At 50.6% G+C, this 56959-nt stretch carries 57 protein-coding genes and 2 tRNA genes (2 of these 59 cut by a window edge); 30 read left to right on the top strand and 29 right to left on the bottom strand.

Annotated elements, in window-relative coordinates; genetic code table 11:
* The 8 genes from ACJHWK_RS08615 to ldtE all read left to right on the top strand — a co-directional run.
* Positions 1 to 91, top strand: the 3' end of a protein-coding gene (locus ACJHWK_RS08615; RefSeq protein WP_001296104.1) for a YdiH family protein. It extends 98 nt beyond the left edge of the window; the window shows 91 of its 189 coding nt (coding positions 99–189); its start codon lies off the left edge, out of view; the stop codon is at positions 89 to 91.
* A gap of 548 nt (positions 92 to 639) precedes the next feature.
* A complete protein-coding gene (sufA, locus tag ACJHWK_RS08610; protein ID WP_000367171.1) occupies positions 640 to 1008 on the top strand; it encodes a Fe-S cluster assembly scaffold SufA in 369 nt (122 codons plus the stop codon).
* Between the two features lie 8 nt (positions 1009 to 1016).
* On the top strand, positions 1017 to 2504 hold the full coding sequence (gene sufB / locus ACJHWK_RS08605) for a Fe-S cluster assembly protein SufB (RefSeq protein ID WP_001314771.1): 1488 nt from the start codon (positions 1017 to 1019) through the stop codon (positions 2502 to 2504).
* 9 nt (positions 2505 to 2513) lie between these two features.
* Complete coding sequence (gene sufC, locus ACJHWK_RS08600; protein WP_000948865.1) at positions 2514 to 3260, top strand: Fe-S cluster assembly ATPase SufC; 747 nt, start codon at positions 2514 to 2516, stop codon at positions 3258 to 3260.
* Positions 3235 to 4506 (top strand): Fe-S cluster assembly protein SufD, encoded by a 1272-nt coding sequence (gene sufD, locus ACJHWK_RS08595; RefSeq protein WP_001520613.1) that lies wholly within the window; start codon positions 3235 to 3237, stop codon positions 4504 to 4506. Before sufC ends, sufD begins: the two co-directional genes overlap by 26 nt.
* Positions 4503 to 5723 carry a cysteine desulfurase SufS gene (gene sufS / locus ACJHWK_RS08590; protein ID WP_001520612.1) on the top strand — a complete coding sequence of 407 codons (1221 nt, stop codon included), beginning with the start codon at positions 4503 to 4505 and terminating at the stop codon, positions 5721 to 5723. Before sufD ends, sufS begins: the two co-directional genes overlap by 4 nt.
* 12 nt (positions 5724 to 5735) lie before the next feature.
* Positions 5736 to 6152: a cysteine desulfuration protein SufE gene (gene sufE / locus ACJHWK_RS08585; RefSeq protein ID WP_001196530.1), complete on the top strand. Its 417-nt coding sequence runs from the start codon at positions 5736 to 5738 to the stop codon at positions 6150 to 6152.
* 148 nt (positions 6153 to 6300) lie between these two features.
* Entirely contained in the window at positions 6301 to 7305 is a 1005-nt protein-coding gene (gene ldtE, locus ACJHWK_RS08580) for a L,D-transpeptidase LdtE (protein ID WP_000817109.1), read from the top strand.
* A 63-nt stretch (positions 7306 to 7368) separates the two neighbouring features.
* On the opposite strand, the gene lpp is transcribed toward ldtE, so the two are convergent.
* The 3 genes from lpp to ACJHWK_RS08565 all read right to left on the bottom strand — a co-directional run bounded on the left by lpp (position 7369) and on the right by ACJHWK_RS08565 (position 9530).
* Positions 7369 to 7605, bottom strand: a complete 237-nt coding sequence (lpp, locus tag ACJHWK_RS08575) for a murein lipoprotein Lpp (RefSeq protein WP_000648420.1) — start codon at positions 7603 to 7605, stop codon at positions 7369 to 7371.
* Positions 7606 to 7915: 310 nt separating this feature from the next.
* On the bottom strand, positions 7916 to 9328 hold the full coding sequence (pykF, locus tag ACJHWK_RS08570; RefSeq protein ID WP_001295403.1) for a pyruvate kinase PykF: 1413 nt from the start codon (positions 9326 to 9328) through the stop codon (positions 7916 to 7918).
* Positions 9329 to 9335: 7 nt separating this feature from the next.
* Entirely contained in the window at positions 9336 to 9530 is a 195-nt protein-coding gene (locus ACJHWK_RS08565; protein WP_240806354.1) for a protein YnhH, read from the bottom strand.
* Positions 9531 to 9884: 354 nt separating this feature from the next.
* On the opposite strand from ACJHWK_RS08565, the gene fumD reads away from it, so the two are divergent.
* From fumD to ydhT, 7 genes are all read left to right on the top strand, one after another.
* A complete protein-coding gene (gene fumD, locus ACJHWK_RS08560) occupies positions 9885 to 10094 on the top strand; it encodes a fumarate hydratase FumD (protein WP_000528342.1) in 210 nt (69 codons plus the stop codon).
* A 455-nt stretch (positions 10095 to 10549) separates the two neighbouring features.
* Positions 10550 to 11176 (top strand): ferredoxin-like protein, encoded by a 627-nt coding sequence (locus ACJHWK_RS08555; protein WP_001070227.1) that lies wholly within the window; start codon positions 10550 to 10552, stop codon positions 11174 to 11176.
* A 20-nt stretch (positions 11177 to 11196) separates the two neighbouring features.
* Positions 11197 to 13299, top strand: coding sequence for an aldehyde ferredoxin oxidoreductase (locus ACJHWK_RS08550; RefSeq protein WP_410234819.1), 2103 nt, complete (start codon positions 11197 to 11199; stop codon positions 13297 to 13299).
* A 12-nt stretch (positions 13300 to 13311) separates the two neighbouring features.
* A complete protein-coding gene (locus ACJHWK_RS08545) occupies positions 13312 to 13950 on the top strand; it encodes a YdhW family putative oxidoreductase system protein (RefSeq protein WP_001445903.1) in 639 nt (212 codons plus the stop codon).
* 63 nt (positions 13951 to 14013) lie between these two features.
* Positions 14014 to 14682: a 4Fe-4S dicluster domain-containing protein gene (locus ACJHWK_RS08540; protein WP_001309532.1), complete on the top strand. Its 669-nt coding sequence runs from the start codon at positions 14014 to 14016 to the stop codon at positions 14680 to 14682.
* Entirely contained in the window at positions 14679 to 15464 is a 786-nt protein-coding gene (gene phsC, locus ACJHWK_RS08535; RefSeq protein ID WP_001520609.1) for a thiosulfate reductase cytochrome B subunit, read from the top strand. The genes ACJHWK_RS08540 and phsC overlap by 4 nt, the downstream gene beginning before the upstream one ends.
* 3 nt (positions 15465 to 15467) lie before the next feature.
* Positions 15468 to 16280, top strand: a complete 813-nt coding sequence (gene ydhT / locus ACJHWK_RS08530; RefSeq protein ID WP_000587571.1) for a protein YdhT — start codon at positions 15468 to 15470, stop codon at positions 16278 to 16280.
* Between the two features lie 11 nt (positions 16281 to 16291).
* Here ydhT and ACJHWK_RS08525 read toward each other — a convergent pair whose 3' ends face one another.
* From ACJHWK_RS08525 to ACJHWK_RS08510, 4 genes are all read right to left on the bottom strand, one after another.
* The gene (locus ACJHWK_RS08525; protein WP_170886367.1) at positions 16292 to 17896 is read right to left on the bottom strand and encodes an FAD-NAD(P)-binding protein; all 1605 of its coding nucleotides are present in this window, start codon (positions 17894 to 17896) and stop codon (positions 16292 to 16294) included.
* 125 nt (positions 17897 to 18021) lie between these two features.
* Complete coding sequence (locus ACJHWK_RS08520; protein ID WP_000212657.1) at positions 18022 to 18327, bottom strand: monooxygenase; 306 nt, start codon at positions 18325 to 18327, stop codon at positions 18022 to 18024.
* A 108-nt stretch (positions 18328 to 18435) separates the two neighbouring features.
* Positions 18436 to 18512 (bottom strand) — tRNA-Val (locus tag ACJHWK_RS08515).
* 4 nt (positions 18513 to 18516) lie between these two features.
* A tRNA-Val gene (locus ACJHWK_RS08510) sits at positions 18517 to 18593 on the bottom strand.
* A 308-nt stretch (positions 18594 to 18901) separates the two neighbouring features.
* On the opposite strand from ACJHWK_RS08510, the gene ACJHWK_RS08505 reads away from it, so the two are divergent.
* Entirely contained in the window at positions 18902 to 20158 is a 1257-nt protein-coding gene (locus tag ACJHWK_RS08505; protein WP_170886368.1) for an AIDA repeat-containing protein, read from the top strand.
* Positions 20159 to 20198: 40 nt separating this feature from the next.
* On the opposite strand, the gene mdtK is transcribed toward ACJHWK_RS08505, so the two are convergent.
* Positions 20199 to 21572, bottom strand: coding sequence for a multidrug efflux MATE transporter MdtK (gene mdtK, locus ACJHWK_RS08500; RefSeq protein ID WP_001174963.1), 1374 nt, complete (start codon positions 21570 to 21572; stop codon positions 20199 to 20201).
* Between the two features lie 214 nt (positions 21573 to 21786).
* On the opposite strand from mdtK, the gene ribE reads away from it, so the two are divergent.
* Entirely contained in the window at positions 21787 to 22428 is a 642-nt protein-coding gene (ribE, locus tag ACJHWK_RS08495; RefSeq protein WP_000493947.1) for a riboflavin synthase, read from the top strand.
* Positions 22429 to 22467: 39 nt separating this feature from the next.
* On the opposite strand, the gene cfa is transcribed toward ribE, so the two are convergent.
* Positions 22468 to 23616, bottom strand: coding sequence for a cyclopropane fatty acyl phospholipid synthase (cfa, locus tag ACJHWK_RS08490; protein ID WP_000098886.1), 1149 nt, complete (start codon positions 23614 to 23616; stop codon positions 22468 to 22470).
* A gap of 290 nt (positions 23617 to 23906) precedes the next feature.
* On the bottom strand, positions 23907 to 25118 hold the full coding sequence (punC, locus tag ACJHWK_RS08485; RefSeq protein ID WP_170886369.1) for a purine nucleoside transporter PunC: 1212 nt from the start codon (positions 25116 to 25118) through the stop codon (positions 23907 to 23909).
* A gap of 112 nt (positions 25119 to 25230) precedes the next feature.
* Here punC and punR point away from each other — a divergent pair, with 112 nt between their 5' ends.
* On the top strand, positions 25231 to 26163 hold the full coding sequence (gene punR, locus ACJHWK_RS08480; protein WP_000269493.1) for a DNA-binding transcriptional activator PunR: 933 nt from the start codon (positions 25231 to 25233) through the stop codon (positions 26161 to 26163).
* Here punR and purR read toward each other — a convergent pair.
* On the bottom strand, positions 26160 to 27185 hold the full coding sequence (purR, locus tag ACJHWK_RS08475) for an HTH-type transcriptional repressor PurR (protein WP_000190982.1): 1026 nt from the start codon (positions 27183 to 27185) through the stop codon (positions 26160 to 26162). The two genes, punR and purR, sit on opposite strands and share 4 nt — an antisense overlap.
* 298 nt (positions 27186 to 27483) lie before the next feature.
* Between purR and cydH the strand changes: the two genes are divergently transcribed.
* Positions 27484 to 27573: a cytochrome bd-I accessory subunit CydH gene (cydH, locus tag ACJHWK_RS08470; RefSeq protein WP_000102278.1), complete on the top strand. Its 90-nt coding sequence runs from the start codon at positions 27484 to 27486 to the stop codon at positions 27571 to 27573.
* 165 nt (positions 27574 to 27738) lie between these two features.
* The gene (locus tag ACJHWK_RS08465) at positions 27739 to 28908 is read left to right on the top strand and encodes an MFS transporter (RefSeq protein ID WP_001520605.1); all 1170 of its coding nucleotides are present in this window, start codon (positions 27739 to 27741) and stop codon (positions 28906 to 28908) included.
* 145 nt (positions 28909 to 29053) lie between these two features.
* Here ACJHWK_RS08465 and sodB read toward each other — a convergent pair whose 3' ends face one another.
* Positions 29054 to 29635: a superoxide dismutase [Fe] gene (gene sodB / locus ACJHWK_RS08460; RefSeq protein WP_000007283.1), complete on the bottom strand. Its 582-nt coding sequence runs from the start codon at positions 29633 to 29635 to the stop codon at positions 29054 to 29056.
* A 127-nt stretch (positions 29636 to 29762) separates the two neighbouring features.
* Positions 29763 to 30590 (bottom strand): peptidoglycan DD-endopeptidase MepH, encoded by an 828-nt coding sequence (mepH, locus tag ACJHWK_RS08455; protein WP_000101181.1) that lies wholly within the window; start codon positions 30588 to 30590, stop codon positions 29763 to 29765.
* A gap of 334 nt (positions 30591 to 30924) precedes the next feature.
* On the opposite strand from mepH, the gene grxD reads away from it, so the two are divergent.
* A complete protein-coding gene (gene grxD / locus ACJHWK_RS08450) occupies positions 30925 to 31272 on the top strand; it encodes a monothiol glutaredoxin 4 (protein ID WP_000108172.1) in 348 nt (115 codons plus the stop codon).
* A 50-nt stretch (positions 31273 to 31322) separates the two neighbouring features.
* Here grxD and ACJHWK_RS08445 read toward each other — a convergent pair whose 3' ends face one another.
* From ACJHWK_RS08445 to nemR, 5 genes are all read right to left on the bottom strand, one after another.
* Positions 31323 to 35939, bottom strand: a complete 4617-nt coding sequence (locus tag ACJHWK_RS08445; RefSeq protein ID WP_410234818.1) for an ATP-dependent helicase — start codon at positions 35937 to 35939, stop codon at positions 31323 to 31325.
* 92 nt (positions 35940 to 36031) lie between these two features.
* A complete protein-coding gene (rnt, locus tag ACJHWK_RS08440; RefSeq protein ID WP_001282281.1) occupies positions 36032 to 36679 on the bottom strand; it encodes a ribonuclease T in 648 nt (215 codons plus the stop codon).
* 102 nt (positions 36680 to 36781) lie between these two features.
* A complete protein-coding gene (gene gloA, locus ACJHWK_RS08435; protein ID WP_001237796.1) occupies positions 36782 to 37189 on the bottom strand; it encodes a lactoylglutathione lyase in 408 nt (135 codons plus the stop codon).
* Between the two features lie 80 nt (positions 37190 to 37269).
* Positions 37270 to 38367, bottom strand: a complete 1098-nt coding sequence (nemA, locus tag ACJHWK_RS08430) for an N-ethylmaleimide reductase (RefSeq protein WP_001520603.1) — start codon at positions 38365 to 38367, stop codon at positions 37270 to 37272.
* 36 nt (positions 38368 to 38403) lie between these two features.
* Positions 38404 to 39003 carry a DNA-binding transcriptional regulator NemR gene (nemR, locus tag ACJHWK_RS08425; protein WP_001032943.1) on the bottom strand — a complete coding sequence of 200 codons (600 nt, stop codon included), beginning with the start codon at positions 39001 to 39003 and terminating at the stop codon, positions 38404 to 38406.
* A 102-nt stretch (positions 39004 to 39105) separates the two neighbouring features.
* Here nemR and ACJHWK_RS08420 point away from each other — a divergent pair, with 102 nt between their 5' ends.
* From ACJHWK_RS08420 to sodC, 3 genes are all read left to right on the top strand, one after another.
* Complete coding sequence (locus tag ACJHWK_RS08420) at positions 39106 to 39345, top strand: DUF1289 domain-containing protein (RefSeq protein ID WP_000840481.1); 240 nt, start codon at positions 39106 to 39108, stop codon at positions 39343 to 39345.
* A 48-nt stretch (positions 39346 to 39393) separates the two neighbouring features.
* Positions 39394 to 40290 (top strand): aldo/keto reductase family oxidoreductase, encoded by an 897-nt coding sequence (locus ACJHWK_RS08415; RefSeq protein ID WP_000250656.1) that lies wholly within the window; start codon positions 39394 to 39396, stop codon positions 40288 to 40290.
* A gap of 80 nt (positions 40291 to 40370) precedes the next feature.
* Entirely contained in the window at positions 40371 to 40892 is a 522-nt protein-coding gene (gene sodC, locus ACJHWK_RS08410; RefSeq protein ID WP_001296937.1) for a superoxide dismutase [Cu-Zn] SodC, read from the top strand.
* Here the strand turns inward: sodC and ACJHWK_RS08405 are convergent, their stop codons facing one another.
* Genes ACJHWK_RS08405 through ACJHWK_RS08395 form a run of 3 tightly spaced genes read right to left on the bottom strand, consistent with a single transcriptional unit; the run spans position 40893 to position 44001 of the window.
* Positions 40893 to 42905 carry an FUSC family protein gene (locus tag ACJHWK_RS08405; protein ID WP_020233107.1) on the bottom strand — a complete coding sequence of 671 codons (2013 nt, stop codon included), beginning with the start codon at positions 42903 to 42905 and terminating at the stop codon, positions 40893 to 40895.
* Positions 42905 to 43762, bottom strand: coding sequence for an HlyD family secretion protein (locus ACJHWK_RS08400; protein ID WP_020233108.1), 858 nt, complete (start codon positions 43760 to 43762; stop codon positions 42905 to 42907). The genes ACJHWK_RS08405 and ACJHWK_RS08400 overlap by 1 nt, the downstream gene beginning before the upstream one ends.
* Positions 43763 to 43764: 2 nt before the next feature.
* Positions 43765 to 44001, bottom strand: a complete 237-nt coding sequence (locus ACJHWK_RS08395; protein ID WP_000670998.1) for a DUF1656 domain-containing protein — start codon at positions 43999 to 44001, stop codon at positions 43765 to 43767.
* A 200-nt stretch (positions 44002 to 44201) separates the two neighbouring features.
* Here ACJHWK_RS08395 and slyA point away from each other — a divergent pair, with 200 nt between their 5' ends.
* A complete protein-coding gene (slyA, locus tag ACJHWK_RS08390) occupies positions 44202 to 44636 on the top strand; it encodes a transcriptional regulator SlyA (RefSeq protein WP_000445640.1) in 435 nt (144 codons plus the stop codon).
* Positions 44637 to 44686: 50 nt separating this feature from the next.
* Here the strand turns inward: slyA and slyB are convergent, their stop codons facing one another.
* A complete protein-coding gene (gene slyB / locus ACJHWK_RS08385; RefSeq protein ID WP_000597196.1) occupies positions 44687 to 45154 on the bottom strand; it encodes an outer membrane lipoprotein SlyB in 468 nt (155 codons plus the stop codon).
* A 273-nt stretch (positions 45155 to 45427) separates the two neighbouring features.
* Here slyB and anmK point away from each other — a divergent pair, with 273 nt between their 5' ends.
* From anmK to pdxY, 5 genes are all read left to right on the top strand, one after another.
* Positions 45428 to 46537 (top strand): anhydro-N-acetylmuramic acid kinase, encoded by a 1110-nt coding sequence (gene anmK, locus ACJHWK_RS08380; RefSeq protein WP_000835077.1) that lies wholly within the window; start codon positions 45428 to 45430, stop codon positions 46535 to 46537.
* A 97-nt stretch (positions 46538 to 46634) separates the two neighbouring features.
* Positions 46635 to 46964 carry a C-type lysozyme inhibitor gene (gene mliC / locus ACJHWK_RS08375; RefSeq protein WP_000061973.1) on the top strand — a complete coding sequence of 110 codons (330 nt, stop codon included), beginning with the start codon at positions 46635 to 46637 and terminating at the stop codon, positions 46962 to 46964.
* 58 nt (positions 46965 to 47022) lie between these two features.
* Positions 47023 to 47679 (top strand): pyridoxamine 5'-phosphate oxidase, encoded by a 657-nt coding sequence (gene pdxH, locus ACJHWK_RS08370; protein ID WP_001282325.1) that lies wholly within the window; start codon positions 47023 to 47025, stop codon positions 47677 to 47679.
* Between the two features lie 128 nt (positions 47680 to 47807).
* The gene (tyrS, locus tag ACJHWK_RS08365) at positions 47808 to 49082 is read left to right on the top strand and encodes a tyrosine--tRNA ligase (RefSeq protein WP_001295400.1); all 1275 of its coding nucleotides are present in this window, start codon (positions 47808 to 47810) and stop codon (positions 49080 to 49082) included.
* Between the two features lie 61 nt (positions 49083 to 49143).
* A complete protein-coding gene (pdxY, locus tag ACJHWK_RS08360; RefSeq protein ID WP_001302086.1) occupies positions 49144 to 50004 on the top strand; it encodes a pyridoxal kinase PdxY in 861 nt (286 codons plus the stop codon).
* A 43-nt stretch (positions 50005 to 50047) separates the two neighbouring features.
* On the opposite strand, the gene gstA is transcribed toward pdxY, so the two are convergent.
* The 7 genes from gstA to rsxC all read right to left on the bottom strand — a co-directional run.
* Positions 50048 to 50653: a glutathione transferase GstA gene (gstA, locus tag ACJHWK_RS08355; protein ID WP_000765742.1), complete on the bottom strand. Its 606-nt coding sequence runs from the start codon at positions 50651 to 50653 to the stop codon at positions 50048 to 50050.
* Between the two features lie 105 nt (positions 50654 to 50758).
* A complete protein-coding gene (dtpA, locus tag ACJHWK_RS08350) occupies positions 50759 to 52261 on the bottom strand; it encodes a dipeptide/tripeptide permease DtpA (RefSeq protein ID WP_000100932.1) in 1503 nt (500 codons plus the stop codon).
* Between the two features lie 610 nt (positions 52262 to 52871).
* The gene (gene nth / locus ACJHWK_RS08345) at positions 52872 to 53507 is read right to left on the bottom strand and encodes an endonuclease III (protein ID WP_001030339.1); all 636 of its coding nucleotides are present in this window, start codon (positions 53505 to 53507) and stop codon (positions 52872 to 52874) included.
* Positions 53507 to 54202, bottom strand: coding sequence for an electron transport complex subunit RsxE (rsxE, locus tag ACJHWK_RS08340; protein WP_001289657.1), 696 nt, complete (start codon positions 54200 to 54202; stop codon positions 53507 to 53509). Before rsxE ends, nth begins: the two co-directional genes overlap by 1 nt.
* 3 nt (positions 54203 to 54205) lie before the next feature.
* Positions 54206 to 54826 (bottom strand): electron transport complex subunit RsxG, encoded by a 621-nt coding sequence (gene rsxG / locus ACJHWK_RS08335; protein ID WP_000920799.1) that lies wholly within the window; start codon positions 54824 to 54826, stop codon positions 54206 to 54208.
* Positions 54827 to 54829: 3 nt separating this feature from the next.
* Positions 54830 to 55888, bottom strand: a complete 1059-nt coding sequence (rsxD, locus tag ACJHWK_RS08330) for an electron transport complex subunit RsxD (protein ID WP_020233109.1) — start codon at positions 55886 to 55888, stop codon at positions 54830 to 54832.
* Positions 55889 to 56959: the end of an electron transport complex subunit RsxC gene (gene rsxC, locus ACJHWK_RS08325; protein WP_087897037.1), read on the bottom strand. 1152 nt of this gene lie beyond the right edge of the window; the window shows 1071 of its 2223 coding nt (coding positions 1153–2223); its start codon lies off the right edge, out of view — the gene reads right to left on this strand; it ends in the stop codon at positions 55889 to 55891. It abuts the gene before it with no gap.

Here is a 56959-nt window from a genome sequence, read left to right as displayed (position 1 = left end):
ACTAGAACTTGAATTTGCTGACCTGCTTACTCTCTCTTCTGCTGAATTAAAAGAAGAAATCTACTTTGCCTGGCGTCTGGGCGTGCATTGATCCTGACTTAATGCCGCAATTTCGCCAAATCGACCTGGATTAACCTCCGTCCAGGTTCGATGACCTTCTTAATACTGCTTATCTACCCGCCTGATATTGTTCAAAAATAATACTAATCGCAGTTTGTGTTAAAACGGCGGGTTAGCTTTATGAGATTATTCTTATCGCCCCTTCAAGAGCTAAGCCACTGAGAGTGCCGGAGATAAGCGCCGGATGGGGTAGAAACCCTTAAGCCTGTGTCGCACAGACTTAAGGGTTTTCTTATTTCTGAACGCTGCACTTTTTTACCTATCTCTTAAATAGTCATTTTCAATACAACTTTTTCTTTTTCATCACAGCCTTAATGCTCCTTAGATAATAATCATTATCTAACAATGAGATACCTAATTCTTAGCGTGCCTGTTAACCCACACATCAGGGTCTATGCTTATTAAAAGCAGGAAAAAAGCATGTTTTACGGTAAAGCCCCTGCGTTTGCTGGGTTGAACTGATAATCATTATCACTAACATGCTGTTATACGCTGAAAGCGATGAAGTGAGGTAAATCGATGGACATGCATTCAGGAACCTTTAATCCACAGGATTTCGCCTGGCAGGGCTTAACGCTGACACCCGCAGCCGCTGTCCACATACGCGAGCTGGTGGCAAAGCAGCCGGGTATGGTCGGCGTGCGCTTAGGCGTGAAGCAAACGGGCTGCGCGGGCTTTGGCTATGTGCTCGACAGTGTTAGCGAGCCGGACAAAGACGATCTGCTGTTTGAACACGACGGCGCGAAGCTGTTTGTCCCGCTGCAAGCGATGCCGTTTATTGATGGCACGGAAGTCGATTTCGTTCGTGAAGGACTTAATCAGATATTCAAATTTCACAACCCTAAAGCCCAGAATGAATGTGGCTGTGGCGAAAGCTTTGGGGTATAGGCGGTACTATGTCTCGTAATACTGAAGCAACTGACGATGTCAAAACCTGGACCGGCGGCCCACTGAATTATAAAGAAGGATTCTTCACCCAGTTAGCCACCGATGAGCTGGCAAAGGGGATAAACGAAGAGGTGGTGCGCGCAATTTCGGCGAAGCGTAATGAGCCGGAGTGGATGCTGGAGTTTCGTCTCAACGCCTATCGCGCATGGCTGGAGATGGAAGAGCCGCACTGGTTGAAAGCGCACTACGACAAGCTGAATTATCAGGATTACAGCTACTACTCAGCACCATCGTGCGGTAATTGTGACGACAACTGCGCGTCTGAACCCGGCGCGTTGCAGCAAACTGGCGCGAACGCCTTTTTAAGTAAAGAGGTGGAGGCGGCGTTTGAGCAGTTGGGCGTTCCCGTGCGGGAAGGCAAAGAGGTGGCGGTGGATGCCATTTTCGACTCTGTTTCGGTTGCCACCACTTATCGCGAAAAACTGGCGGAGCAGGGAATTATTTTCTGTTCCTTTGGCGAGGCGATCCACGATCACCCGGAACTGGTGCGTAAATATCTCGGCACCGTGGTGCCGGGGAATGACAACTTCTTTGCCGCACTTAATGCGGCGGTAGCCTCTGACGGTACGTTTATTTATGTGCCTAAAGGCGTGCGCTGCCCGATGGAACTTTCCACCTATTTTCGTATTAACGCGGAAAAAACCGGGCAGTTTGAGCGCACCATTCTGGTGGCCGACGAAGACAGCTACGTCAGCTACATTGAAGGCTGTTCCGCTCCGGTGCGTGACAGCTATCAGTTACACGCGGCGGTGGTGGAAGTCATCATCCATAAAAACGCCGAGGTGAAATATTCCACGGTACAAAACTGGTTCCCTGGCGATAACAACACCGGCGGTATTCTCAACTTCGTCACCAAGCGTGCTTTGTGCGAAGGCGAAAACAGCAAAATGTCATGGACGCAATCAGAAACCGGGTCAGCGATTACGTGGAAATATCCCAGCTGTATTTTGCGCGGCGATAACTCCATTGGTGAGTTTTACTCAGTGGCGCTGACCAGCGGTCATCAGCAAGCGGATACCGGCACCAAGATGATCCACATCGGTAAAAACACTAAATCGACCATTATCTCGAAAGGGATCTCTGCCGGACATAGTCAGAACAGTTATCGCGGCTTAGTGAAAATCATGCCGACGGCAACCAATGCGCGCAATTTCACTCAGTGCGACTCAATGCTGATTGGCGCTAATTGTGGGGCGCATACCTTCCCGTATGTCGAATGTCGCAATAACAGCGCACAACTGGAGCACGAGGCAACGACATCACGTATTGGTGAAGATCAACTGTTTTACTGCCTGCAACGCGGGATCAGCGAAGAAGACGCCATCTCGATGATTGTTAACGGTTTCTGCAAAGACGTGTTCTCAGAACTGCCGCTGGAATTTGCCGTTGAAGCACAAAAACTCCTCGCCATCAGTCTTGAACACAGCGTCGGATAAGGAATAAACATGTTAAGTATTAAAGATTTACACGTCAGCGTGGAAGATAAAGCTATCCTGCGTGGATTAAGCCTCGACGTTCGTCCCGGCGAAGTTCACGCCATTATGGGGCCAAACGGTTCGGGCAAAAGTACCTTATCGGCAACGCTTGCCGGGCGAGAAGATTATGAAGTGACGGGCGGCGCGGTTGAGTTCAAAGGCAAAGATTTGCTTGCGCTGTCGCCGGAAGATCGTGCAGGTGAAGGCATCTTTATGGCCTTCCAGTATCCGGTGGAAATTCCCGGCGTCAGTAACCAGTTTTTCCTGCAAACGGCACTTAATGCGGTGCGCAGCTATCGCGGCCAGGAAACGCTCGACCGCTTTGATTTTCAGGATTTGATGGAAGAGAAAATCGCTCTCCTGAAGATGCCGGAAGATTTATTAACCCGTTCGGTAAACGTTGGTTTTTCCGGCGGCGAGAAAAAGCGCAACGATATTTTGCAAATGGCGGTGCTGGAACCGGAGTTATGTATTCTTGATGAGTCGGACTCCGGGCTGGATATTGACGCATTAAAAGTGGTTGCCGATGGCGTGAACTCGCTGCGTGACGGCAAGCGTTCATTCATCATTGTTACGCACTACCAACGCATTCTCGACTACATCAAGCCTGATTACGTCCATGTGCTGTATCAGGGACGAATTGTGAAATCCGGCGATTTCACGTTGGTCAAACAACTGGAGGAGCAGGGTTATGGCTGGCTTACCGAACAGCAGTAACGCGCTGCAACAGTGGCATCACTTGTTTGAAGCTGAAGGGACAAAACGCTCACCGCAAGCACAGCAGCATTTACAACAATTGCTGCGTACCGGACTGCCGACACGTAAACATGAAAACTGGAAATATACGCCGCTGGAAGGGCTGACCAATAGCCAGTTTGTCAGCATTGCGGGAGAGATATCCCCACAGCAGCGTGATGCCTTAGCGTTAACGTTAGACGCCGTGCGGCTGGTGTTTGTTGATGGACGTTACGTGCCCGCGCTGAGCGATGCAACTGAAGGCAGCGGATATGAAGTGAGCATTAACGACGACCGTCAGGGGTTACCCGACGCTATTCAGGCTGAAGTGTTTCTGCATTTGACGGAAAGCCTGGCGCATAGCGTGACGCATATCGCCGTGAAGCGCGGTCAACGACCGGCAAAGCCATTGCTGTTAATGCATATTACCCAGGGCGTGGCAGGTGAAGAGGTCAACACTGCCCATTACCGACATCATCTGGATCTGGCGGAAGGTGCCGAAGCAACGGTGATCGAACATTTTGTCAGCCTTAATGATGCTCGTCATTTTACCGGGGCACGGTTCACTATCAATATCGCAGCGAACGCCCACTTGCAGCATATCAAGCTGGCGTTTGAAAACCCGCTCAGTCACCACTTTGCCCATAACGATTTGTTGCTGGCTGACGATGCCACCGCATTTAGCCACAGTTTCCTGCTGGGTGGCGCAGTGTTACGACACAACACCAGTACGCAACTCAATGGCGAAAACAGCACGCTGCGGATCAATAGCCTGGCGATGCCGGTGAAAAATGAGGTGTGTGATACTCGTACTTGGCTGGAACACAATAAAGGTTTTTGTAACAGCCGACAGTTGCACAAAACTATCGTCAGCGACAAAGGCCGCGCGGTATTTAACGGTTTGATCAACGTCGCGCAGCACGCCATCAAAACGGATGGTCAGATGACCAACAATAATCTGCTGATGGGCAAACTGGCGGAAGTGGATACGAAACCGCAGCTGGAAATCTATGCAGATGATGTGAAATGCAGCCACGGCGCGACGGTGGGGCGTATTGATGACGAACAGATGTTCTATCTGCGCTCGCGCGGGATCAATCAGCAGGATGCCCAGCAGATGATCATTTACGCCTTCGCTGCCGAACTGACGGAAGCACTGCGTGATGAGGGGCTTAAACAGCAGGTGCTGGCCCGAATCGGTCAACGGCTGCCAGGAGGTGCAAGATGACTTATTCCGTCGACAAAGTGCGGGCCGACTTTCCGGTGCTTTCGCGTGAGGTAAACGGTTTGCCGCTGGCTTATCTCGACAGCGCCGCCAGTGCACAGAAACCGAGCCAGGTGATTGACGCCGAGGCCGAGTTTTATCGTCATGGCTACGCGGCGGTGCATCGCGGTATTCATACCTTAAGCGCCCAGGCGACCGAGAAAATGGAGAACGTGCGCAAGCGGGCATCGCTGTTTATTAATGCCCGTTCGGCGGAAGAGCTGGTGTTCGTCCGCGGCACGACGGAAGGGATCAATCTGGTCGCCAATAGCTGGGGTAACAGCAATGTGCGGGCGGGCGATAACATCATCATCAGTCAGATGGAGCACCACGCTAACATTGTTCCCTGGCAGATGCTTTGCGCACGCGTTGGCGCAGAGCTGCGTGTGATCCCGCTCAATCCCGACGGTACGTTGCAACTGGAGACGCTACCTACGCTGTTTGATGAGAAAACTCGCCTGCTGGCAATTACTCATGTCTCCAACGTGCTGGGAACGGAAAATCCGCTGGCGGAAATGATCACGCTTGCGCATCAGCATGGCGCAAAAGTACTGGTGGATGGCGCTCAGGCGGTGATGCATCATCCGGTGGACGTTCAGGCGCTGGATTGCGATTTTTACGTGTTCTCCGGGCATAAACTGTATGGCCCCACTGGGATTGGCATTCTTTATGTCAAAGAAGCCTTGCTACAGGAGATGCCGCCGTGGGAAGGGGGCGGTTCTATGATCGCCACCGTCAGCCTGAGTGAAGGCACTACCTGGACCAAAGCACCGTGGCGGTTTGAAGCCGGTACACCCAATACCGGGGGCATCATTGGTCTTGGCGCGGCGCTGGAGTATGTGTCGGCGCTGGGGCTTAATAACATAGCCGAGTATGAACAGAATCTGATGCACTACGCGCTATCACAGCTGGAATCTGTACCGGATCTCACTCTCTATGGCCCGCAGAACAGGCTTGGCGTTATTGCTTTTAATCTCGGTAAACACCACGCCTATGATGTTGGCAGTTTTCTCGATAACTACGGCATTGCTGTGCGTACCGGACATCACTGCGCAATGCCATTGATGGCCTATTACAACGTTCCTGCTATGTGTCGGGCGTCGCTGGCCATGTATAACACCCATGAAGAAGTGGATCGTCTGGTGACCGGCCTGCAACGTATTCACCGTTTGCTGGGATAACAGGGAGGCACTATGGCTTTATTGCCGGATAAAGAAAAATTGCTGCGTAATTTTTTACGCTGCGCCAACTGGGAAGAGAAATATCTCTACATTATTGAGCTGGGCCAGCGTCTGCCAGAATTACGCGACGAAGACCGAAGCCCACAAAATAGCATTCAGGGCTGCCAGAGTCAGGTGTGGATTGTCATGCGCCAGAATGCGCAGGGAATTATTGAATTGCAGGGTGACAGCGATGCGGCGATTGTGAAAGGGCTTATTGCGGTCGTCTTTATTCTCTACGATCAGATGACGCCGCAGGATATTGTCAATTTCGATGTGCGTCCGTGGTTTGAAAAAATGGCGCTGACCCAACATCTCACCCCATCTCGTTCACAAGGTCTGGAAGCGATGATTCGCGCAATTCGCGCCAAAGCCGCTGCACTTAGCTAAACTAAAGGGACAGCTTTCATCCGGTTGGCTCACATTGCCGGATGGTCAATGTTTACACTGACCTGCACAGGAGTGTTTCGGTTTCAGGTGAACATAAGCGCCATCCGACGTTTCAGCGTGAGTCTCCGGCAAATACAGGAGGTTTACAATGAAACGCGCGTCTCTGCTTACACTCACGCTTATCGGCGCTTTTAGCGCCATCCAGGCTGCCTGGGCGGTTGATTATCCGCTACCACCAACCGGAAGCCGACTGGTTGGGCAAAATCAAACGTATACGGTGCAGGAAGGGGATAAAAACCTTCAGGCCATCGCCCGACGTTTTGATACTGCGGCAATGTTGATCCTTGAAGCCAATAACACTATCGCCCCGGTGCCAAAACCCGGTACGACGATAACTATTCCTTCGCAACTGTTATTACCTGATGCGCCGCGTCAGGGGATTATCGTTAACCTGGCAGAGCTGCGCCTTTATTATTATCCGCCGGGAGAAAATATCGTGCAGGTCTATCCGATAGGTATTGGTTTGCAGGGGCTGGAAACGCCAGTGATGGAAACGCGTGTGGGGCAGAAAATCCCTAACCCAACCTGGACGCCTACGGCGGGCATTCGTCAGCGTTCGCTGGAGCGTGGCATTAAATTACCGCCAGTCGTTCCTGCCGGGCCAAATAACCCGCTAGGACGTTACGCACTGCGCCTCGCGCATGGTAATGGCGAATACCTCATTCATGGCACCAGTGCGCCGGACAGCGTCGGTTTGCGCGTCAGTTCGGGCTGTATTCGCATGAATGCGCCGGATATTAAAGCCTTATTCTCCAGCGTGCGGACGGGAACGCCGGTGAAAGTGATCAACGAACCGGTGAAATATTCCGTGGAACCGAACGGGATGCGTTATGTTGAAGTACATCGACCACTATCAGCAGAAGAACAGCAGAACGTTCAGACAATGCCATACACACTGCCAGCAGGCTTTACGCAATTTAAAGACAATAAGGGTGTAGATCAGAAATTAGTCGATAAAGCGTTGTATCGTCGGGCAGGGTATCCGGTTGCGGTGAGCAGTGGAGCAACTCCCGCAGCCAGCAATGCGCCTTCAGTAGAGTCAGCGCAGAATGGTGAACCAGAGCAAGGGAATATGTTACGCGCGACGCAGTAGCGGTAAATGGCAGGCAAAAAAAATGGCGCACAATGTGCGCCATTTTTCACTTCACAGGTACTATTACTTGCGGTATTTAGTAGCCATGTTGTCCAGACGCTGGTTAGCACGAGCTGCGTCATCTTTAGCAGCCTGAACGTCGGAACGCATTGCGTTCACGTCGTTGCTCAGCTGGTCAACTTTAGCGTTCAGAGTCTGAACGTCAGAAGACAGCTGATCGATTTTAGCGTTGCTGGAGCAACCTGCCAGCAGAGTAGAACCCAGGATTACCGCGCCCAGTACCAGTTTAGTAGCTTTCATTATTAATACCCTCTAGATTGAGTTAATCTCCATGTAGCGTTACAAGTATTACACAAAGTTTTTTATGTTGAGAATATTTTTTTGATGGGAAGGCACTTATTTTTGATCGTTCGCTCAAAGAAGCATCGAACGCTGGGTTTTAGATAAAAAAATTGAGAGAAAACAGGATGCTTCCATCGGATTCATCTTAGATAAAGTGAGATTATATAGTGAAATCCGATTTGATTTTTTATTGCTTCTGGTTATCGATTAAATAAAAAAAGCGCCCATCAGGGCGCTTCGATATACAAATTAATTCACAAAAGCAATATTACAGGACGTGAACAGATGCGGTGTTAGTAGTGCCGCTCGGTACCAGTGCACCAGAAACCATAACTACGACGTCGCCTTTGTGTGCCAGACCGCTCTGCAGAGCCAGTTCTTTACCCAGACGGTAGAAATCATCAGTAGAAGTGATCTCTTTAACCAGCTGCGGCACAACGCCTTTGCTCAGTACCAACTGATGAGCCGTTTTTTCGTTGGTGGTCAGTGCCAGGATGGTGGCATCCGGGAAGTATTTACGTACTGCGCGAGCAGATTTACCGCCCTGGGTGGCAACCACGATCAGCGGAGCATCCAGTTTTTCAGCAGTTTCAACGGCACCACGGCATACCGCTTCGGTAATGCGCAGTTTACGGTTGTCATTGTTGAACTCGAGACGGCTGTTCATCACGCGGTCGGTACGTTCGCAGATGGTCGCCATGATAGAAACCGCTTCCAGCGGGTATTTACCTTTTGCGGATTCACCAGACAGCATCACTGCGTCAGTACCGTCGAGGATGGCGTTTGCAACGTCACCGGCTTCTGCGCGAGTCGGGCGTGGGTTTTTGATCATGGAATCCAGCATCTGGGTCGCAGTGATAACGACTTTACGTGCACGGATACATTTTTCGATCATCATCTTCTGGGCGAAGATAACTTCTTCTACCGGGATTTCTACACCCAGGTCGCCACGCGCAACCATGATGCCGTCAGAGGCTTCGAGGATTTCGTCGAAGTTGTTGAGGCCTTCCTGGTTTTCGATTTTGGAGATGATGTGGATGTTTTCGCCGCCGTGCGCTTTCAGGTGCTCACGGATTTCGATAACGTCAGAACGCTTACGAATAAAGGAAGCAGCAACAAAGTCTACGCCTTGTTCGCAACCAAAGATCAGGTCCTGTTTGTCTTTTTCAGCCAGTGCTGGCAGGGCAATGGAAACGCCAGGCAGGTTCACACCTTTGTTTTCACCCAGGTCGCCGTTGTTCAGCACTTTACAGATAACTTTGTTACCTTCAATGGCGGTAACTTCCATACCGATGAGACCATCGTCAACCAGTACGGTGTTGCCAACAGACAGGTCAGTAGTGAAACCTTCATACGTTACCGCAACCATTTCGCTGTTGCCGATAACAGATTTATCAGTGGTGAAAGTAAAGGTCTGACCCGCTTTCAGAGAAACGTCGTTACCGCCTTCCAGTTTCATGGTGCGGATTTCCGGACCTTTGGTATCAAGCAGGATAGCGGCGGTTTTACCAGTTTTGCTCATCACGTTGCGCAGATTCTGAATGCGCTGACCGTGTTCTGCATAGTCACCATGAGAGAAGTTCAGACGCATAACGTTCATGCCAGCGTCCAGCATTTTAGCTAACATCTCTTCAGATTCGGTTTTCGGTCCGATGGTGCAAACAATTTTGGTCTTTTTCATGACAGTCTTAGTCTTTAAGTTGAGAAGGATGGGAGAAACTTGCTTTCTGGGCGCACTGCCGGAAAGCGAATCCGGTATTACGAAAGTGGTGGTGCCTCGCTCTAAGGATAGGTGACATCGAAAAAGCGTGCAGAGGAATGTGTGCTTGTGTCTCAGCCCAACGTGAGTGCCTGTTTTTGAGTCGTTGAGTTCTACAGTCCAAAGTGCTGAAACCATTCAAGAGTCAATTGGCGCGCATTATACGCTGAAATTAATCCAAAAGGAAAACAAAAACAGCGTTTCAAAAAATATACAACTTGTAAGACAATAAATTGTTATCAAAGATTTAACGTTCCAGGGAAAAGGTTACGCAAAAACTTCGCTGTTTGCGCAACGTCTGGTGCCGGGGTTGTCACTGTGAAGATAAGTGAAAGTTCATCCGGTGTATAAATACATCATCGCTCAATTGCTACAGTTAAAATAATTTATCGCGTTATTTGTCTGATTTTGTTTGATTTTTGTCTAATTGGTTAGATTGATATATGCTGATAGTTGGCATGATAAATAGGTATAAAGAATGGGAAATCGGACAAAAGAGGATGAACTGTACCGAGAAATGTGCAGAGTTGTCGGTAAAGTTGTGCTGGAAATGCGCGATCTGGGGCAGGAACCAAAGCATATTGTTATCGCAGGCGTATTACGTACAGCATTAGCCAATAAACGCATTCAGCGCAGTGAGCTGGAAAAGCAGGCGATGGAAACCGTCATTAACGCACTGGTAAAATGACCATTCAGGATGAGGCGATAAGCTTCATCCTGATATTCTTGCTTCAGTTGCGGTCCAGTTAATCATTCTAAATAACAACTGCTGAAATTATACGAATTTCGGTATGTATTTTAATTTATAGCGATAATGTTATTTTTATTTTCTGCAATGAACGTCACAAATAATTGTCGTTTAAGTTAAATTTATTTCAAATGATAATAAATATCAGTTCACTTATAATTTCTTGCTTTGTGATTTTAATTGATAACGATCAATGTTAAGGGCCCAGAATAATCACATTATTTTTTCTCCTAACCATAAAGGATTGGTTTATCGGCGTTAAATCTTTTCTCATACACTATCAGGTTAGGGAAAATATCTGGTGTTGGGGACAGAGTCAGCAGCGTATTAGTTGAATGCTTAATATCAGTCTGCTGAATTGTCAGCACTGTGTTTGCGAAGAGGATGCGAAATAAATGAACCCGGTTGATCGTCCACTATTAGATATTGGCTTAACGCGATTAGAATTCTTGCGTATATCAGGAAAAGGCCTCGCTGGTTTAACAATTGCCCCTGCGTTACTGTCACTTTTGGGTTGCAAACAGGAAGATATTGATAGCGGCACAGTAGGGTTGATAAATACACCCAAAGGGGTGCTGGTGACCCAACGTGCTCGATGCACGGGTTGCCACCGCTGTGAAATCTCTTGTACCAACTTCAACGATGGCTCAGTAGGGACATTCTTCTCCCGTATCAAAATCCATCGCAATTATTTCTTTGGCGACAACGGGGTTGGCTCTGGCGGCGGCCTGTATGGCGATCTCAACTATACCGCGGACACCTGCCGTCAATGCAAAGAGCCGCAATGCATGAACGTCTGCCCGATTGGTGCGATTACCTGGCAACAGGAAGAAGGCTGTATTACCGTCGATCATAAACGTTGTATTGGCTGTAGCGCCTGTACGACGGCGTGCCCGTGGATGATGGCCACCGTAAATACCGAAAGTAAAAAATCCTCGAAATGTGTGTTATGCGGTGAATGCGCAAACGCCTGCCCAACAGGGGCGTTAAAAATTATCGAGTGGAAAGACATTACTGTGTGAATCTTGCAAAGGAAAAAATCATGGCTAACGGTTGGACAGGTAATATATTAAGAGTCAATCTCACGACAGGAAATATTACCCTCGAAGATTCCAGTAAGTTTAAAAGTTTTGTCGGTGGTATGGGCTTCGGCTACAAAATTATGTATGACGAAGTACCGCCAGGCACGAAACCTTTCGATGAAGCGAATAAATTAGTCTTTGCTACCGGCCCATTAACTGGATCTGGTGCCCCCTGCAGTTCTCGCGTAAATATCACCTCACTTTCTACTTTTACCAAAGGAAATTTAGTCGTCGATGCCCATATGGGGGGCTTTTTTGCAGCGCAAATGAAATTCGCTGGCTACGACGTCATTATTATCGAAGGGAAAGCGAAATCACCGGTATGGCTGAATATTAAAGATGACAAAGTTAGCCTGGAAAAAGCGGATTTCTTATGGGGAAAAGGGACGCGCGCAACGACGGAAGAAATTTGTCGCTTGACCAGTCCGGAAACCTGTGTGGCGGCTATTGGTCAGGCTGGGGAAAACCTTGTTCCTCTCTCTGGCATGTTGAATAGCCGTAACCACAGCGGTGGTGCGGGAACTGGCGCAATAATGGGTTCGAAAAACCTGAAAGCGATTGCGGTTGAAGGGACGAAAGGGGTCAACATTGCCGATCGTCAGGAGATGAAGCGTCTCAACGATTACATGATGACTGAACTTATCGGTGCGAATAACAACCATGTCGTGCCAAGTACGCCGCAATCGTGGGCAGAGTATTCAGATCCCAAGTCACGTTGGACAGCACGTAAAGGGCTGTTTTGGGGCGCGGCTGAAGGTGGTCCGATTGAAACGGGTGAGATTCCGCCAGGCAATCAGAACACGGTCGGCTTTCGTACCTATAAATCCGTTTTTGACTTAGGTCCGGCGGCAGAGAAATACACAGTAAAAATGAGCGGCTGCCACTCTTGCCCGATCCGTTGTATGACCCAAATGAATATTCCTCGGGTGAAAGAGTTTGGCGTGCCTGGAACCGGTGGTAACACTTGTGTAGCAAACTTTGTCCATACCACCATCTTCCCAAACGGGCCGAAAGATTTTGAAGATAAAGACGATGGTCGTGTGATTGGTAACCTGGTTGGTCTGAATCTATTCGATGACTACGGCCTATGGTGTAACTATGGGCAGCTGCATCGCGACTTTACTTATTGTTACAGCAAAGGGGTGTTCAAGCGTGTTCTACCAGCTGAAGAGTATGCGGAAATTCGCTGGGATCAACTGGAAGCGGGTGACGTTAACTTCATTAAAGATTTTTACTACCGTCTGGCGCATCGTGTGGGTGAGCTGAGTCACCTGGCTGATGGTTCATATGCTATCGCAGAACGCTGGAATTTGGGTGAAGAGTACTGGGGCTACGCGAAAAATAAACTCTGGTCGCCATTTGGCTATCCGGTTCACCATGCCAATGAAGCGTCAGCGCAGGTCGGTTCCATTGTTAACTGTATGTTCAACCGTGACTGCATGACGCATACCCATATCAACTTTATTGGTTCCGGCTTGCCATTGAAACTGCAACGTGAAGTGGCGAAAGAACTTTTTGGTTCTGAAGATGCTTACGATGAAACCAAAAACTACACGCCAATCAATGACGTAAAAATTAAATATGCTAAGTGGTCGCTGTTGCGGGTCTGTTTGCATAACGCCGTCACCCTGTGCAACTGGGTCTGGCCAATGACCGTTTCGCCGCTGAAAAGCCGTAATTACCGGGGCGATCTGGCGCTTGAAGCCAAATTCTTCAAAGCGATCACTGGCGAAGAGATGACTCAGGAAAAATTAGATTTAGCTGCAGAGCGTATCTTTACGTTGCATCGCGCCTACACGGTAAAACTGATGCAAACCAAAGATATGCGTAATGAACACGATCTTATCTGTTCCTGGGTATTCGACAAGGATCCTCAGATCCCGGTCTTTACTGAAGGTACGGACAAAATGGACCGTGACGATATGCATGCTTCGCTCACGATGTTCTACAAAGAAATGGGCTGGGACCCACAGCTTGGTTGTCCGACCCGTGAAACATTGCAGCGTCTGGGGCTGGAAGATATTGCCGCCGATCTGGCAGCACACAATCTACTGCCTGCGTAAGGAATGGGTGAGATGAACCATCAGGATGAATTGCCGTTAGCGGAAGTCAGCGAAATTGACGAGGCGAAGCGGCAATGGTTGCAGGGGATGCGTCACCCCGTTGATACGGTAACCGAACCAGAACCTGCTGAAATCCTGGCAGAGTTCATTCGTCAGCATTCTGCGGCTGGGCAGCTGGTGGCGCGCGCCGTGTTTCTCTCGCCACCCTATTCGGTTGCAGAAGAGGAACTGTCAGTTTTGCTGGAAAGCATTAAGCAGAACGGAGACCACGCGGATATCGCTTGTTTGACGGGAAGCCAGGATGATTACTATTACTCAACTCAGGCCATGAGTGAAAACTACGCGGCGATGTCTTTGCAAGTTGTGGAGCAGGACATTTGTCGCGCCATTGCACACGCCGTTCGTTTTGAGTGCCAGACGTATCCTCGTCCTTACAAAGTCGCCATGCTGATGCAAGCGCCATATTACTTCCAGGAAGCGCAGATCGAATCCGCGATCGCCGCGATGGATATTGCACCTGAATATGCTGATATACGGCAGGTGGAGTCATCGACGGCGGTGTTGTACTTGTTTAGCGAGCGATTTATGACCTATGGCAAGGCGTATGGTTTATGCGAATGGTTCGAGGTAGAGCAGTTTCAGAACCCCTGAAATTTCAGGGAGATGTCATGGATAGGGTGGACAGTTGCAGCCACTGCATTAGGGGATAATCAGATGTCCTTCACTCGACGCAAATTTGTTCTGGGGATGGGAACAGTAATCTTTTTTACTGGTTCTGCGTCTTCTCTGTTAGCGAACACGAGGCAAGAAAAGAAAGTTCGGTATGCCATGATTCATGACGAGTCACGGTGCAATGGCTGTAATATTTGCGCCCGCGCATGCCGTAAAACTAACCACGTCCCCGCTCAGGGAAGCCGTTTATCGATAGCACACATTCCAGTCACCGATAACGACAACGAAACGCAGTATCACTATTTTCGCCAGTCATGCCAGCACTGTGAAGATGCTCCTTGCATCGACGTATGCCCGACAGGGGCGTCGTGGCGTGATGAGCAGGGGATCGTGCGGGTAGAAAAATCGCAGTGCATCGGCTGCAGTTATTGCATTGGCGCTTGTCCTTACCAGGTTCGCTACCTTAACCCTGTCACTAAAGTGGCAGATAAATGTGATTTCTGCGCTGAGTCCCGACTGGCAAAAGGCTTTCCGCCCATTTGCGTCAGCGCCTGTCCGGAACACGCATTGATCTTTGGTCGCGAAGATAGCCCAGAAATTCAGGCGTGGTTGCAGGAAAATAAATACTATCAATATCAGCTACCTGGTGCCGGGAAACCGCACCTGTATCGCCGGTTCGGTCAACATTTGATTAAAAAGGAAAATGTATGAACCCGTCGCAACATGCTGAACAGTTTCAGAGCCAGTTGGCGAACTATGTGCCACAATTCACTCCCGAATTTTGGCCGGTGTGGTTGATCATTGCCGGACTATTGCTGGTTGGGATGTGGTTGGTGCTGGGGCTGCATGCCTTGCTTCGTGCTCGTGGCGTGAAGAAATCAGCCACCGACCATGGTGAGAAGGTTTATCTTTACAGCAAAGCGGTCAGATTATGGCACTGGTCGAATGCGTTACTCTTTGTATTGTTGCTGGCAAGTGGGCTGATAAATCACTTTGCGCTGGTGGGCGCAACTGCGGTTAAAAGTCTGGTTGCGGTGCATGAAGTTTGCGGATTTTTGTTACTGGCATGTTGGCTCGGCTTTGTTCTGATCAATGCCGTTGGGGGTAATGGTCACCACTATCGCATTCGTCGTCAGGGGTGGCTGGAGCGAGCGGCAAAACAAACGCGATTTTATTTGTTTGGCATTATGCAGGGGGAAGAACATCCTTTCCCGGCAACAACCCAGTCTAAATTTAATCCCTTACAGCAGGTTGCCTATATTGGTGTCATGTATGGATTGCTGCCGTTGTTACTATTGACGGGGCTGCTGTGTCTCTATCCGCAAGCCGTGGGAGATGTGTTTCCTGGCGTAAGATACTGGTTATTGCAGGCGCATTTTGCTCTGGCATTTATAAGCCTCTTTTTTATCTTCGGTCATCTTTATCTTTGCACCACGGGGCGTACGCCACACGAAACCTTTAAAAGCATGGTCGATGGCTATCACCGGCACTAACGAATGATCATTACACGAGCAGACCTGCGAGAATGGCGTATCGGAGCGGTGATGTATCGCTGGTTCCTGCGCCATTTCCCACGCGGTGGTAGTTATGCCGATATTCATCATGCACTGATTGAGGAAGGATATACGGACTGGGCGGAGAGTCTGGTTGAGTATGCGTGGAAAAAATGGCTGGCGGATGAAAACTTCGCGCATCAGGAAGTTTCTTCTATGCAAAAACTGGCCACAGATCCCGGAGAGAGAGCATTTTGCAGTCAGTTTGCCCGCAGCGACGATCATGCTCGCATCGGCTGTTGTGAGGATAATGCCAGAATCGCAACCGCTGGGTATGCCGCGCAAATTGCCAGTATGGGTTATAGCGTGCGGATTGGAAGTGTCGGCTTTAACAGTCACATTGGCAGCTCCGGTGAACGCGCACGGGTTGCTGTAACCGGTAATTCTTCGCGGATAAGCAGCGCTGGAGATAGTAGTCGGATTGCGAATACCGGAATGCGAGTACGCGTTTGTACATTGGGTGAACGGTGTCATGTCGCCAGTAATGGTGACCTGGTGCAAATCGCCAGCTTTGGCGCAAACGCCAGAATTGCCAACAGCGGCGACAATGTACACATCATTGCCAGCGGTGAAGATTCAACAATAGTGAGCACGGGCGTGGTCGACTCAATTATTCTCGGGCCAGGGGGAAGCGCCGCACTGGCATATCATGACGGCGAAAGAGTTCGCTTCGCCGTCGCCATTGAAGGTGAAAACAATATTCGAGCCGGAGTCCGCTATCGTCTTAATGAACAGCATCAGTTTGTTGAGTGCTGATAGCTTTACCTTTAATCAAACGAAAGACGCCTACGTGCACGGGAGGCAGGTTTTACGACAGCCCGAGCCATCGCCTCACCAATTTCTGCACATGCCGTAAGTCCCTGAACGAAAGGCTGGTCGTGCATTAACCAGGGCAACGCGCCGAACGCTACGCGCCCACGAATATCTTCGGGTTGCTGTAACGTATAATCTTCGCCAACATCAGGGTTTTTATCCCCTGTTTTCTGTAATGGTTCGCGTAGTCCAGGGAAAGGAATATCTTTCACTTTAAGCGGACGCTGCCCACGGGCATCAATAAAAACGTCAAACGAGTAGCTGTTGTCTTCCGTTTTCAGGACGGTGCGCGACTCATTAATTTCCATTTCGTAGTCTTCACCGAGGGCGAGAATATGAATGATTCCCGCTTCACGTAAGGCCAGTAGTCGACGAATAGACTCTGAAGGGATTGCCGCATAATTATCGATGAAAACCCGGGCAAGGCCTTTACTGAACCGTTTATGGTCGTGTTCATTCAGATGTGGAACAATTTCCTGTACTGCTTCATGCAGGCGCAGAATGACATAACGCCAGGGAACAGTATGTTTTTCTCGTTTATTGCGTTCGACTTCCTGGAGATTTTTTTCTGCCCAGTCGAATGGGTCGCGTTGTTTGCGCTCGGCAAACCAGGCTTGAGCAAAGGAATCGACATTCAGGCTCTCTAAGGCTATGCGTTGGCTCCAGCCTGGATCAGCAAACTTGATTTCCTCTACTATCAATCTAAATACCCGATCCAAAAGACCATATTCGCCTTTTTGAATCTCAGCATTTAATGCCTGATCAGTGACGATGTGTAAGGGCTCGTAGGGAATAGGGCAATAGAAATCGGCTTCGGGTAAAATACCTGTGCGCGACATTAACGTAATATTTAGCTTTTCACTTGCGTTATCGCGGTGAAAAATGACGTGTTGTTTATCATCTTCAATGAACGAACCATGCTGAATAGCCACTGCCATTGCCGCATCCAGTCCGCTCAAGGATGTTCCCATAATACCCACGTTACACGCATCGACCTTTGCTTCCATCAGGCCTGACCACGGGCTGGGAAAGTACGTTCTGGTTACTTTTTCTTCATCAGGCCAGACGTGACCCGTGGCGATCACTGCTAAATCAAACGTCTCGCTGGGTAAATCCTGATTTGTAGCGAGCATGACGCCAGCATTTGTAATTTGCAGATCGGTAACCAGGCATGATTCATAAACAGCCACCGCAAATTTTTGCTGTCGTGCCTGGTCTACTAATCGTAAAAATTGATCGCGGAAATATTCGCCCAGCAGAATTCGCGGTAAAAACTGACGATCGTGCAAGGTTTCTTTTTTGACGCCATAACGCTGGAGATGGCTGGCTTCTTGCTTTTGTAGCCATTCGAGATACGTACAATAAATCGGCGGTATTTCAATACTGGCAATATTTGCCAGCATCAGTTTTGAGTTTTCCTCATCACTGTATGGCATCCCGACACCGGCTTCGTCAGCCTGCTCGAAGATAGAAATAGAAAGTGGAGTTTGTTGCTGCAGAAGCGAGAATAAGGTGTAGATCCCCGTAGGCCCGGCACCCACAATAGCAATTTTTTTCATTGTTACTTACCTGTACGCATTCTTTCGAATTTAGTGTTATCAGATAAGTTTGGTTGAAATTTTTAGAATTTGAGAAATTTCAGACAGGGATGAAAAGGGCGCTAACCGCCCTTGATTAAAATCTGTCAGGCGAGTTTTGCCTGATTGATTTGACTCAGTGGCTCATTGACATCGAAAACTTTGGCGACAACTTCCTCAACGCCGAGATTTTTCAGTCGGGCAGTGTGTTTTTCCAGATAGGCAAGGGCGCTTTTTTCATCAGTGAAAAGGTAGATCCCACCGGCTTCGTGGTTCTTTTCACTTTCTGTCCATACCTTCCACAGAAAACCAGGTTCCTGATTAATCGACTCAGCAAGCGGTTTAAGCTGCTCAGCCATTGCGTCGCCAAATGGGCCATTAAAAGCAAAATGAAGTTGTAACAAAGTTGCCATAGCGATTCTCCTTCTGATAACGCATACGAAGACAGTGTAAATCTTTTAACGTATTGGATACAGAGAAGAAACAGAGGGAAAAAAGGAGAAGACCAGATTAAGAAAATCTGGTGCGTCCGAGTGGACTCGAACCACCGACCCCCACCATGTCAAGGTGGTGCTCTAACCAACTGAGCTACGGACGCAGGATGGTGCGTTCAATTGGACTCGAACCAACGACCCCCACCATGTCAAGGTGGTGCTCTAACCAACTGAGCTATGAACGCAACGTTGTAGGTGACAACGGGGACGAATATTAGCGGCAGAGTGGGAAGGTGGCAAGAGGCAAAACGTAATTTTCTGCGCTATTTCGACCGTTTGCAGAGCTTTTAAGCAAATTGGCTATATTTTGTTGATTTGCAAGGGCGATTTTTATTCAGGATCGCATTTACATCAGATACAACCCAATAATCCGTGTATCAGAGTTTAAACAGAGTTGTTTGCCACCATCTCAAAATCTGTCGTGGATAAATCCTCCGTAGCCTTTACACTTAGGTAGCAATAAAGGCACACAGATGCAGCAAAGGAATAAATCATGGGATCTGATGCGAAAAACTTGATGAGCGACGGGAACGTGCAAATTGTTAAGACCGGCGAGGTCATTGGCGCGACGCAACTTACTGAAGGTGAGTTAATTGTTGAAGCTGGCGGAAGAGCCGAAAATACCGTGGTCACGGGGGCTGGCTGGTTGAAAGTGGCAACCGGTGGGATCGCCAAATGCACACAGTACGGCAACAATGGCACGCTATCGGTCAGCGACGGTGCCATTGCCACAGATATTGTTCAGTCCGAGGGAGGCGCAATTAGTCTCTCTACGCTCGCTACGGTTAATGGCCGCCATCCCGAAGGTGAATTCAGCGTTGATAAAGGTTATGCCTGCGGTTTGTTGCTGGAAAATGGCGGTAACCTGCGTGTACTGGAAGGCCATCGCGCGGAAAAAATTATTCTCGATCAAGAGGGTGGCCTGTTGGTCAATGGGACAACCTCAGCGGTCGTGGTAGATGAAGGTGGTGAATTGTTGGTGTATCCAGGTGGGGAAGCCAGCAATTGTGAGATTAATCAGGGCGGCGTTTTTATGCTGGCGGGGAAAGCCAGTGATACATTGCTTGCTGGTGGCACCATGAATAATCTCGGTGGTGAAGACTCTAACACTATTGTTGAGAATGGAGGCATCTATCGTCTGGGTACGGATGGTCTTCAGCTCTACAGTTCCGGTAAGACGCAAAACCTGTCCGTTAATGTGGGGGGGCGGGCTGAAGTGCATGCCGGTACGCTGGAAAATGCGGTAATACAAGGTGGGACAGTGATCCTGTTGTCACCCACCAGCGCGGACGAAAATTTTGTCGTAGAGGAAGATCGCGCACCGGTTGAACTGACCGGTAGTGTTGCATTACTGGACGGCGCTTCAATGATTATTGGCTATGGCGCAGATCTGCAACAATCAACGATTACTGTACAGCAGGGCGGTGTATTGATTCTCGACGGCAGTACGGTAAAAGGTGACAGTGTCACTTTCAGTGTTGGTAACATCAATCTCAATGGCGGAAAACTGTGGCTAATCACTGGTGCGGCAACGCATGTGCAACTGAAAGTGAAACGCCTGCGTGGAGAGGGAGCCATTTGCCTGCAAACCAGTGCGAAAGAAATTTCACCTGACTTCATCAATGTGAAAGGGGAAGTTACCGGGGATATACACGTTGAGATAACAGATGCCAGTCGGCAAACTCTGTGTAACGCACTGAAACTACAGCCAGACGAAGACGGGATTGGCGCAACGCTCCAGCCTGCGTAAAAACACAGGCGCAACCCGTGAAGGTTGCGCCTTGTCTTTACTAGCGAGCTGCTCGTTGCAGAATGATGGCTGACGGCAGACGTTGCAGGAACCGCATACGCAGCATCATCATAATGGCTGCCGACGTCAGGCCAATAATAAAGCCTATCCAGAAGCCTGCTGGCCCCATAGGTTCAACGACCAGATCGGTCAGTGCCAGAATATAGCCGCTTGGCAAGCCCAGCACCCAGTAAGCCGTAAAGGTAATATAGAAAATGGAACGCGTATCTTTATATCCACGCAAAATCCCACTGCCAATGACCTGGATTGAGTCAGAAATCTGATATACCGCCGCCAGCAACATCAAATGCGCAGCCAGCGTTACAACCTCGGGATTGTCGTTGTACAACAGGGCGATTTGCTCCCGCAGTGAAACCGTGAAAATGGCCGTCAGGGTTGCCATACAGACACCCACCATAAGCCCGGTCCGCGCAGCGGTTTGCGCATCCAGCGTTGAGCCCTGACCCAGACGATAACCTACGCGGATGGTTACCGCTGCCGCCAGCGACATGGGAAGTACGAACATCAGTGAACTAAAGTTCAGGGCAATCTGATGTCCTGCGACATCAACAATACCTAGCGGAGACACTAACAGAGCCACGACGGCAAACAGTGTTACTTCAAAGAACAGCGCCAGCGCAATTGGCAAACCGAGTTGAATCAGTCGTTTCATAACCGCAGGATCGGGTTTAGCGGTGCCTTTTTCGTTACGAATATCGCGCATCGAGCGGGCGCGTTTAATGTAAGAAACCATGGCAAGGAACATGACCCAATACACCGCAGCAGTAGCCACGCCACAACCAACGCCACCGAGCTCAGGCATACCGAAATGACCGTAAATAAAGATATAGTTCACCGGAATGTTCACCAGCAGGCCGATAAAGCCCATCACCATACCCGGCTTGGTTTTTGCCAGACCTTCACACTGGTTACGGGCAACCTGGAAGAAAAGATAGCCCGGCGCGCCCCATAGCAACGCACGCAGATAACCCACGGCTTTGTCCGCCAGAGCCGGATCGATGTTTTGCATGGAACGGATAATGTAACCCGCATTCCACAGTACCAGCATAATGAGAACGGAAACAAAACCTGCCAGCCAGAAACCTTGTCGCACCTGATGCGCAATGCGCTCACGTCGACCGGAACCATTTAATTGCGCGATAACCGGCGTTAATGCCAGCAGCAGTCCGTGACCAAAGAGGATCGCCGGAAGCCAGATAGAAGTTCCGATAGCAACCGCCGCCATGTCGGTGGCACTATAGCCGCCCGCCATCACGGTATCGACAAAACCCATCGCAGTTTGGGCGATTTGCGCGAGAATCACCGGGATTGCTAATGCTAATAACAGACGCGCTTCACTGATATACTTCTGCACGTGAACACCTTTTATTTGTAGTTATATGAGAGACTAAAAAGCCGCCTGAATGGGCAGCAAAAAGAAGAAGCAGGGGAAATTCAGTCTATTGTAGCGAGGATTTATTAATTCTCCAGTGAAAAAATAGTCATTCTTACCCCTTCACTGGTAAGGGCGTTTTCCACCTGCTATTGTGCTGAACAGAATGTCTTAACTGATTTCAGGAGTTGTAAGTATGTTTACGGGGATTGTACAGGGCACCGCAAAACTGGTGTCGATTGACGAGAAACCAAATTTTCGCACACATGTGGTGGAGTTACCCGACCACATGCTGGACGGTCTGGAAACCGGTGCTTCCGTGGCGCATAACGGTTGCTGCCTGACCGTGACGGAAATTAACGGCAACCATGTCAGTTTTGACCTGATGAAAGAAACGTTACGCATTACCAATCTTGGCGATTTAAAAGTGGGGGATTGGGTAAACGTTGAGCGTGCGGCGAAATTCAGTGATGAAATTGGCGGACACTTAATGTCAGGTCATATTATGACCACCGCTGAAGTGGCGAAAATATTAACCTCGGAAAATAATCGCCAGATCTGGTTTAAAGTCCAGGATAGTCAGTTGATGAAATATATTCTGTACAAAGGATTTATTGGCATCGACGGTATTAGCCTGACCGTCGGTGAAGTCACGCCAACGCGTTTTTGCGTCCATTTAATTCCGGAAACACTGGAACGCACGACTCTTGGGAAGAAAAAACTTGGCGCACGCGTCAACATTGAAATCGATCCACAAACTCAGGCAGTGGTAGATACGGTAGAACGAGTGCTGGCGGCACGAGAAAATGCCATGAATCAACCAGGTACAGAAGCCTGATCTGAAATCGCCCCCGGAGAGGGGGCGATAGAATAGCCTTTAGCGAGCCACTCGAAGGCCGTTTTCAACACCGCGTGAGAACACGACCTGCCAGAGCTGAATATCACGGGCGCGGAAAGCACCCGCACAGGCATTCAGATAATAGGTAAACATCCGTTTAAAGCGTTCACTGTAGTTATCCGCAATTTCTGGCCATGCGGCGAGGAATCGTTCATACCACGCCATCAACGTAGTATCGTAATCAGCACCGAAGTTATGCCAGTCTTCCATCACAAAGTGGGGTTCGCTGGACTGAGCAATCTGGCGTACAGAGGGCAGGCAACCGTTCGGAAAAATATATTTATTAATCCAGGGATCAACATTCAGATCGGTTTTTTTCGAACCGATAGTATGGAGCAGGAATATGCCTTCCGGTTTCAAATTACGATCCACCACCGCAAAATAGGTATCGTAATTTTTCGGTCCGACGTGCTCGAACATCCCCACAGAAACAATACGATCAAACTGGTCGTTCAGGTCACGATAATCTTGCAGCAAAATGGTGACATCCAGGCCTTCACAGCGTTCCTGAGCCATTTTTTGCTGTTCGGCAGAAATGGTGACGCCAACCACGCTTACGTCATAATTAGATGCCATGTAGTGCGCCAGTCCGCCCCAGCCGCAGCCAATATCCAGTACGCGCATCCCTGGTTTTAACTGCAATTTTTCACAAATCATTTTGAGCTTCGCCTGCTGGGCAGATTCCAGATTATCGGCATCTTTCCAGTAAGCGCAGGAATATTGCATGAAGGGATCAAGCATGCGGCTGAACAAGTCATTACCCAAATCGTAATGCTCTTTGCCGACTATCCAGGCACGTTTTTTACTCTGAAGATTGAAGAGACGAGCGCCGGCAATACGCAGCGTGTCTTTGAAATGATGGGGGAGTTGGTTCTCGAGACCTGCGCGTAAGACTTTGCTAAAAAACATATCCAGTCGGTCACATTCCCACCAGCCATCCATATAACTTTCGCCTAACCCCAAAGAGCCTTCCTGCAGAACGCGTTTAAAAAAATCGGGGTTTTTCACATGAATATCCGCCGGGGCAGAACCGTTAATGGCTATACCGGCACGGCTAAGTAATTCGTTGGCGATACGGTACCAGTTGTCATCCGGTACACTGACTTCTTCTATACACGATGAACTCATAGTTTCTCCATCACTGGTCGGTGATCAGAACCTTAAAACAGCGTAGACGCTTTTTGGGCTTTGTGAGAAATCTCGCAGAAAAAACCGCGAGTCTATAATCCGACGTAGAACAGAGGGAAAGGAGGAACCCTTGCCGAAATGACCATCCATAGCGAGTCGGGAACGATCCTGTCCCCGTAAAAACATAATATTTATCGTAGCTTTAACAACTCGAAATTAGTATAGGCCGCTAATTTCAATCATACAACAAAATTTTGTTAGCAGCCTAAGTATAAGCATATCGATATAGATCAGTGTGATTCGCTATGAGCGACTTCGGCATTGCCATGATTCTGGCAGTCTACTTCTTCACAACGTTGCATCATGTAACCCAGAGCAACCAGCACTACTGTTGATAACATCACGCTGGTGGTGGTGAGCAATGGCGTGCTGATACTGATAAGCCAGGAAACTACCAGACTTGCGAGGAAGCACAGACCCAGTTGTAGAGTGTTCTGCAACGCTGCGGCGCGACCAGTTGCATGTGGGAAGGGACGCAGCGCCTGGGCGACAACAATCGGGTAGATCGCGCCATTGGCAATCGCCATCACACAGAATGGGATCAGGATTTCGACTAGCGACACATGGCTAATGAAGCCCGCAGCCCAGGTCGCAATGACGCTGACAGCAAACAGTACCAGCAACCACGGTAATAACTGCTTGCCTTGCCATTTCTGCAGTGCGGCGCGACAGCCATAACCACCAATCAGAAACGCGATAGTTTGCGGGACATAACTTAAACCAATAACTGCCGGGCTGTAGCCCATTTCACTAAGGATGAACGGTGAGCCGGTCAGCCATGCAAAAAAACTGGCTGAACAGGTCGCATATATCAGCACGTTGCCGCGATAGGTTTTAGAACGTAGCAGGTCGGTAAAGGTCAGACCATCCTGACTATTGTTACGGGCCTTCGTCGTGGGTTTGAGCCAGAAAATAGGCAGAATCAGCACCACGGTAATGGCAAACAGGGTGGCGAAAATCGCCTGCCAGGAAAAATGGACCAGCAGCCAGCTTCCTAACAGAGGAGCCAGTGCCGGAGATAGACCCACCAGCGGCATGATGGTCGCAAAAATACGGTTAACTTTCTGTGAAGGATAATAATCCGTCACTAACGCTTGCCAGATAACCGCCGCGGCGCAGACACCCACAGCCTGTACAAAACGCAATACCAGCAGCGTAGCGGCGTTTTCTACCCACAGCATCCCCAGACTACCTAACGCAAAAATTGTCAGGCCGATTAATAATACCGGTTTACGACCATAACGGTCGGAGAGCGGCCCCCACAGAAGCTGGGCTGCGGCAAAACCGGCAAGGAACAGACTAAGGCTGGCACTGACAGCAGACGCAGGCGTTTGCAGGTCGGCCTGTATGGCGGCGAAAGCAGGCAGATACATATCGGTTGCCAGAAAACCGAGTACGCTCAAACCCGCCAGCCAGACTAAAAATCTTTTCCCAGGTTGCATGTATATTCTCTAAATCTCTCAATTAAACACCGCCGCAAAGTGTAGGGAGTGAAATTAGTGTTGTGAAACGGTAATATTTGATGACTGGTTTCAAAAATTTTGCAGGCAGACTATGTGGTCAGAATATTCACTCGAAGTTGTTGATGCGGTAGCGCGTAATGGTAGTTTTAGCGCTGCGGCACAGGAGTTGCATCGCGTTCCTTCTGCGGTCAGCTATACCGTGCGTCAGCTGGAAGAGTGGCTGGCGGTGCCGCTGTTTGAACGACGTCACCGTGATGTGGAACTGACCGCTGCCGGGGCGTGGTTTCTCAAAGAAGGGCGCTCTGTTGTCAAAAAAATGCAGATCACCCGGCAGCAATGTCAGCAGATAGCGAACGGCTGGCGCGGTCAGTTAGCTATCGCAGTGGATAATATTGTCAGGCCAGAACGTACACGGCAGATGATCGTTGATTTTTATCGCCATTTTGATGATGTCGAACTTCTTGTCTTTCAGGAAGTGTTCAACGGTGTCTGGGATGCGCTTTCCGACGGGCGCGTGGAACTGGCGATTGGCGCAACACGCGCGATTCCGGTAGGCGGTCGTTATGCCTTCCGGGATATGGGGATGCTAAGCTGGAGTTGCGTTGTTGCCAGTCACCACCCGCTGGCGTTGATGGATGGCCCGTTCAGCGATGATACGTTGCGCAACTGGCCGTCGTTGGTGCGCGAAGACACCTCGCGAACGCTACCTAAACGTATTACCTGGTTGCTGGATAACCAAAAAAGACTTGTCGTGCCTGACTGGGAATCATCGGCAACCTGTATCTCGGCAGGATTATGCATAGGGATGGTGCCAACACATTTCGCCAAACCGTGGCTTAATGAGGGTAAGTGGGTAGCACTAGAACTGGAAAACCCCTTCCCGGATTCGGCATGTTGTCTGACATGGCAGCAAAATGATATGTCGCCTGCGTTAACCTGGTTGCTTGAGTATCTCGGCGATAGTGAGACGCTGAATAAGGAGTGGCTGCGGGAGCCGGAAGAGACTCCCGCAACGGGTGATTAACGACGATAGTCGCGGAACGGGCCGTCAGCCACGGAGCGGCGTTCAATCAAGCGCGGATGCACTTCAATGGACTGCGGTTCTTCACGTTTGTTGACGATACGATCCAACAGCATGTTGAACGCAGTTTCACCCAGCGAATCTTTTGGCTGGTGGATCGTGGTCAGCGCCGGCGTAAAATAGCGGGCGTTGCGCACGTTATCATACCCGATCAGCGAAACATCCTGCGGGACGCGCAGACCCATTTCATCAGCAGCACAAAGTGCGCCCATTGCCATGATATCGCCACCACAGAAGACGGCAGTAGGGCGATGCGGCTGCGACAGGATTTGCTGCATGGCGCGATAACCGGATTCAGGTTCAAAGTCACCCTGCACAATCCAGCTTTCCGGCACCTTGATCATCGCTTCTTCCATCGCCTTCATAAAACCGGCAAGGCGGCCTGCGCCAGTGTTACGTTCCAGCGGGCCGGGGATAACGCCGATTTCGCGGTGACCGCGTTCTATCAGATAACGCCCGGCCATGTAACCGCCTTCGAACGCGTTATCAATGACCGCATCGGTGAAGTCAGCTTTTGCTTCACCCCAGTCCATCACCACCATTGGGATATGGCGATACTCTTCCAGCATCGCCAGCAACGGCTCTGGGTACTCAGAACACATCACCAGCAGACCATCGACGCGTTTTTGCGCCATCATCGACAGATAAGCCCGCTGTTTCTCAAGATTGTTCCACGCATTGCCCAGAATCAGGGTGTAACCTTTCTGGAAGCAATTTTTTTCAACCGCTTCAATGATCTCGGCAAAATAGGCCGCTTCGCTGCTGGTCGCCAGCAAACCGATAGACTTGGTGTGGTTAACCTTCAGGCTACGCGCCACCGCGCTGGGGGAGTAGTGTAATTCTTTAATCGCTGCCCACACGGCGTTGCGCGTTTCTTCAGCGACGAAACGTGTTTTGTTGATCACGTGTGACACAGTTGTAGTGGAAACGTTTGCTCGTTTCGCTACATCTTTTATTGTTGCCATTCCATTTCACTCCAGACCCTAACTTCAGCTCCTGCAAAATCGCAAGGTAAACGTTTGCCTTTACACACCTTACGCACAACCAAAGTGTTGCGGTACGCCGGAAAAACGACACGGAGCGTCAGGAAGGGGTCAATGGCCAGTACGCAAATAGTGTAAGCGTGGAATTTTGGCCGATCTTGACGAAAAGGGGAAGTGGTAAAAACACTTATCATTATAAATGACGGGAGATTTTTTCATCACAGTGTGTAAAAATGCGTAATATCACTTTTTGTGTGGTAATAAAAAAGGAGAAAACTTGATGAGCACCGACCTTAAATTTTCACTGGTAACAACGATTATCGTCCTCGGTTTGATCGTGGCCGTGGGTTTGACTGCCGCGCTGCACTGATTTCCTCTCGAGGGAGCGCGTTCTCCCTCGCATCTCCTTCCTGTTTGTTAGCAAAATGGCAAAAGTGTTTTCTCTTTTTGTTATTTTCATTTTTTTGTGATTGCTGTCATGCTTTCGCCACTTTAATGAATATCGCGTAATGACGCGAAGAGGTGGAGATAAGGCATGAAAATTAACTATCCGTTGCTGGCGCTGGCGATTGGCGCGTTTGGTATTGGGACAACGGAGTTCTCGCCAATGGGCTTATTGCCCGTCATTGCGCGCGGTGTGGATGTCTCGATTCCCGCTGCCGGAATGTTAATCAGTGCCTATGCAGTTGGCGTAATGGTTGGCGCGCCGCTGATGACGCTTCTACTTTCTCATCGTGCTCGCCGCAGTGCGTTGATTTTCCTGATGGCGATTTTCACGCTCGGCAACGTACTTTCCGCCATCGCGCCGGATTATATGACTCTCATGCTTTCACGCATTTTGACCAGCCTGAATCACGGAGCATTTTTTGGTTTGGGTTCAGTTGTGGCCGCAAGCGTGGTGCCAAAACATAAACAGGCCAGCGCAGTTGCCACTATGTTTATGGGGTTAACCCTGGCAAATATCGGTGGCGTTCCGGCAGCGACCTGGTTGGGCGAAACCATCGGCTGGCGGATGTCATTTCTGGCAACGGCGGTGCTGGGCGTGATTTCAATGGTAAGTCTGTTCTTCTCATTACCTAAAGGTGGCGCAGGGGCGCGACCTGAAGTGAAAAAAGAGCTGGCGGTATTAATGCGTCCGCAGGTGCTGTCTGCATTGCTGACGACGGTACTGGGAGCTGGTGCAATGTTTACCCTCTACACCTATATCTCTCCGGTACTGCAAAGCATTACCCACGCAACGCCGGTGTTCGTCACGGCAATGCTGGTGCTGATTGGTGTCGGATTCTCTATCGGTAACTATCTCGGCGGCAAACTGGCAGATCGTTCAGTTAATGGCACGTTGAAAGGCTTTTTGTTGCTGCTGATGGTGATTATGCTGGCAATCCCGTTCCTGGCCCGCAATGAGTTCGGCGCAGCTATTAGCATGGTGGTGTGGGGAGCTGCAACCTTTGCGGTCGTACCGCCGTTACAGATGCGCGTGATGCGTGTCGCCAGTGAAGCGCCAGGTCTGTCTTCATCAGTCAATATTGGTGCCTTTAATCTTGGAAATGCGCTGGGAGCAGCTGCTGGTGGTGCGGTAATTTCCGCTGGGCTGGGATACAGCTTTGTGCCGGTGATGGGGGCGATTGTCGCGGGACTGGCATTATTGCTGGTGTTTATGTCAGCCAGAAAACAACCTGAGGCAGTTTGCGTTGCCAACAGCTAATTAAACAAAAACGCAGAAGGATAACCTTCTGCGTTACAGTTGCTGGCAACGTGCGATTTATCTTGCCGGATGCGGTGTTAACGCTTCATCCGAGTTGGCATGGTAAGCGAAGCGCATCAGGCAATGTTGCATTTGCCATCAGTTATTATGCAGCGAGATTTTTTGCTACGAATTCCCAGTTCACCAGCGCCCAGAAGTGCTCCAGATAGCCAGGACGTGCATTGCGATAGTCGATGTAATAAGCGTGTTCCCAGACATCAACGGTCAGCAGCGGAGTCGCATCGGTGGTCAGCGGAGTACCCGCGTTAGAGGTTGAAACGATAGCCAGTTTGCCATCGCTGTTTTTCACCAGCCAGGTCCAGCCAGAACCAAAGTTTTTGATTGCTGCATCAGTAAACTGTGCTTTGAAATCGGCAAAGCTGCCAAAAGATGCGGCGATAGCTTCAGCGACTTTTCCAGTCGGTTCGCCACCCGCGTTCGGTGCCAGGCAGTTCCAGTAGAAAGTATGGTTCCAGACCTGAGCTGCGTTGTTGAATACGCCACCTTCAGAGCTGCGAATAATCTCTTCCAGTGATTTACCTTCAAACGCGGTACCTTTAATCAGGTTGTTCAGGTTAGTGACATAAGTCTGATGATGCTTGCCATAGTGATACTCGATGGTTTCCGCAGAAATGTGCGGTGCCAGAGCATCTTTAGCATATGGTAGTGCAGGTAATTCGAATGACATTGCTACTCTCCTTTATTATTAATTTGCATACGTACAATAGCCTTATTGTGCGTATGGATAGGGTAGCAAATTAAAAGGTGAGACAAAAGATGAACTTACCCTGTTGCCGTAACAACAGGGTAAAGTTTTAGCGAAGTGTTTTTGGGGTCATTACCCGGCGAGCGCCAACATAGTGGCGCTGCCAGTAGTCTTCACTGAGAGAAGTGATTTGAATTTCCTGACCCGTACGCGGTGACTGAATAAATTTGCCGTTGCCGACATATACGCCGACATGATCGGCTGTACCGCGTCCCTGAGTACGGAAAAAGACCAGGTCGCCGTTTTTCAGTTCACTACGTTCGATTGGCGCTGCATCTCGCAGGTGATACATTTCATTCGCCGTACGCGGAATACGTATTTTCACCAAATCTTTATAAGCGTAATAAACCAGGCCGCTGCAATCAAAACCGGTACGCGGTGAGCTGCCACCCCAACGATATGGCTTACCAATTTGCTGCATCAGTTTATTCATTGCCACTTTCGTGGCTTTTTGCACCTTCGCTTTGTGCGCGTCGGCAAGAGTTCCTGACGCGGCATTTTTGACTTTCACACAATGCGATTTATAGCCCTTACGTTTGGTACACTTTTCGGTAAAGCTGGCTGAGGCCGTTTTATTGACGGCGTGTTTGCTGCGAGTTTTGGCGTTTTTAGAAGCGGTAATGGAAGATTTTTTAACGGAAGAAGCGGTTTTGCTTTTGATCGTACTTTTACTGGCGGCTTTTTTCGCTGTTTTCTGGCTGGCTTTCTGGGTCTTTTTGGTGGTTGCCGTGCTTTTCTTTTTATCTGCTTTTTTGGTGATATGAGTAGTAGCAGAACTCTCCCTGGCTTGCTTTGAAGCATGGGCCATAGGCGTTAAAGGCAGGGTGGTAAAAAGTAAAGCACAGAGCGTGATCGAAATACGGTTTATCCGCGCCACTGAGCGTCCCTCTGTTAAGGCAGGTCTATCATGCCTGCGTCTGATTTACAAAACTTGATGATTCTAATGCATAGAAGAAGAGAAAGTTAATAGCTTTTATTGTTAAAAAATACGTTTCGTTGGCGAGCGCAAAAAAATGCAGCAGTGAAAGCTAAAAATGGTTATAAATACGCCAGTTTGCCGTGCGTCAGGGAAGAAACGAATATTTGAAATGCAACAAATAGAGCAAAGGGATAAAATAGCAAAAGCGTGATGAAAATGTTATTTTCCGATGCCGCACTGACCCGCTACAATGTCAGATTACTGCCGTAAAGAAGTTTGAGGAAGCAAGACAATGAGCACCACTATCGAAAAAATCCAACGCCAGATTGCTGAAAACCCGATCCTGCTGTACATGAAAGGTTCACCGAAACTGCCGAGCTGCGGTTTCTCTGCCCAGGCAGTCCAGGCGCTTGCCGCATGTGGCGAACGTTTTGCCTATGTTGATATTCTGCAGAATCCGGACATTCGTGCGGAACTGCCGAAATATGCTAACTGGCCGACCTTCCCGCAACTGTGGGTTGACGGCGAGCTGGTCGGCGGTTGTGATATCGTGATCGAAATGTATCAGCGTGGCGAACTGCAGCAGCTGATCAAAGAAACTGCCGCTAAATACAAGTCTGAAGAGCCGGACGCTGAATAATCCGTCCTGCAATACTGACGGATGCGAACGGGCATCCGTCAGTCCTTTCTCTATCCCCAATCCAGTCCTTGTGGCGAACTTGAAAATCCCGCCTCACGCAGCAGCGTAAACATCGGCGTTTGCCGGACCGGTAGGTCATTCACTTCTGTTAGCGTAAAGCGCAGCCGTGGTTCGCGACGCAGTGCGGTAGTCAGCGCGTGGAAAATCTCTGGGGCGAGTAATTCCTCTTTTTCCTGCCAGACCAGCATTTTTTTGCCACCTTGCGCCAGATAGAGTAACAATTTGCCGCCAGAAACGACCACCAGCGCACCCGCCCGACGCGTTGGTATCAGCGTTGCCGGATGTGCAGGCCAGGGCAGAAGATTTCCCCACACATTAGCCGGATCGTTGGCGGAGAGCGCCACTGGTGTATAGTGGCGCGTTTGCGCGGTTTGTGTCGCCAGATCGCGCAATCGGTCAATAGTCAGACGTTCAGCGAATTGCGCGCCACCCAGACCTTCTACAAAACGACCTCGCATAATTCGCCCGGAGTCTTCCATACTTCGACAAAGCGTTTGCATCGATGGAAACCCACCAGGGATATTTTCGGCTATCACCGCCTGACGACTGATGATGCCGTAGCGGTCGAGCATATTTTCCGCCAGCGCCAGCATCCTTTCGGTATCGTTTAGTGGCTCCACCTGCAATAACGACCAGCGTCCAGCAAGCTTTGGTGTGTTGTAAGATACCCGCGGCGAGACGGGTTGCGCATAGACAGAACGTCCACGACGAGCCCGGTGACTGCGGCGAGTTGAGGTGCGTGTGTTGGTACTGCTGTGGGTGAGGGCGCGTAACGGTGCCCAAATGTCGCTGGTGATGACGCCTTGCCAGACCAGCGCCCATAACGCCTCTTGCATGGCTGAGGGATCAACCGATTCGCCGATTTTATCGCGTATCCGTTGGCTGATTTGTTGTGCAAACCAGGCTCCTCCGTCAGCCAGAACCGTGACTATCGCTTGCTGCAGTGCCGAACGATTCGCCTGATTCGCTTCGGCGGAAGTGAACGATTCTGCGGCATATTCCTGTAGATGCAGTGCCACCAGACCGTCATCTTCACCCAGCTTTTTTTGCCCCGACCAGATAACCGCACCGGTTGCCAGTAATTCATCGAGCATTTCTGGCGAATAGTCGCGTACGCGGGCAGGCAGGATCTGGCTTTCCCAGAGTGAGGCGGGTAAACCGACTCCTGCAAGCTGTTCGATCACCCGCATGACGCCATCCACGCCCTCATAAACGCCTGGCGATGTTGAGGCAAAGAGTGCCGGGCTACCATCGGTGGCGGGTAATACGCCCTGACGTTCCAGCAGCAATCGCGCATAGGTCGTGGCCGCAACGGGACGTGTCGCTTCTCTGGCGGCTTGCAGCGAGCGCAAACGCAGACGACGAAATACTTCATCGCTCACCCAGATGTCTTGTTGCAGATTCATCACCAGCCCCTGTTCGCGCAGTTGCTGAAGTTGCTCTTCGACAATGGCAATACCGAGACTAAACTCATGAGCCAGTTGTTCAGCTGTGACCAGAGCATGAGCCCGGAGATAGCGCAGAAAGAGGTCGCGAAGCGGGTAACTGACTCGGTGCAAATAAATCTCTGGCAGTGACTCTGGTAGTCGTACGCCGAGGGCATCGCGCAGCCTGGCGGCATCATCCATACAGGCAAGACGCTCCTGCCCGCTAATCATCGTCGGGAAGATTCGTTTTACTGCAAGAAGATTTTCCAGATACGACGCAATCTCTTCACTGCTGCCTGTATGCCGTCGCGCCAGGTCTTCAACGGTCATTGGACCCAGTTCGCGCAGCAGGTCGAACAATCCTTCTTCACCTTTCGCTCTTCTGCCAGGTGCCAGTCGTTGCAACTCTTCTTCCACCTGGCGAATGACCTGCGGGTCGAGTAATTCCCCCGGTTCGACCTGTCCGAGTAGATTGCGCAGTAACTCGCTGTCCAGCGACAGTACGGATGCCCGGCGCTCTGCCAGCGGGGCGTCGCTCTGGTACATAAATTCCGCGACATAGCCGAACAATAAACTGGCGGCGAAAGGCGAGGGCGTAGTGGTCGTTACATCGGATATTTGAATTTCGCCACCGTTCAGGCGACGCATCAAACGTTCCAGCGCGGGAAGATCATAAACATCTTGCAGACATTCGCGTAGGGTTTCGAGAATGACCGGAAAATCCGGATATCCCTGAGCGATTTCCAGCAACTGACTGGCGCGCAGTCGTTGTTGCCAGAGCGGGGTGCGATGGCCCGGCGTGCGGCCCGGCATTAATAATGCCCGCGCGGCGCATTCGCGAAAACGGGCGGCGAAAAGTGCCGAGCTGCCTACCGCATCGCGGACAATTTGCAGCAACGTTTCTGGTTCAAACAAAAAAATCGCGGCATCAGGTAATTTACCATCGGTGTCAGGAATGCGCGCAACAATGCCGTCATCACTGGCAACCACAGACGCGTCAGCGCCCCATAGTGCATGTATTCGCCCGGCAATCGCCAGCGCCCAGGGTTCATGCACCCGTCTTCCATAGGGAGAGTGCAAAATAATACGCCAGTCACCAATTTCATCACGGCACCGTTCGAGGACAAGATGACGACTACCCGGAACGATGCCCGTCGCGTTGCGCTGCTCGTCAATCAACCCCTGAATATTGGCGATCGTATTTTCTTCTGCCAACCACGGGGGAATAGTCCCGGAAAAGAACGCGCCATCCGCCAGTAAATGGAGAAAATCGCCGATCATCTCGCCTAATTCTACCGGACGTCCGTTACCTTCACCACGCCAGAAGGGAAGGCGGGCAGAACGACCTGGAGCAGGAGTCACAATCACCTGATCGCGGGTGATTTGCTGGATCCGCCATGAGGTAGCGCCGAGAGTGATAATGTCGTTCACCCGCGACTCATATACCATCTCCTCATCCAGTTCACCCACCCGCCGCGAACCGGCCTGTTCTTCACCTTCGGGTAATAACACGCTATACATGCCACGATCCGGAATGGTGCCACCGCTGGTAACCGCCAACAGCTGAGCGCCAGGTCGGGCGGTCAATATCCCGGTCTCCCGGTTCCAGACCAGTTTGGGGCGAAAAGCAGAAAAATCGCCAGAGGGATAGCGCCCGGAAAGCATATCCAGCGTGGCGTCAAAAACACGTCTTGGCAGATCTTTCCACGGTGCGGCACGGCGTACGCGGGAGTACCATTCGTCTACCTGTAATGCATCCATCGCCGCGGCGGCAACGGTTTGCTGCGCAAGGACGTCGAGTGGATTATGCGGTGGTGTCAGGTTTTCCAGCCTGCCTGCGAACATACACTCAACAATGACTGCGGAATCGACTAAGTCACGCCGGGTTCGGGGGAAAAAAAGCCCTTTGGAGATACCACCTACCTCGTGTCCGGCACGTCCAATGCGTTGTAACCCACTGGCAACAGAAAGCGGCGTTGCCACCTGAATCACCAGATCCACCGCGCCCATATCAATCCCCAGTTCGAGACTGGAGGTTGCGACCACGCAGCGTAATTCACCCGATTTCAGCGCCTGTTCGGTGATTGCTCGTTGTTCTTTAGAGACGGAGCCGTGGTGTGAGCGGGCAATAAAAATGTCGCTATTTTGTACACGGTTAGAGGTTGCGCCGGAGGTCGACTCGAAATGGACCGCATCAACGGCGATAGACGGGGAACGCTGTAAGCGTGCGGCGTAAAGCTCATTCAATCGTGCCGTCAGTTTTTCCGCCAGCCCGCGTGAATTAGTAAAGACAATGGTCGAGCGATGGCGCAACACTTCATCAAGGATACCCGTTTCAATATATGGCCAGATGGAGCCTTCCCGGCCGGCATGGCTGTCTTCGCCAGTGCCGCTGGCGACCGATGAGACATCATCCATATTGGCGACCGGTACGACAATCCGTATCTGCGGATGACGCATTGCGGGCGGGTTGACTACCGTAACCGGGCGATCGCCACCAAGAAATGCTGCCACATCGCTGGCTGAACGCACAGTGGCAGAAAGGCCAATTCGCTGTGCTGAGGTGTGGAGCAGCGCATCGAGCCGCTCCAGACTTAACGCCAGATGCGCACCACGTTTACTGCCTGCTACCGCGTGGACTTCATCAATAATTACCGTTTCGACGCCGCGTAGCGTTTCGCGCGCGCGGGAGGTCAGCATCAGATAGAGTGATTCGGGTGTGGTGATCAGAATATCCGGCGGATTACGGGTGAGTTTGCTGCGTTCCTGTGCAGGCGTATCGCCAGTACGGATCCCCACGCGAAGATTGACTTCCGTTTCGCCGCGCCGCCGCCGTTCATCGGCAATACCCTGTAACGGGATCTGCAAGTTGCGCTGAACGTCGCTGCCCAGAGCTTTGATCGGTGAAATATAGAGGATGCGTGAGGTTTTACGCTTATGCGCCTCGCGGGTATCTTCGCCGCCTTCGCGGAAGAGCTGATCGAGGGCGTAGAGAAATGCTGCCAGCGTTTTCCCGGAGCCAGTCGGTGCAATCACCAGCGCATGTTCGCCTCGCGCCGCCACATGCCAGGTTTGCGACTGGACAGCGGTCGGCTGTTTAAAGGCGCGAAGAAACCAGTCGCGGGTCGCCGGTGAAAACACGTCCGGCAGGGGCGATGAAGGGTTTAGATTATCTGCCATTAACGCTATTCCCCGTGAATATCATGCATGATGCGTGGAATAGCCTCACTATAGATGCCTGAATCATTGCATGTCATCAGGCATCGACTCGATTACACCTCTTCGGCGGCAGGTAGCGGCCAGCCTCCCAGACGTTTCCAGCGGTTGACGATTTCACAAAACAGCACAGCAGTGCGTTCGGTGTCGTACAGCGCGGAGTGCGCCTGGGTGCTGTCGAAGTCCATGCCAGCGGTCTGGCAAGCCTTTGACAATACGGTTTGTCCGAGTGCCAGCCCGGCAAGTGCAGCAGTGTCAAAAGTGGCGAAAGGGTGGAACGGGTTACGTTTCAGCGAGGCGCGTTCTGCGGCGGCCATCATAAAGCTGTGATCAAAATTGGCATTGTGCGCCACCATAATGGCGCGGTTACAGCCGCTCGCTTTAATGCCTTTACGTACAACTTTAAAAATTTCGTGCAGCGCCTCGTATTCGCTGACCGCGCCGCGATCGGGATCGTTCGGGTCAATGCCGTTGAAGGCGAGGGCCTCTGGCTGCAAATTTGCGCCGACAAATGGTTCGACGTGGAAATGTAATGTGGTGTCCGGCATCAGCCAGCCTTGTTCATCCATTTTCAGGGTGATGGCGGCAATCTCAAGCAGCGCATCGGTTTTGGCGTTAAATCCGGCTGTTTCAACATCGATCACAACAGGATAAAAACCACGAAAACGGTCGCACAGACCGGTAAGTTGAGCGTTATCGGACATCTGATTCTCTTAATACGGATAAATTGCAGCGCGCATTATGACAAATATTACTTGTCGATGCAGTAAAGATGCGGGCGCGATGAGTTCACGCCCGGCAGGAGATTAGTTGCCCAGACCGCGACCGGCGTCTTTCTCTTCGATTAACTCAATTTTGTAACCGTCCGGATCTTCCACAAACGCGATAACCGTAGTACCGCCTTTTACCGGACCCGCTTCACGGGTGACGTTACCCCCGTTTTGACGGATTTTTTCGCACGCTTCAGCGGCGTTATCAACGCTAAGCGCGATGTGACCATAAGCAGTGCCGAGTTCGTATTTATCCACGCCCCAGTTGTAGGTCAGTTCAATCACCGCTTCTTCGGTTTCCGGACCGTAGCCAACAAACGCCAGTGAGTATTTGTATTCCGGGTTTTCGCTGGTACGCAGCAGTTTCATGCCCAGCACTTTGGTATAAAAATCGATGGAGCGTTGCAGATCGCCAACGCGCAGCATGGTATGAAGAAGACGCATCTTTATATCCTCAAAATGGCTAACAGATTCAAAATGTTGTTTTAGTATAGCGGCGGCTTTGCGCCGCTCGCAATGTTGGATTACAGCGTCGGGTAATCCGTGTAGCCTTCCGCACCGCCGCCATAGAAACTTTCAGCACGCTGTGGATTAAGCTCAGCTTTGCGCTGCAAGCGGGCGACCAGATCCGGGTTCGCAATCCAGTCACGACCAAATGCCACCGCATCAATTAACCCTTTGCCGATCAGCGTTTCGGCTTTTTCTACCGTGTATGCACCTGCGCCGATAATCGGACCGTGGAAACGGGCGCGTACTTTTTCGCGGAACGCATCAGTATACGGTTCACCCCCCGCCCAATCTGGTTCTGACATATGCAGATAAGCAATGCCGCGTTTACCCAGTTGTTCAATCAGATACAGTGCATCGGCTTCTTCATTCGGGCCGTTATCTGTGTTCTGGAAAGTACCGATTGGCGAAACGCGAATGCCAATGCGTTCGGCACCCCATTCTTCAATCCCGGCATCGACCACTTCCAGCACCAGTCGCGTGCGATTTTCCACACTGCCGCCGTACTGATCGGTACGATGGTTTGAAGAAGGAGAAAGGAACTGATGCAGCAAATAACCGTGAGCAGAGTGGAGCTCTACCAGATCAAAACCGGCTTCACGCGCGTTAGCAATGGCCTGACGGAAATCATTGACGATACCCGGAATCTCTTCCAGTTCAAGCGCACGCGGCATGGATGTTTCAACACGGATCGCCTGACCATTTTCATCGCGCAGAGAAGTACGTGTTCCCGCGCTAAGTGCGGAAGGCGCTACCGGTGCCTGACCGCCAGGTTGCAGGCTGGCGTGAGAAATGCGTCCGGTGTGCCACAGCTGTACGGCCATATGACCATTTTCAGCATGAACGCCAGCGGTAATTTTTTTCCATGCGGCAATTTGTTCCGGACTATGGATGCCAGGTGCACCAGCATACCCTTTTGCCTGGGCAGAAATTTGCGTGGCTTCGCTAATAATCAAACCGGCACTGGCACGTTGGCGATAGTATTCCGCCATCAACGGGGTAGGGATGTCACCCGGTTCAATACTGCGCAGACGCGTCAGCGGTGCCATAAAAATACGGTTTGCCGCCGTGATCGCGCCCACTTTCAGTGGGGAATACAGTTTTTCAGATGACATAAAGGCTCCCGGTCGTCTGGTGATAAAAAATGCCTGCTAAACGGCAGGCGTCGCAATAATGGTTTTTACATGTGCCAGCGCGTTTTCCAGTGGCTCGGAATTGCGCGAAATTTTGGCCTGCAGATTCGCACCCAGCCATAGTGCGTAAAGCACTTGTGCCTGTTGCAGCGGTTCGCCACAAAAGGTTAAACAATGGCTATCACGGCCATTTTCCAGCGCCTGCGAGAGCAGAACGATCACGCCGCGAGCGCCTTTATCCATCGCGCTACGCATATCTTCTGACAGATCGCACACTTCGGCAGAGAGTTTTACTGTCAGGCAACCACTGATGGTTCCATGTTGGCAAAACTGGTTCAGTGTTTGCTGGTAATAAGCCAGTATGCGGTCGCGGTAGTTACCTTCGCCGGATTGCAGCAACTCAGTCAGTCGCTGGTGATATGCGGCGTAATGGCGCTCAAGCATGGCAACGCCAAACGCTTCTTTAGAGCGAAAGTAGTGATAGAAGGACCCTTTCGGCACTTCAGCAGTTTTTAGTAATTCGCTTAGCCCCATCCCGGTGAATCCACGTTGCAGGCAAAGTTGCTCGCCCGTCGCCAGGAGATGTTCGCGAGTATCATGTTCGGTGTGTTTGTTCATGCGCTGGAGTGTAGTAGACCAGTCGGTCTAGTGCAAGCAAAGTTGCTACTTTGGGTATTAAGAGCTTCAATAGTGGTAATAATCTTATCTGAGGAGGGCGAGGTGGCGGAGCAATTAGAGTTCTTTCCCGTCCAGAGCCCGTGCCGGGGAATTTGCCAGTCTGACGAACGCGGATTTTGTCGCGGCTGCTTTCGCAGTCGGGATGAGCGTTTTAACTGGAATAAAATGAGCGATGGCGAAAAACAAGAGGTACTGCGCCTTTGTCGGCAGCGATTAATGCGCAAATTACGTGCAAATAAGCCAGCGTCATCAGACGAACCGGAGCAACCATCACTCTTTTGAGCCTAATCTTGCGTATACTCCTCTCATATCTGATAAGAGGAAGCGATTATGGTTCAGCGTATTACTATTGCGCCGCAAGGCCCGGAGTTTTCCCGTTTTGTGATGGGCTACTGGCGATTGATGGACTGGAATATGTCCGCCCGCCAGCTGGTCAGTTTTATTGAAGAGCATCTGGATCTCGGCGTGACCACCGTGGACCATGCTGATATTTATGGTGGCTATCAGTGCGAAGCGGCGTTTGGCGAGGCGCTGAAACTGGCTCCTCACCTGCGTGAACGGATGGAAATCGTCAGTAAATGCGGTATCGCGACGACCGCGCGTGAAGAAAACGTCATTGGTCATTACATCACTGACCGCGATCACATCATTAAGAGCGCCGAACAGTCGCTGATTAACCTTGCGACCGATCATCTGGATCTGCTGTTAATCCACCGACCAGACCCGTTAATGGATGCCGATGAGGTGGCGGACGCGTTTAAACATCTGCATCAGAGCGGCAAAGTGCGCCATTTTGGCGTATCCAACTTCACGCCCGCGCAATTTGCCCTGTTGCAATCACGCCTGCCGTTTACCCTTGCCACTAATCAGGTGGAAATATCCCCGGTGCATCAGCCGTTACTGCTGGATGGTACGCTCGACCAACTGCAACAACTGCGTGTTCGTCCGATGGCGTGGTCCTGCCTTGGTGGTGGTCGTCTGTTTAATGATGATTATTTCCAGCCGCTGCGTGATGAACTGGCTGTGGTGGCGGAGGAGTTAAACGCGGGCTCGATTGAACAGGTGGTTTACGCCTGGGTATTACGTTTACCGTCGCAGCCGCTGCCAATTATCGGCTCAGGTAAAATTGAGCGCGTACGGGCAGCTGTCGAAGCAGAAACACTGAAAATGACCCGTCAACAATGGTTTCGTATCCGTAAAGCGGCACTGGGTTACGACGTACCGTAAGCACTTTTAGGAATAGCCGCCGTTCAAAAATGTGTCACTGGTTTACACTTATTCAGGAATGCACAATGAACGGAGGTCCTATGAAACGTTTTAGTCTGGCCATTCTGGCGCTGGTTGTTGCGACCGGCGCACAAGCTGCCAGTGAAAAAGTCGAGATGAACCTCGTCACGTCGCAAGGGGTTGGGCAGTCAATTGGTAGCGTTACCATTACTGAAACCGATAAAGGTCTGGAATTTTCGCCCGATCTGAAAGCATTACCTCCCGGTGAACATGGCTTCCATATTCATGCAAAAGGAAGCTGCCAGCCAGCCACCAAAGATGGCAAAGCCAGCGCCGCGGAATCCGCAGGTGGGCATCTTGATCCACAAAATACCGGTAAACATGAAGGGCCAGAAGGTGCCGGGCATTTAGGCGATCTGCCTGCACTGGTCGTCAATAATGACGGCAAAGCCACCGATGCCGTCATCGCGCCTCGTCTGAAATCACTGGATGAAATCAAAGACAAAGCACTGATGGTCCACGTTGGCGGCGATAATATGTCCGATCAACCTAAACCGCTGGGTGGTGGCGGTGAACGCTATGCCTGTGGTGTAATTAAGTAATTAAGAGGCCAGCGTACCTTGCGGCGGTGCTTGCTCAAGTTGCGAAAGCGAGCAGTACAGCCGCCAGACAATTGCCGCCAGCTCACGGGCGGCAGGTTGATGATGACGGGCAAGGCTGTCGCAAATCCGCTGTAATTCTTCAAGTGTGGCCGCCAGTGATTTTTGCTGAACGCCACGCTCACTCATCACTCCCCGCAACAGTGAAATACAGTTATCCCGTACTCGTGATAACGGATCGGAACGCGATTCCCAGTCGCGCAATTGCCAGACAACATGAGAACAGTTCAGCAGCACTACACCCCAGCGTAATAACCAACGGCGAGCCAGCGCATCCTGGCTGTTACTCAACTGACTGACGTGATGATAAGTGAGCGATTCAAATTCGCTTTCACTCAGTGTTGGATGGCGGCTTAGTTGATCGACAAAATCCCGGCGCAGCGCGCGTATATGGCGACGGCTTTTACGAGCATCCGATCCTGGACGCAAAATGGCGAACGCTAACCACGCCAGCGCAACGCCAACGATTTTTGCCAGATTATCGTTAAGAAAATCAGCAAAATCATACACCGGGGGATTAGTGACAGCGATAAACGAACCCATAAAAACAATCAGTTGCCCCCACAGTGCGGCAAATTTGGGCATCTGCAATTTAAGAAGCTGCATTGTCGCCAGCAGTGGAAAGAGAAACAGTAAAAATTGCCACAGATCGCTAATCTGGACCATCAGGCCAAATTTGACCACAAAGCTGAATAGCGAAAGTAACACCAGCGTACGCATCAGCAGTGACAACGACTTAAACGGTGCTGCGACGGCGGAGTAGAGTACGCAGCTAATTGCTGCCAGCGTTAATGCATTGGCACCGGCATCCCATTGCGAAGCAATACTCCATGTGCCAATCATCATCAACGTACAAAATGTACGCAGTCCGCTCCACATAGCTTCGGCGTTATCGGTATGACGAGCCAGGCCGGATGTCCATGGGAGTCTGGCATGATCATCTACACCGCTTTGCAGACGATGTAATTCCTGACTACTTTGCAGATATAGGCGGCAAAAATAACGTAGTCGCTGCCAGAAGGCGACGTGCCGATAGTCGGCGACGTTGGTCGGGCGTAGTGGGGCGATAATACGTGCGACGGTGTAAATATCTGTTTGCGAACTGGCGAGCGCCGTTAGCAACTGTTCGAGAATTTCTCGTGTGGCACATGGCGGTGAGGGCCAGTTGAGCAACATACGTCGCAGGCTGGAGATGACACTGGTCATACGTAATTGCTGGTGGAGTAGCGCATTAAGGCGCGCGTTTTGCTGGCGAAAACGATAGTGGCTCCAGAAAGCCTGGATACGCAGCAAATTCATGGTCAGTATCTGCCCAATCACCCCCTCATGTGCTGCACGAATGGCATCGGTTGTTTCTGGCTGCCAGAGTAAACTGGCATGTTCCAGTAATCGGGCGTGCATGTTTTTCAATGCGGTTAAAAGGGCAGTAGCATCGGAACTGCTCGGCAGGATCATCATCATCATGCCGCCGCACAAAATACCGACAATCACCTCGCAAACGCGCGCCTGAGCGATATCCCACAGCTGGCTGGCCTCAGTAATATTAACCATCGGAAAGGCGATGATGGCAGCCGTGTAGCCCGCCAGTTGAAATGCATACGCGACATTATTCGTGAAGTGCGCACAGGCCCAGGTACAAAAGCCAAGCCACGCCGCCATGCTCAAAAGAAAAAACCACGGCTCATTGAGCGTATGTCCGGCAAGAAGCAGTGCCGCAATGGCTCCGAGCAAACTGCCAGCGATGCGTCCGAGGCTTTTGCTGATGACACCGCCAACGGTGGGAAAGCTAACCACGGCAGCCGAGGTCATCGCCCAATAGGGTTCATCCAGATTTAAATAATAGGCAACCGTCAGCGCCAGACACATGGCAATGGTATTGCGTAACGCATAACGCCATTGCGCCAGCGTGGCCCTGAACCAGGGCAAATTGCGCAAGGACCATGACGATGCGTTCATTATTGACCTACGGCAATGCTACAGGTGGTGCCCGACACCAGCGTGACATCGCCTGGGACTTTATCCAGCGCAAAGCGGACGGGAACGCGTTGGGCGAGGCGAACCCAGGGGACGTTAGGTTTCACATCCGGAATAAGGCTTGAGTCACTTTCAACGCTCTGATCATAAATAGCCCGACCGATACTGGAAACGTGACCCTGTAACGTTTTGTTATCCCTATAGAGGGTTATTTGTGCTGGTGCACCTTCGCGGATATGGCGCAACTTGGTTTCTTCAAAATAACCAATGACGTAAAACGAGTGGCTATCGACAAGAGCAAACAGCGGTTTCCCGGTGTCAGCGTAATCGCCGATGCGGGTAGTGAGGTTAGTCACCCATCCACTCACCGGGGCGCGAATTTTCGTTTGCGCCAGTTGCCATTGTGCCTGTTTCAGCGTCGCCTGTGCGGCATCAACACTGGCCTGCATCGCTTTAACATTGAGGTTAGCGGTATCGAGTTCTTCGGCAGAAATAAAATTTTGTGAGAGATGACGACGACGATTCGCTTCGTTATTGGCTTTTGCGAGGTCAGATTGCGCTTTCGTCAGCTGAGCCTGTGCGTTCAGCTCGGCGATCTGAAAGGGCGTTTTATCGATCGTGAGCAGAAGATCCCCCGCGTTAACCAGTTGGTTGTCTTTTATATTCAGCTCAACAATACGTCCCGACACCTGAGGGGTGATAGAAACCTGTTCAGCGCGTATTTTCCCGTCGCGTGTCCACGGAGATTGCATGTAATAATTCCACAGCCACCATCCGGCAAGAACCGCAACTACCGCTACAATGATTGTTGAGAAATACTTAATTGTTTTAATTGACATAGTTACCACGCAATCAGTATTGCCAGGGCAAGGCAAACGCAAATCGCAAACAGCGATAAATCCATTAACAAGGGATGCCAGATGTCACCGGCGTAGATCCAGCCACGAAGCAGGCGGTGTACGACAAGCCAGATGACGAATCCAAACGCGAAGGCTTTGAAAAACGGAGGAAAGTAGACGGACGCACCGAACACCAGATCTTGTAAGGGCAATCCTGTTGCATTGAGCATAAACTTCACAAAGTAGATTCCTTTACGACCGAATATATTGCGTTAGATTAATAAATATTCTTTAAGTGCGAAAAATTTACGCGCAATTTCTGAAAAATATGTCTGACGGTAACCAAATGCAGCAATACATTTGTTTTAGCAATACAATTGCTGCACACTATTCTAAAAGCCGCATAATATCTTAGCAAGCTAATTATAAGGAGATGAAATTGGAATCGCCACTAGGTTCTGATCTGGCACGGTTGGTGCGCATATGGCGTGCTCTGATAGACCATCGCCTGAAACCGCTGGAGTTAACACAAACCCATTGGGTTACGTTACACAATATCCATCAGTTACCTCCAGACCAGTCGCAAATTCAACTGGCAAAAGCGATTGGCATCGAGCAGCCATCACTGGTCCGTACTCTGGACCAACTGGAAGAAAAAGGGTTAATTTCGCGTCAAACTTGTGCCAGCGATCGTCGGGCTAAACGTATTAAACTGACGGAAAAGGCAGAGCCGCTGATCAGCGAAATGGAAGCTGTTATTAACAAAACCCGCGCGGAAATTTTACATGGCATCTCCGCAGAGGAACTGGAACAACTGATTAAGCTCATCGCAAAACTTGAGCATAATATCATTGAGTTACAGGCCAAAGGGTGAAATGAAGGGGGCGTGTGGTCAGTAACCTGACCACACGCAAACTTACTTATTTAGCGCGGGGAAACGGTCACCTGACTGCCATTGCTGGCCAGTACGACACGTTGGCCCGGAGAGAAACGAGTGTTGCCTTGTTTCTGTACCACCATGATGGTATTACCATCGTCTTTACGAATTTCCAGCTCGACACCCTGCGTTTTGTTCATTGCACTCTGTACGCCCTGACCGGCTACGCCACCTGCAACAGCGCCTGCTGCAGTAGCCAGAGAACGCCCGGTTCCGCCACCAACAGTATTCCCCAGGAAACCACCAAGAACAGCACCGCCAATTGCACCGATAACGTTGGAATCATCACCGCCCTGAATCTGTACCGGACGTACGTTAACGATGGTGCCATAGCTGACATTCTGTACTTGTTTCGCTTCAGAAGCGGTATAAACATCCCCTGACAGGGTGTCGTTATTAACACAACCGACAAGAGACAGACCTACCATTGAAACAACCAATACGCGTTTAATCATTGAAAAATCTCCTGTTCACCATGAAACGCCACGCAAGCATCCCTCATGGTCAAAGTATATGGCATATGTGAATCCATGGTTACATGTTCTACCAAATATGAGCAAATCATAATGAAAGTAGGATCAACCAATTATAAACAAAACATTCATGATGATTATTGATTTGAAGGTAATGTTTTACTACCAACGGTAAAAATCGGTCATTCCGCATAGTATTCACGAAAAGTTTATGTTTGAGTGGTGCGCAAACGTCAGATTGAAAAAGGATGAACTATGAAATCGGGCCGCTTTATTGGCGTTATGTCTGGCACCAGCCTTGATGGTGTTGATGTTGTGTTGGCGACAATTGATGAACACCGGGTCGCACAGCTGGCAAGTTTGAGCTGGCCGATCCCGGTGTCTCTGAAACAGGCTGTACTGGATATTTGCCAGGGCCAGCAGCTTACACTTTCGCAGTTTGGACAGCTTGATACTCAACTCGGGCGACTTTTTGCTGATGCGGTCAATGCCTTGCTTAAGGAACAAAACCTGCAGGCGAGAGATATCGTTGCGATCGGCTGTCACGGTCAAACCGTCTGGCATGAACCGACGGGCGTGGCACCACACACTTTACAGATTGGCGATAACAATCAAATTGTGGCACGCACCGGAATTACGGTTGTCGGTGATTTTCGCCGTCGCGATATTGCCTTGGGAGGACAAGGCGCACCGCTGGTACCTGCGTTCCATCATGCGCTGCTGGCTCACCCAACCGAGCGACGAATGGTGCTCAATATTGGCGGCATCGCCAATCTGTCACTGCTCATTCCTGGGCAGCCGGTAGGGGGCTACGATACCGGCCCTGGTAACATGCTGATGGATGCCTGGATCTGGCGTCAGGCAGGTAAACCTTACGATAAAGATGCCGAGTGGGCACGGGCGGGTAAAGTTATTCTCCCACTGTTGCAAAATATGCTCAGCGACCCATATTTCTCGCAACCTGCACCGAAAAGTACCGGACGCGAATACTTTAACTACGGCTGGCTGGAGCGCCATTTGCGCCATTTTCCGGGTGTTGATCCCCGTGATGTGCAGGCCACACTGGCAGAACTCACCGCCGTGACCATTTCTGAACAAGTTTTGTTGAGCGGTGGCTGTGAACGATTGATGGTATGTGGTGGAGGAAGTCGTAATCCGCTACTCATGGCGCGTCTGGCGGCATTACTGCCAGGCACAGAAGTCACCACCACCGATGCCGTTGGCATTAGTGGCGATGACATGGAAGCATTGGCTTTCGCCTGGCTTGCCTGGCGTACGCTGGCGGGATTACCAGGAAATCTGCCTTCCGTCACTGGCGCAAGCCAGGAGACGGTACTGGGGGCTATTTTCCCCGCTAACCCGTGATATCAGAGTTAACTGAATTTTTCTTACCGCGTCTGCCGTTACACTTGGAACGTTAGGGAGGGCGTATTGCCCTCCAGACCAGGAAAGTCTTCGGGATATGTCTATGAAAAAACTGTTACTGATCTGTTTGCCGGTGCTTCTCACCGGCTGTAGCGCGTTCAATCAGCTGGTTGAGCGCATGCAAACCGATACGCTGGAATACCAGTGTGATGAAAAACCGTTGACGGTCAAACTGAATAATCCGCGCCAGGAGGTCAGTTTTGTATACGATAATCAACTACTGCATCTCAAACAGGGCATTTCAGCCTCTGGCGCGCGTTACACTGACGGAATCTATGTTTTCTGGTCGAAAGGCGATGAAGCGACTGTCTATAAACGCGACCGCATCGTCTTGAATAACTGTCAGTTACAAAATCCACAGCGTTGAGATTTTTCCAGGGGCGGCGCACAATAGCGTCACCCACTGACAATCCGTAAAGAAAACCATGTCTGATAACGACGAATTGCAGCAAATCGCGCATCTGCGCCGTGAATACACCAAAGGCGGGTTGCGCCGCCGCGATCTTCCTGCCGAGCCATTAACCCTTTTTGAACGCTGGCTCTCTCAGGCTTGTGACGCCAAACTGGCGGACCCTACCGCGATGGTGGTCGCTACCGTGGATGAACATGGTCAGCCTTATCAGCGCATCGTTTTACTCAAACATTACGACGAAAAAGGCATGGTGTTTTACACCAACCTCGGCAGCCGTAAAGCACATCAAATCGAAAATAATCCGCGCGTTAGCCTGCTGTTCCCGTGGCATACCCTTGAGCGCCAGGTGATGGTGATCGGTAAAGCGGAACGACTTTCGACTCTCGAAGTGATGAAATATTTTCATAGTCGCCCCCGTGATAGCCAGATTGGTGCATGGGTTTCGAAGCAGTCCAGTCGCATTTCTGCCCGCGGTATCCTTGAAAGTAAATTCCTGGAGCTGAAGCAGAAGTTTCAACAGGGCGAAGTGCCATTGCCGAGTTTTTGGGGCGGTTTTCGCGTCAGCCTTGAACAGATTGAGTTCTGGCAGGGCGGTGAGCATCGCCTGCATGACCGCTTTTTGTACCAGCGTGAAAATGATGCGTGGAAGATTGATCGTCTTGCCCCCTGAAAAGATGCAAAAATCTTGCTTTAATCGCTGGTACTCCTGATTCTGGCACTTTATTCTATGTCTCTTTCGCATCTGGCGAAAAGTCGTGTACCGGCAAAGGTGCAGTCGTTATATACATGGAGATTTTGATGGCAAGCAGTAACTTGATTAAACAATTGCAAGAGCGGGGGCTGGTAGCCCAGGTGACGGACGAGGAAGCGTTAGCAGAGCGACTGGCGCAAGGCCCGATCGCGCTCTATTGCGGCTTCGATCCTACCGCTGACAGCTTGCATTTGGGGCATCTTGTTCCATTGTTATGCCTGAAACGCTTCCAGCAGGCGGGCCACAAGCCGGTTGCGCTGGTAGGCGGCGCGACGGGTCTGATTGGCGACCCGAGCTTCAAAGCTGCTGAGCGTAAGCTGAACACCGAAGAAACTGTTCAGGAATGGGTGGACAAAATCCGCAAGCAGGTTGCCCCGTTCCTCGATTTCGACTGTGGAGAAAACTCTGCTATCGCGGCGAACAACTATGACTGGTTCGGCAATATGAATGTGCTGACCTTCCTGCGCGATATTGGCAAACACTTCTCCGTTAACCAGATGATCAACAAAGAAGCGGTTAAGCAGCGTCTCAACCGTGAAGATCAGGGGATTTCGTTCACTGAGTTTTCCTACAACCTGTTGCAGGGTTATGACTTCGCCTGTCTGAACAAACAGTACGGTGTGGTGCTGCAAATTGGTGGTTCTGACCAGTGGGGTAACATCACTTCTGGTATCGACCTGACCCGTCGTCTGCATCAGAATCAGGTGTTTGGCCTGACCGTTCCGCTGATCACCAAAGCAGACGGCACCAAATTTGGTAAAACTGAAGGCGGCGCAGTCTGGTTGGATCCGAAGAAAACCAGCCCGTACAAATTCTACCAGTTCTGGATCAACACTGCGGATGCCGACGTTTACCGCTTCCTGAAGTTCTTCACCTTTATGAGCATTGAAGAGATCAACGCCCTGGAAGAAGAAGATAAAAACAGCGGTAAAGCACCGCGCGCCCAGTATGTACTGGCGGAGCAGGTGACTCGTCTGGTTCACGGTGAAGAAGGTTTACAGGCGGCAAAACGTATTACCGAATGCCTGTTCAGCGGTTCTTTGAGTGCGCTGAGTGAAGCGGACTTCGAACAGCTGGCGCAGGACGGCGTACCGATGGTTGAGATGGAAAAAGGCGCAGACCTGATGCAGGCGCTGGTCGATTCTGAACTGCAACCTTCTCGTGGTCAGGCGCGTAAAACTATCGCCTCCAATGCCATCACCATTAACGGTGAAAAACAGTCCGATCCTGAATACTTCTTTAAAGAAGAAGATCGTCTGTTTGGTCGTTTTACCTTACTGCGTCGCGGCAAAAAGAATTACTGTCTGATTTGCTGGAAATAATGCATTAAGTGGAAAGGGGGAGTGAGAAATCACTCCCCCTGGTTTTTATACAGGGAACATGATGAAAAATATTCTCGCTATCCAGTCTCACGTTGTTTATGGTCATGCGGGTAACAGTGCGGCAGAGTTTCCGATGCGCCGCCTGGGCGCGAACGTCTGGCCGCTGAACACCGTTCAATTTTCTAATCACACCCAATACGGCAAATGGACTGGCTGCGTGATGCCGCCCAGCCATTTAACCGAAATTGTGCAAGGCATTGCCGCCATTGATAAATTACACACCTGTGATGCCGTATTAAGTGGCTATCTGGGATCGGCGGAGCAGGGTGAACATATCCTCGGTATCGTTCGTCAGGTGAAAGCAGCGAATCCGCAGGCGAAATATTTTTGCGATCCGGTAATGGGTCATCCGGAAAAAGGCTGTATCGTTGCACCGGGTGTCGCAGAGTTTCATGTGCGTCACGGTTTGCCTGCCAGCGATATCATTGCGCCGAATCTGGTTGAGCTGGAGATACTCTGTGAGCATCCGGTAAATAACGTCGAAGAAGCGGTTCTGGCAGCGCGTGAACTCATTGCGCAAGGGCCACAAATTGTGTTGGTTAAACACCTGGCGCGGGCTGGCTACAGCCGTGACCGTTTTGAAATGCTGCTGGTTACCGCCGATGAAGCCTGGCATATCAGCCGTCCGCTGGTGGATTTTGGTATGCGCCAGCCGGTAGGTGTTGGTGATGTGACGAGCGGTTTACTGCTGGTGAAACTGCTTCAGGGGGCAACGCTGCAGGAGGCCCTGGAACATGTGACCGCTGCAGTATACGAAATCATGGTGACCACCAAAGCAATGCAGGAATATGAGCTGCAAGTGGTTGCTGCTCAGGATCGTATTGCCAAACCAGAACATTATTTCAGCGCAACAAAGCTCTGAAATATCTCATTTCGGCCCACAACGACCTGTGGGCCGATGGCTATTACTTTAAGCCTTCCGCTGACAGCGCGTCTTGTACTTCCGGACGTTCAGCCATACGTTGCATAAATGCCGCAATGTGCTCTAACCCTTCCAGATTCAGTTTCACCGCGTATGCCCAGCGCAGAACCGTAAACAGATAGGCATCAGCAATTGTAAATCGTTGCCCGCAGATCCAGTGCTCATCCTTCAGAGCATCGTTCACATATTGCAGCTTCTTCTCCAGCTGCGCGCGAACTGTTGGTTTGTACTCTTCCGGTGTATCAGGGCGAAACAGAGGTGTGAAGCCTTTATGCAGCTCGGTGGCGATGTAATTCAGCCATTCGATGGTTTTATAGCGGGAAATACTGTTTACCGGTGCCAGCAACTGGCGGTCGGGGACGCTGTCGGCAAGATACTGCATAATTGCTACGCCTTCCGTCAGCAAAGTACCATCGTCCAGCAGCAATGCAGGTACCTGTCCCTTAGGGTTAACGGCAAAGTAATCGTCACCGTTTTCGAGACGTTTTTTCATTAAATCCACACTGACGAGCGTAAAATCCTTTCCGCTCTCACGCAGGGTGATATGGGAAGCGAGAGAGCAGGCGCCCGGTTTGTAGAACAATTTCATCGGTAACTCCTTTTGTCTGTGGTTTAAAGTATGGTAGTGCGTTGCTGAACAAAAAAAAAGCCGCTAACGAAAAGTTAGCGGCTTGTAAAAAAGTTTCCCTGAATTTTACGCTACAGCAGCTTTCGCCGCTTTGTCTGCAGCGTCATCCTGCGTCATGCGGTGCAGTTTCGGCGCGGTCAGCAGCATCAGTACTGCAATAACGGCAGTAGCGACACCAATCTGCAAGAATACGCGACCATAGACTTCCAGTGACATCAGTGGATCGGTAACGTTATCCGGCACAGCCATCATACCCGCAACATAACCACCAATCAGGTTTGCACCGGCAGTGGTGAGGAACCAGCTACCCATAATGAAGCCCATCAGACGCTGCGGAACGAGTTGTGCAACCATTGCCAGACCCAGACCAGAGATCATAAGTTCCCCGATACTCTGCAGGCCATAGCTCGCGACCAGCCAGCTTACAGACACGATACCTGCGTCAGACGCGAATTTCGCACCCAGCGGCAGAATCAGGAACGCACCAGAACACATCACCATGCCGATTGCAAACTTGGTTGGCATCGGCAGGGTATCGCCCATCTTGTTATAGATAGCGGCCAGAATCGGACTACCGATGATGATCCAGAACGGGTTCAGTGCCTGATACTGCTCAGGTTCTACGGCCAGACCCAGAATGGAGTGCTCAACGTTACGAATCGCAAAGAAGTTCAGTGACGTTGGCATCTGGCTGTACAGCACGAAGAAGATAATGGCTTCGAGCATCAGGATGAAGGCAACGATCATTTTACGACGAGCAGCACCTTTCATCGCGAAGGCTTCTTTACCGAAGATAACCACAATACCGAAGGCAACAACGCCCAGCGCCATACGCGCAACTTCCTGATTGTGCAGCAGCCAGGTGGCGATAGCGATCAGTGCCACAACACCAATAATGGTCAGCAGCAGGTTACGGTAGTTGATAGGCTCGAAGTCTGGTTTTGAACCGTACTGTTTAACCCAGCGTTGGCAGAAGGCGAAGTTAACGATAGTGATCAGCAGGCCTACAACGCTCAACGCAAACGCAACACTCCAGCCGTATTTCGCGGCCAGCCACGGGGTGGCGATCATAGAGAAGAAAGAGCCGATGTTGACGGACATGTAGTACATGGTGAATGCACCGTCCAGACGCGGGTCGTTTTTCTCATAGCATGTAGAAAGCAGAGAAGACGGGTTAGCTTTAAACAGGCCGTTACCGACCGCAATAGCCGCCATCCCCATATAAACGATACCGGCGTCGTGACCAGACCAGGCAACCAGAGCATAACCAATCGCCAGCACAATAGCGCCAAGCATAATTACGCGTTTAGTACCTAGTACCTTGTCACCTAACCAGCCGCCGATAGCGACCAGACCATAAACCAGGGCACTAAAGGAAGAGAAAAGGGTGATTGAATCCGCTTCAGACATACCCAGTTGTTTAACCAGGTAAACAGCCATAATTCCTTGTAGGCCGTAATAACCAAAACGTTCCCATAACTCAATCGAGAAGATGAGATAGAACGCCTTCGGTTGTTTGAAAGCGTTCAAACTGACGCTTTCAGTTGGTTTTTGGTTTGCAGTGGACACTTTTACCTCTTTTTTTACATCCCATATTAACGGGGGTGCTTTCTCGCGTTATGCCTAAAAAACATACGCGCAATTGTTATAGTGGGAGGGGAAACGGCAGGTAATGTTCACTATCTTGCACTTTCAGACAAGTCCTTTGTAATAATCTGTTACATATAACTGAGGCGGGGAATTCAACCATTCCGGGAAATGTTATCCAGCGTTAAATTTTTCAAAAAACGTAACGGCAGATTTTTTCACTACCCTGAGAGGGGGATGATGGCTTAACGGCGATATGTTCTGCTATTTAGCGTTTTTACTAGTGAGATAGTCCAGTTTCTGAAAAATAGCCAGTGTAATGTTTTGTAGGTCAATATTTGTTGCGTGTGTAAATTTAAATAATTTTAACCTAGTTCTTGCAATGTTTTTACATTGCCACAGCATCGTGATCTTGATCACGAATGAATAGAAAATTTCGCTATTAAAAAAACAATTAACCTGCATTTTTGGTTATCCGCAAACGGATTACCTGATGATAACGCTAAGCAATGGCATCATTGACGTTAAAAAGATGTTTTAAAAGAGGATAAAGAAAGGTTATCAATGGGGTAATCGGTGTTACCCCTTTTCTTCAGATGTCAACTTTCTCTTTGTATTCACAAAGATCTTCAATAATACAAGAGCCACAGCGAGGCTTGCGGGCAATACAGGTATAACGCCCGTGCAGGATCAACCAATGGTGGCAGTCGACTTTAAACTCTGCCGGAACCACTTTCAGTAGCTTTTCTTCTACCTGTTCGACGTTTTTCCCCGGCGCAAATTGAGTACGATTACAAACGCGGAAAATGTGCGTGTCGACAGCAATAGTCGGCCAGCCGAATGCAGTGTTTAATACGACGTTGGCTGTTTTACGACCTACACCAGGCAGGGCTTCAAGCGCAGCACGATCTTCCGGAACCTCGCCATTATGCTGTTCCAGTAAGATACGGCAGGTTTTGATGATATTTTCTGCTTTGCTGTTATAAAGCCCAATGGTTTTGATATAGGTTTTCACCCCTTCGACGCCCAGTTCAAGCATCGCTGCAGGTGTATTAGCCACCGGGTAGAGTTTCGCCGTCGCCTTATTAACACTGACATCGGTCGCCTGAGCGGAAAGCAGTACGGCAATCAGCAATTCAAAAGGCGAACTGAAATTAAGCTCGGTGGTGGGATGAGGATTGTTCTCACGCAGGCGAGTGAGGATCTCCAGGCGTTTTGCTTTGTTCATCAGACATTCCCTGTTTCACCGTTTGGCAATGCACGTTCGGCAGCTGCTTCAGTACGGCGCTTTTTCATTCTTTCATCAATCAGGTATTTCCCTGCCAGCATCAGTCCCAGGCCAATAAATGCACCTGGTGGCAGCATCGCCAGCAGGAAAGGGGAGTCGGTGTGGAAAATTTCCACGCGTAATACTTTTGCCCAGCTACCTAACAGCGCATCTGCACCGTCAAACAACGTGCCATTGCCGATAATTTCGCGTAGTGAACCCAGCACGAACATGGCGCAGGTTGCGCCCATACCAATTGAAAAGCCGTCCAGTGCCGAAAGCGCCGGACCTTTTTTGGCGGCGAAGGCTTCAGCGCGGCCCACAACGATACAGTTAGTGACAATCAGCGGAATAAAAATCCCTAATGATTGATACAGGCCAAAGGCGTAGGCGTTGATCAGCATCTGTACAGCGCTGACCACCGAGGCGATGATCATCACGTAAATGGGAATGCGGATCTCGGCTGGCGTCCAGTGACGCAGCGTCGAAATGGTCAAGTTGGTCAGCGTCAGTACCAGCGTAGTCGCAAGTCCTAAACCCAGAGCGTTAGTGGCAGTGGACGTGACCGCCAATAGCGGACAGAGGCCGAGCAGCTGGACCAGCGCAGAGTTGTTTTTCCACAACCCCTGAACAATAACGTCTTTAATTTCGCTCACGCTTTATTCTCCACAGGCAGGAAGTTGAGAAAGTTGTGACGGTAACGTCTGAGCGTACAATCCGGCGCGTTTTACCGCATTAACCACCGCGCGCGGAGTAATCGTCGCGCCGGTGAACTGGTCGAAATCACCACCATCTTTCTTCACCGCCCAGTGCGCATCATCCGCACCACTGATTTTTTTACCCGCAAAATGGGTGATCCAGTCAGAAAGGCGCAGTTCGATTTTATCGCCAAGCCCTGGCGTTTCGTGGTGCTCTGTCACGCGCGTGCCAAGTACCGTGCCGTTAAAATCGGCTCCCACCAGCAGCTGAATCGCACCGGAATAGCCATCTGGCGCGGTTGTTTCCAGAACGGCGGCTACCGGTTTGTCATCCTGTTTGGCGATGTAAACCCGATGCTCACCTTTACCTAACTCTGGCGCAGTTACCAGATAGCAACTCTGTGCCAGCGCATTGTTATAGCGTTCGGCTGGCAGCACCTGATCAAATAACGCTTTTTGTTGCAGACTGGCCTGTTCAGCAATCGTCGTTTTGGTCATCTGGTTGATGGCCGCAGTTAACCCTGTAGAACCCGCTGCAAATAGTGCCAACGTAATGCCGTGTTTTCGGATAGTTTTCAGCATGGTTTACCCTTTGCGATGGCCGTAGACGCGCGGACGCGTGTAGTAATCGATCAGAGGAACCGTGATGTTCGCCAGCAGGACGGCAAAAGCCACGCCGTCAGGATAGCCGCCGAAACTGCGGATCAACCAGACTAATAAGCCCGCCAGCGCGCCGAAAATAAGACGACCACGATTGGTCGTAGAAGCGGTAACCGGGTCAGTCAAAATAAAGAATGCGCCGAGCATAGTCGCACCAGACAGCAGATGAATTTGGGGTGATGCCAGTGTTTCTGGTGAGAACAACCAGCCCAACGTTGCGCATAACGCCAGCGTTACTAAGAAGCTGAGGGGAATATGCCAGCGAATCGCTTTCTGCCATAGCAACCACACGCCGCCAGCCAGCCAGGCGAGATTTACCCATTGCCAACCAACGCCCGCCAGCATACCGCTGTAGATCGGATATTGCATAATCTGTTCAACCGAATGACCGGCACGGACAGAGGTTTTAAATGTATCCAGCGGTGTCGCCTGACTAATGCCATCAATACCTAAGCGTAGCGTGTTCATATCACCACCACTGGTGGTATGTCCGCTGAAAATAACCTGTATGGCGTCGATAAAACCAGGGATGTTGACCGCAATTTCATGTGGCGGTAACCAGCTGGTCATCTGCACCGGGAAGGAGATCAGTAAGACCACATAACCAATCATTGCCGGATTAAACGGGTTTTGCCCCAGACCGCCATACAACTGTTTAGCGATGATCACCGCAAACACCGTACCTAGCACGACCATCCACCATGGCGCGAGGGGGGGAATACTTACCGCCAGCAATAAGCCTGTCAGCAATGCTGAGTTATCTTTCAACGTTGCGGCTACCGACTGCTTGCGTAGTTTGAGTACGAGAGCTTCGGCTAACAGAGCACTGACCGACGCCAACAGGATCTGAACGAGAGTACCCCAACCAAAAAACCACAGTTGCGCTGCGATTCCTGGCACCGCTGCGAGCAACACCAACAGCATAATGCGCGATGTCTGGCGCTGGTTATGGGTATAAGGGGAGCTAGCTATTCTGAATACCATTTAGTCCTCGTTTACAACCTTTTGCTGGGCGGCTTTTTTGGCCTGAACGCGGGCAATAGCCGCGGCAACTGCCGCTTTGCGCGGATCAACCTGTTCTTCTGGCTCCGCATTAGCCTGTTGCTGTTCCAGTTTGCGCGCTTTGGCACGGGCAATAGCGGCTTCGACGGCAGCTTTGCGCGGATCGACCTGTTCTTCTGGTTCCGCATTAGCCTGTTGCTGTTCCAGTTTGCGCGCTTTGGCACGGGCAATAGCGGCTTCGACGGCGGCTTTGCGCGGATCGACCTGTTCTTCTGGTTCCGCATTGGCCTTTTGCTGTTCCAGCTTGCGTGCTTTGGCGCGGGCAATAGCGGCTTCGACGGCGGCTTTGCGCGGGTCAACCTTTTCTTCTGGCTCCGCATTAGCCTGTTGCTGCTCCAGCTTGCGCGCTTTGGCGCGGGCGATAGCGGCTTCGACGGCGGCTTTGCGCGGGTCAACCTGTTCTTCTGGCTTCGCATTAGCCTGTTGCTGCTCCAGCTTGCGTGCTTTGGCGCGGGCGATATCGGCTTCAACTGCGGTTTTACGTGGATCAGCAACGGTTGCTGCGTCGTTAGTTTGCTGCAGTTCTGCCTGTTTCGCTCTGGCTTGCGCTTTACGGGCTTCTCGTGCTGCAATAATTGCACTGTTATCCGGGCGTTCGCCCGCTTTAATCACAATCGGCTGTGTAGCCTGGGCCTGTTTCTCTTTCACCCGCGCCAGAGCGGCAGCAATCGCATCTTTATCTTTGGCTGCAGGTTGAACGGCTGCGCTCTTATGTCGTTCAAGGCGAGCCGCTTTTTCGCGCTCCAGACGAGCCTGGCGCGCTTCGAAACGCGCTTTGGCTTCTGCGGCGCGCTTTTCTTCCTGATGAATAGCCGCAATTTCAGCTTTTTCCTGACGGAAATATTGCACCAGGGGAATATTGCTCGGGCAAACCCACGCGCAAGCCCCACATTCAATGCAGTCGGCAATGTTATGCGTGGTAGCTTTATCGTGTTGCTGACCTTTGCTGAACCAGTACAACTGTTGCGGCAAAAGATCCGCAGGGCAGGCGTC

The sequence above is a fragment of the Escherichia sp. WS547 genome, from assembly GCF_046486065.1.
Taxonomy (GTDB): domain Bacteria; phylum Pseudomonadota; class Gammaproteobacteria; order Enterobacterales; family Enterobacteriaceae; genus Escherichia; species Escherichia coli.
The sequence above is the reverse complement of the archived record's forward strand: the minus strand, read 5'-3'. Positions and strand labels throughout refer to the sequence as shown.

Excerpts from the sequence above, each read along its gene's own strand:
- nth (WP_001030339.1), bottom strand. The coding sequence starts at position 53,507 with ATGAACAAAGCAAAACGCCTGGAGATCCTCACTCGCCTGCGTGAGAAC.
- cfa (WP_000098886.1), bottom strand. The coding sequence starts at position 23,616 with ATGAGTTCATCGTGTATAGAAGAAGTCAGTGTACCGGATGACAACTGG.
- ACJHWK_RS08555 (WP_001070227.1), top strand. The coding sequence starts at position 10,550 with ATGAACCCGGTTGATCGTCCACTATTAGATATTGGCTTAACGCGATTA.
- rsxD (WP_020233109.1), bottom strand. The coding sequence starts at position 55,888 with ATGGTATTCAGAATAGCTAGCTCCCCTTATACCCATAACCAGCGCCAG.
- ACJHWK_RS08400 (WP_020233108.1), bottom strand. The coding sequence starts at position 43,762 with ATGTCAATTAAAACAATTAAGTATTTCTCAACAATCATTGTAGCGGTA.
- sufD (WP_001520613.1), top strand. The coding sequence starts at position 3,235 with ATGGCTGGCTTACCGAACAGCAGTAACGCGCTGCAACAGTGGCATCAC.
- ACJHWK_RS08405 (WP_020233107.1), bottom strand. The coding sequence starts at position 42,905 with ATGAACGCATCGTCATGGTCCTTGCGCAATTTGCCCTGGTTCAGGGCC.
- ACJHWK_RS08525 (WP_170886367.1), bottom strand. The coding sequence starts at position 17,896 with ATGAAAAAAATTGCTATTGTGGGTGCCGGGCCTACGGGGATCTACACC.
- ribE (WP_000493947.1), top strand. The coding sequence starts at position 21,787 with ATGTTTACGGGGATTGTACAGGGCACCGCAAAACTGGTGTCGATTGAC.
- sodC (WP_001296937.1), top strand. The coding sequence starts at position 40,371 with ATGAAACGTTTTAGTCTGGCCATTCTGGCGCTGGTTGTTGCGACCGGC.
- grxD (WP_000108172.1), top strand. The coding sequence starts at position 30,925 with ATGAGCACCACTATCGAAAAAATCCAACGCCAGATTGCTGAAAACCCG.
- ACJHWK_RS08550 (WP_410234819.1), top strand. The coding sequence starts at position 11,197 with ATGGCTAACGGTTGGACAGGTAATATATTAAGAGTCAATCTCACGACA.
- fumD (WP_000528342.1), top strand. The coding sequence starts at position 9,885 with ATGGGAAATCGGACAAAAGAGGATGAACTGTACCGAGAAATGTGCAGA.
- sufE (WP_001196530.1), top strand. The coding sequence starts at position 5,736 with ATGGCTTTATTGCCGGATAAAGAAAAATTGCTGCGTAATTTTTTACGC.
- ACJHWK_RS08520 (WP_000212657.1), bottom strand. The coding sequence starts at position 18,327 with ATGGCAACTTTGTTACAACTTCATTTTGCTTTTAATGGCCCATTTGGC.
- punC (WP_170886369.1), bottom strand. The coding sequence starts at position 25,118 with ATGCAACCTGGGAAAAGATTTTTAGTCTGGCTGGCGGGTTTGAGCGTA.
- sufB (WP_001314771.1), top strand. The coding sequence starts at position 1,017 with ATGTCTCGTAATACTGAAGCAACTGACGATGTCAAAACCTGGACCGGC.
- sufC (WP_000948865.1), top strand. The coding sequence starts at position 2,514 with ATGTTAAGTATTAAAGATTTACACGTCAGCGTGGAAGATAAAGCTATC.
- ACJHWK_RS08415 (WP_000250656.1), top strand. The coding sequence starts at position 39,394 with ATGGTTCAGCGTATTACTATTGCGCCGCAAGGCCCGGAGTTTTCCCGT.
- punR (WP_000269493.1), top strand. The coding sequence starts at position 25,231 with ATGTGGTCAGAATATTCACTCGAAGTTGTTGATGCGGTAGCGCGTAAT.
- sufS (WP_001520612.1), top strand. The coding sequence starts at position 4,503 with ATGACTTATTCCGTCGACAAAGTGCGGGCCGACTTTCCGGTGCTTTCG.
- ydhT (WP_000587571.1), top strand. The coding sequence starts at position 15,468 with ATGATCATTACACGAGCAGACCTGCGAGAATGGCGTATCGGAGCGGTG.
- pdxH (WP_001282325.1), top strand. The coding sequence starts at position 47,023 with ATGTCTGATAACGACGAATTGCAGCAAATCGCGCATCTGCGCCGTGAA.
- anmK (WP_000835077.1), top strand. The coding sequence starts at position 45,428 with ATGAAATCGGGCCGCTTTATTGGCGTTATGTCTGGCACCAGCCTTGAT.
- ACJHWK_RS08465 (WP_001520605.1), top strand. The coding sequence starts at position 27,739 with ATGAAAATTAACTATCCGTTGCTGGCGCTGGCGATTGGCGCGTTTGGT.
- nemA (WP_001520603.1), bottom strand. The coding sequence starts at position 38,367 with ATGTCATCTGAAAAACTGTATTCCCCACTGAAAGTGGGCGCGATCACG.
- sodB (WP_000007283.1), bottom strand. The coding sequence starts at position 29,635 with ATGTCATTCGAATTACCTGCACTACCATATGCTAAAGATGCTCTGGCA.
- slyB (WP_000597196.1), bottom strand. The coding sequence starts at position 45,154 with ATGATTAAACGCGTATTGGTTGTTTCAATGGTAGGTCTGTCTCTTGTC.
- gloA (WP_001237796.1), bottom strand. The coding sequence starts at position 37,189 with ATGCGTCTTCTTCATACCATGCTGCGCGTTGGCGATCTGCAACGCTCC.
- rsxG (WP_000920799.1), bottom strand. The coding sequence starts at position 54,826 with ATGCTGAAAACTATCCGAAAACACGGCATTACGTTGGCACTATTTGCA.
- pykF (WP_001295403.1), bottom strand. The coding sequence starts at position 9,328 with ATGAAAAAGACCAAAATTGTTTGCACCATCGGACCGAAAACCGAATCT.
- phsC (WP_001520609.1), top strand. The coding sequence starts at position 14,679 with ATGAACCCGTCGCAACATGCTGAACAGTTTCAGAGCCAGTTGGCGAAC.
- lpp (WP_000648420.1), bottom strand. The coding sequence starts at position 7,605 with ATGAAAGCTACTAAACTGGTACTGGGCGCGGTAATCCTGGGTTCTACT.
- nemR (WP_001032943.1), bottom strand. The coding sequence starts at position 39,003 with ATGAACAAACACACCGAACATGATACTCGCGAACATCTCCTGGCGACG.
- ldtE (WP_000817109.1), top strand. The coding sequence starts at position 6,301 with ATGAAACGCGCGTCTCTGCTTACACTCACGCTTATCGGCGCTTTTAGC.
- pdxY (WP_001302086.1), top strand. The coding sequence starts at position 49,144 with ATGAAAAATATTCTCGCTATCCAGTCTCACGTTGTTTATGGTCATGCG.
- ACJHWK_RS08505 (WP_170886368.1), top strand. The coding sequence starts at position 18,902 with ATGGGATCTGATGCGAAAAACTTGATGAGCGACGGGAACGTGCAAATT.
- tyrS (WP_001295400.1), top strand. The coding sequence starts at position 47,808 with ATGGCAAGCAGTAACTTGATTAAACAATTGCAAGAGCGGGGGCTGGTA.
- ACJHWK_RS08445 (WP_410234818.1), bottom strand. The coding sequence starts at position 35,939 with ATGGCAGATAATCTAAACCCTTCATCGCCCCTGCCGGACGTGTTTTCA.
- mliC (WP_000061973.1), top strand. The coding sequence starts at position 46,635 with ATGTCTATGAAAAAACTGTTACTGATCTGTTTGCCGGTGCTTCTCACC.
- purR (WP_000190982.1), bottom strand. The coding sequence starts at position 27,185 with ATGGCAACAATAAAAGATGTAGCGAAACGAGCAAACGTTTCCACTACA.
- ACJHWK_RS08540 (WP_001309532.1), top strand. The coding sequence starts at position 14,014 with ATGTCCTTCACTCGACGCAAATTTGTTCTGGGGATGGGAACAGTAATC.
- cydH (WP_000102278.1), top strand. The coding sequence starts at position 27,484 with ATGAGCACCGACCTTAAATTTTCACTGGTAACAACGATTATCGTCCTC.
- sufA (WP_000367171.1), top strand. The coding sequence starts at position 640 with ATGGACATGCATTCAGGAACCTTTAATCCACAGGATTTCGCCTGGCAG.
- rnt (WP_001282281.1), bottom strand. The coding sequence starts at position 36,679 with ATGTCCGATAACGCTCAACTTACCGGTCTGTGCGACCGTTTTCGTGGT.
- gstA (WP_000765742.1), bottom strand. The coding sequence starts at position 50,653 with ATGAAATTGTTCTACAAACCGGGCGCCTGCTCTCTCGCTTCCCATATC.
- ACJHWK_RS08545 (WP_001445903.1), top strand. The coding sequence starts at position 13,312 with ATGAACCATCAGGATGAATTGCCGTTAGCGGAAGTCAGCGAAATTGAC.